Origin of the sequence: Burkholderia sp. Bp8986 (assembly GCF_003854225.1) — a bacterium.
Classification (GTDB): domain Bacteria; phylum Pseudomonadota; class Gammaproteobacteria; order Burkholderiales; family Burkholderiaceae; genus Burkholderia.
Map to the genome: position 1 here is coordinate 1 of NZ_QTQM01000036.1, position 57,671 is coordinate 57,671.

The following is a 57,671-nucleotide window of genomic DNA, read 5'->3' on the forward strand; positions in this document are numbered from 1 at the left end:
CCGACGCCGTGCGTGCGCGCAGCGTGTTGCCGCGCTCGCCGCTCACCGTGATCGCCGGCAGCGTCGTGCTGCCGGCCGCACCGGCGTCGGGCGCCGGCGCGTCGCCCTGCGCCACGGCGGCCTGCGCCGCGAAAAGCGTGATGCCGAGACCGACGCCGAACCGTGCCGGCCGAACCAATCTGCGAGCCATGACGTGCGGCACGACTGCCGCGCGTGATCTCCCCGAATATCGTTTCATTTCTCTCCTGCAGGTTGATCTGCCCTTGAACAAAAAAACACGGAACGCTTGCATCGATACGCGTTCAACCATTTCCGCTTTCGCGCTTCCGGAATAACGAAAGCACCATTTTCAATATATGGATCGCATCGCACGCCGACGTAAAACGGCCGGCTATACTGCGCGAACCAGGATTCGAACATAGCCGCACAACGCGGTCCAATGACATGTTTTCCTGGCGGTGATAACTCGCGGATATGAACTTCCATCTACTCAAATCGTTCGTTACACTCGCGAACTCGCTGCACTTCGGCTCCGCCTCGCAAGCGCTCAACCTGTCGCAGCCTGCCCTCACGAAACAGATCAAGCGACTCGAAGACGACCTGGGCGCGCCGCTTTTTCGGCGTGACCGGCATGGCACGGAGTTGACGGAACTGGGACGCTATTTCCTCGCCGAAGCCCAACCGCTGGTGGATCAGGCCGAACGCGTCCTCTCGCTGGGAAAGCGAGCCGCGCGCGGCGAAGTCGGACGACTCGCCATTGGCTATAGCTTCTCGACGGTGGAGACGGTGTCGCGTGTGTTGCCGCGCTTTCGCGAGCGTTTTCCCGATGTCGAGGTCACGCTGCATGATCTGTCGTCGGCCGAGCAGATGGAGCGGCTGCTCGAAGGCAGCCTCCAGGCGGGCTTCGTCCGCCTGCCCGTTCGGACCGGTCTCGCGCATCGGCGTCTTCTCTCCGATCGACTCGCGCTCGTCGTACCGCGCACGCTCGCGGACACGATCACGGGTTTCGATTCGCCATTGCTGCGCACGCTGCCGTTTCTATTGCTGCAGCGCGCACGCGCACCGGGCCTGCATGATCACATCGCACGGTTTTGCGAGTCGCGCAGCTTCGAGCCACGCTTCGTGCAGCACGCGAACGAGTCGCTGACGATCATCTCTCTGGTCGGCGCGGGGCTTGGGGTGTCGATCATGCACGAATCGGCGCTGCACTCGCCGGGCGACAAGGTCGTGTGCCTGCCTATCCCCGATGCCGATGCGCGCTGGGATGTCGGACTGACGTGGCGGGACGCAGTGCCCGATTCCATCGTGGAGAACTTCGTCGCTTTGTTGCCGGAAGTCGATGCATAGAGCAGTCTTCCGATCGAACGTGACTCGTCCGTCACGTCACGCACAATCATTCATTTTTGTCATTCGTCGCTTTAAAACCCAGGGGCATTTTTAATGCAGACCGATTGAGCGATCTATCCATATTCGCGCCAACAGGGCCGCCGATACGCTCGCGGCCACACTACCGCTCGCATTTGCCGGACAGGTGTCGAGACGAGCACCAGAGCGGCGCCGCCTTACCATGCCTGCCCGCGCAGCGAGTGCCGGTACGAACCGCCAGCTCGCCACCGCGCGACCGTCGGCGCGTTCCAGATGAATTTATGCCGCCGTGTAGCGATTGCGCGGATAACCCACGCCGAGATGGTCGCGCAAGGTCTCTCCCTGATACTCGGCACGGAACAGCCCGCGCTGTCGGAGAATCGGCACCACCTGTTCGACGAAATCGGTGAATGCCGAAGGCGTCCCGCCACCGACGATGAAACCGTCAGCCGCGCCGGCCTCGAACCATTCCTGCAAACCATCCGCGATCTGCTCCGGGGTCCCGATGAAACGCGGGCGCGGCGCAGCCGATTCGAGCGCGACCTCGCGCAGCGTCAGGCCGCGCTCGCGCGCATTGCGCTTGATCTCGTCCGTCCCGCTGCGGAAACTGTTGCTGCCGAGGTCGCCGATTTCCGGAAACGGCGCGCCGAGCGGATACTGGCCGAAATCGTGATGCTCGAAAAACCGGCCGAGATGGTCGAGCGCGCTTTCGATCGTGATCAGTGTCAGGCTCTCCTGGTATTGCCGTTCCGCGTCCTCGGCAGAAGCGCCCACGATCACGCCGATGCCCTGGAAGATCTTCAGGTCGTCGGGATGCCTGCCGTGCCCGCTCACCTGATGCTTGAGATCGGCATAGAAATCGCGCGCCTGAGCCAGCGTGTCGTGATGCGTGAAGACCGCATCCGCATGCTTCGCCGCGAGCTGCTTGCCCGCATCCGACGCGCCGGCCTGGAACAGGACGGGACGCGCCTGCGGCGTACGCCCGACGTTCAGCGGCCCCTCGACGGAGAAATACTTGCCCTTGTGATCGAGCGTATGGAGCTTGGCCGGATCGAAGAACACGCCGCTCGCGCGGTCGCGCACGAACGCGTCGTCCTCCCAGGAATCCCAGAGCCCCTTCGTGACCTCGAGATATTCGTCGGCGATCCGGTAACGTTCGTCATGTTCGGGATGCGCGGTGCGCGAAAAATTCCGCGCGGAACCTTCGAGCGGCGACGTCACGACGTTCCAGCCCGCTCGCCCCCCGCTCAGGTGATCCAGGCTCGCGAACTGCCGGGCAACCGTGAACGGTTCGCTGTAGGACGTCGACAGGGTTCCCACCAGCCCCACCCGTTCCGTGACGGCCGACAGCGCCGACAACAGCGTGAGCGGCTCGAACCGGTTCAGGAAGTGCGGAATCGACTTCGCGTTGATATGCAGGCCGTCCGCCACGAATACGAAATCGAACTTGCCCGCCTCGGCCTGGCGGGCCACGTTCTTCGCGAAGTCCGGGTTGATGCTTGCGTCGATCACCGCGTCGGGGTGCCGCCATCCCGCGTAATGTCCACCGGGTCCGTGGATCGTCGCGCCAAGATGAATCCGCCTGGAACGCCCGTTCGCCCGCTCTGCCTGCGCTTCGCTCATGATGTCACTTTCATTGGTTGTACTGATGTTGTAGGAAACTACGCTTCCTCTCCCGCTTCATCCGCTTCGTCTTCATCGGCACGGCGGTGCGGGAAACGTCGCTTGCCTGAAGATCGGCACCCGGCCGCCCCGCTCCGGCACCCGAGCGCTCGACGAACCTTCCGCGCGACTCATTGCATGTACTGTTCGTTGCCGATCAACCCGATCTTCGTCGCCCCTTCGCGCTGGGCCGACGCCAGCACTTCGGCCACCGCCCGGTAAGGCGCCGCCTTGTCCGGGCGCAACCGGATCTCGTCCTGGTCCGCCTCGGCCGCCACCTCGCGAAACTTCGCGTCCAGCGCCGCGCCGCCCCGCACGGCCGCGCCGTTCCAGTTGACCGAGCCGTCCGCGCCGATGTCGATCTGCACCACCTGAGGCGGATGCGGCGGGACGGGCGGATTCCCGACCGGCAAGTTCATCTTCACCGAATGCATCTGGATCGGGATCGTGATGATCAACATGATCAGCAGCACCAGCATCACGTCGATCAGCGGCGTGGTGTTGATGTCCACCATCACATCCGGCTCGTCCCTGCCCGCGCCGGAACCTGCGTTCATACCCATCGTTCGAACTCCCTAGCCGCCCCGTGCGGGGGGCTGAGTAATGAAGGAAAGCTTGCCGATCCCGGCCCGCTCGCACGCCGTCACGACCTTGCCGATGTACTGATACGGCGTGGCCTGATCGCCGCGCACGTGCACGTCCGGCTGCGGCGTCTGCGCGGATACGTCCTTCAGCCGCGCCACCAGCGTCTGCAGGTCCACATGCTCGGTGCCCCAGAAGATGTCGCCCTGCCGGTTCACCGCGAGCTCGATGCTTTTCGGCTGCGTCTGCAGCGGCTGGACCCGCTCCTTCGGCAACTGCACCTGGATCGTATGGGTCACCACCGGGATCGTGATCAGGAAGATGATCAGCAGCACCAGCATCACGTCCACGAGCGGCGTCGTGTTGATCGCCGAGATGACCTCGTCGTTGTCGTCACCGCCGACACTGATCGCCATGACAGCCTCCGCTCACGACTGAACCGCCAGCGCCTGCGGCGCCGGTGCCGCGGGCGTCGCGCTGCTGCCGGCCGCGCGCCGGCCGCCCGCGAGCAATACCGTATGCAACTGCGCGCCGAAGTCGCGCACGCGCTCCATCACGGACTTGTTCCGGCGCACGAGGAAGTTGTAGCCGAGCACGGCCGGTACGGCCACGGCGAGGCCGATCGCGGTCATGATCAGCGCCTCGCCCACCGGGCCGGCGACCTTGTCGATCGATGCCTGGCCGGCGATGCCGATGGCCGTCAGCGCGTGATAGATGCCCCACACCGTGCCGAACAGCCCGACGAACGGCGCCGTGGATCCCACGGTGCCCAGAAACGCGAGGCCGTCCTGCAGCCGGTTCGACACGTTGGTGATCGAACGCTCGATGTTCAGGTCGATCCAGGTATTGCGATCGACCGAATCGAGCAGCGCCGTGTCGTGATGCTCCCCGGCCTCGATCGCGTTCTCGGCGATGAAACGGAACGGCGACGCATCATCGAGCTGGGCCGCGCCTTCGGCCAGCGTCGGCGCATTCCAGACCTGCTCGTCGGCCGATTTCGCGCGGCTGTTTGCCCGCACCTGCTCGAGGAACTTGGTGATCATGATGTACCAGCTGCCGAGCGACATGACCACGAGCAGCCCAAGGACGAAGCGGGCCACGAAGTCGCCGTTCGCCCACAGGGCACCGAGGCCATACGGGTTCTCGACGGTTGCCGACGTCGCGGGCGCGGGCGGCGGCGCCGAAAGATCGGCCGCACTGGCGGCAGCCGGTGCCGCCGCGGTCGGTGCCGCGCCGGATGCCGCCCGGCCGGGCGCCGATGCCGCTGCTTCCTGTGCGAGCACGGTGTGCGGTGCGACCAGGGTGCCGCCAATGCCGGCGGTGATCATCAGACTTGCCGCAAGTGCGGCGCGAAAGCGCTTTTTCATAAGGACTCCATCCGTATACGTCGTGTGTCGATTCGTGAAGCCGGCCAGCTCGAACGGCGTGTGGCCGGCATCAATTCAGATTGAAGGAAAACGGTACCCGCACCCGCACGGGCTGCCCCTGCGCAATGCAGCGAAAGCGCTTGACCGCACTGAGCGCCGCCCGATTGAGCACCGGGTCCGCCGGCTGCGCGAGCCTCAGGTTCGTGACGCGACCGTCCGGGTCCACCGTAAACTCGACCGTCACATCGCCCGTGATGTTGTTGTCCTGCGCCTCGGGCGGATAGACGATCGACGAGCGGACTTCGTCCGAGTTCGGGCAGACGACGCCGACCTCCTGGTTCACCGGCCTCGCGACCGGCGCCGGCGCAGGCGCCGGCGCGGGCGGCGCCTCGTGCACGGGTGCGCTCGGGGCCGGCGCGGCCTGGTGCGTGATGGTCGGCGGCGGCGGCACCTGCACGTGGACCTCGGGCGGCGGCACGAACGGCGGAGGCGGCGGCGCCACCCGCGGCTTCGACACGACCTTCTCGACCGGCTTCGGCGGCGGGGGCGGCGGCGGTTTCACCGGCACGATGATGCGGGTCTCGATCGGTTGCTGGACGATCTCGACGACCCGGGTCGCCAGGCCGTTCACCAGCGCCCAGATCAGGACGAGATGCAGGCCGATGGCGATCGCGATGCCGCCGAAGCGACGGACCGGATGGGTCCGCTTGTTGCCGAACTGGCGCGGACGGCCGATTGCCGCGAGTCGGGTTTGAGAGGCGCTAGTCATGTTCAGTCCAATGGCAATAAGGTCGGGCGTTCGGCGCCGCCTGACATCGGCGGGCCGGCGCACGGACGGCGGCGCAAGCGATTCGCCGGCGCGTGACCGGCCGCGCGCGTGGCGGCGAGACGGTCCCGGCCCGCGCGGCCGTATCCGCCCCGTCGCCGATTCCGGTCACGCACGCCGCCCGACGCACGTCGTGTCGCTCCCGTCAGGCCGCGACCGGCTCTCGCCGGTCGGCCGGACGCCAGCCGAGTGCCGGGGCGATACGCGTGACGAAATCGTCGAGAATCTGCCGGTAACTTTCGAACGGCAGGTCGTAAGGCAATTCCAGGCGCAGTTCCCGCACTTGTCCGACCACGGGGTCGGCAAGCAGCCGCTCCACGATCTCGTCCGAGGTGCCGACGAGATCCGGTGCGAAGAGCGTGCGCCGTTCGCCCTGCGGCGCCAGCGTGCGGGCATGGCGCGCGTCTGCAAACGCCCGATAGCGTTCACGCTCCCGCGCATCTGCACTGTCGGTCGGGACGATCACCCGGCCCAGCGCGATACGGGGTGCGGCGGCTTCGCTCCAGTGACGGCGGTACAGCTCGAGCTGCCGAAGCTGGGCGTCGACATAACTGTCGGTTCCCTCGCCCGTGGTCAGATTGCCGATCAGCAAGTTGAAGCCGTTTCTGGCGGCCCACTCGATCGAACGCCTGGAACCGCCCCCATACCAGAGCCGGTCCGTCAGACCGGGCGCATACGGGCTCACCCGCGGCCGCACCCGGCCGGCGGCCGATTCCACGAACGTGTCGTCGTCACCGAGCCAGTCGCCGGCGAGATTGCGACGCAGGCGTGCCACCCGTGCGTGCGAGAAGTCGACCAGGTCGGGATCGGTGTCGAACAGCCGCTCGCCCAGCAGCGCGCCGTGATTCGGCGCGCCTGCGCTGAGCCCCACATTGAGCCGGCCGTTCGACAGCACGTCCACGGTCGCCAGATCCTCGGCGAGCCGGAACGGATTCTCGTAGCCCATCTGGATCACCGCCGTGCCGAGCCCGATCCGGCTCGTCCGCTGGCTCGCCGCCGCGAGAAACGTGGCGGCCGAGGACACGGCGCGCTCGAGATGACGCTGCCGCACCCAGGCGCTGTCGTAACCGAGTGCCTCGCCGACGCGAAACAGCTCGAGCGTCCGCTCGAATCCGGCGGCGGCGTCCTCGTCGGGATAATTTCCCGGTGTGAGGAATGCAATGTGATCGATTCGTCCGTTGCTCACTTTTTCATCCTTCGTCATTTGCCACGGTGTCGATGCCATGTCGTGCCGGCCGCAAGCCGGGAGACCCGCACATGACTACGACAGCACCCTGGACAGGAACTCGCGCGTACGCGGATGCGAGGGCGCCGCCAGCACCGCCGACGGCGGCCCCGACTCCACGATGCGTCCGCCGTCCATGAAAACGATCGTGTCGGCCACTTCGCGCGCAAAACCGATCTCGTGCGTGACGATGATCAGCGTCGTCCCGGAACGGGCAAGCTGACGAATCACGTCGAGCACTTCGTTGACGAGCTCCGGGTCGAGCGCGGAAGTCGGCTCGTCGAACAGCAACACCTTGGGCTTCAGCGCGAGCGCGCGGGCGATCGCCACGCGTTGCTGCTGCCCGCCGGACAGCTGACGCGGCCACGCATCGGCCTTGTCGGCCAGGCCCACGCGGGCGAGCAGCGCGCGTGCTTCCGCTGCCGCCCGTTCGCGCGGCAGGCCGGCCGCGACCGGCGCCTCGACGACGTTCTGGAGCACGGTCAAATGCGGGAACAGGTTGAAACTCTGGAACACCATGCCGACCTCGGCGCGGCGGCGCAGGATGTCCTTTTCCTTGAGTTCGTGGAGCGTGCGCCCGTCGCGGCGATAGCCGACCAGTTCGCCGTCGATGTCGATGAAGCCCTCGTCGACACGCTCGAGGTGGTTGACGGTACGCAGCAGCGTCGACTTGCCGGAGCCCGACTGCCCCAGAATGACCGTCACGCTCCCGGACGGGATGGCCAGCGAAACGTCGTCGAGCACCTTCTGCGCCCCGAAGCGCTTCGATATGCGATGAATGCCGACGGCCGCCCCGACGCGCTGTTTCGCCCAGCCGGTCGTCTCGGCACCCGCCGCCGCGTCGTCCGGCTGGCTGCCCGCCACCGCGACCGGGGAAAGCAGCGTCTCGACCGAACGGAAACCTTTGCGCAGGAATGCGGAAACCGGCGACACGGCCACCGGGTCGCGCGTCGCACCGCGCGCATAGTGGCGCTCGATATGAACCTGGATCGCGGACAATACGGTCAGGATCACCAAATACCAGACGGTCGCGACCATCAGCATCGGAATCACTTCCAGGTTGCGGTGGTAGATGATCTGGACCGTGTAGAACAGATCCGGCATCGCGAGGATATAGACGACCGCGGTGCCCTTCGCCAGTCCGATCACGTCGTTGAACGCGGCAGGCAGGATCGCGCGCATCGCCTGAGGCAGCACGATGCGCCAGGTCTGCCGCGCGCGCGGCAGGCCGAGCGCCGCCGCGGCCTCGCGCTGCCCGTGGTCGACCGACAGGATGCCGCCGCGGATCGCCTCCGCCGCGAACGCGGCCTGGGTCAGCGTCAGCCCGAGGATCGCTGCCATGAACGGTGTGATCAGATCCGTGGTCGGGCCGTGCAGGAACACGATGTTCGTGAACGGAATCGCGAGCCTGACCGTGTCGTACAGATAGCCGAGATTGTTCAGCAACAGCAGCAGGACGATGGTCGGAATCGAACGGAACAGCCAGATGTAGGCCCACGCGCACGAGGACAACAGCGGCGAGCGCGAAAGTCGCGCCAGCGCGAGCGGAACGGCCAGCGCGAAGCCGAGGACCGCGCCGAGCGCCGTCAGCAGCAGCGTCTGCCCGAGCCCCGCGAGCACGGCTTCGGAGAAAAACCACTGCGCAAAGACTTTCCAGCCCCAGTGCGGGTTGTCGAGCACCGAATAGAGAACGGCAGCGATCAGCACGATCGCCCCGGCGGTCCCGAGCGTCCTTGCCGGATTGCGGGCAGGAACGACCCGGTATTGCGCGTAGTCGGGTGGCGCCGATGACGCGCCTTCGGCCACGAAGGGTGCATGACCGGCAATCCTGGAAATATCGTTCATCACGCTGCCTTTGCGCATGTCATGTCGATCCGTCACGCAGTCTCTGCGGTTGCGTAACGGCTCGCGCGGCGCGGCAGGCCGAGATGGTCCCGCAGCGTGGCGCCCGGTAGCGCACGGTGGTAGCGGCCCCGTGCCTCGAGTGCGGGAATCACGTAACGGACGAAATCCTCGAGCCCTTCGGTCTGCACCTGGAAGCCGAGAATGAAGCCGTCGGCCGCGCCCGCATCGAACCAGCGGATCAGTTCGTCCGCGACCGTCTCGCCGGTGCCGATGAACCCGGGCTTCGGCGTCGCCACGTCGAGCGCCACCTCCCTGAGCGTCGAACCGTTTCGCCTGGCCTCGTCCTTGATGCGATCGGTCGTGGAACGGAAACTGTTCCTGCCGAGCTCGCCCAGCTCAGGAAACGGCGCATCGAGCGGATACTGCGAAAAGTCGTGATGCTCGAAAAAGCGGCCGAGATAAGCGAGCGCCTCGTCGATCGTGAGCAGATCGCGAATCGCGCGGTACTTCTCCTCGGCTTCTTCGCGCGTCGCACCGACGATCGGTCCGATACCGGGGAAGATCTTCACGTCGGTGCGCGCGCGGCCGTGCGCCTCCGCGCTGTCGCGCACGCGCTCGGCAAATGCGCGCGTCTCGTCCAGCGACGGCGCGTGCGTGAACACGGCATCGGCATACTTGCCGGCCAGCGCGATACCGTCATCCGACGCTCCCGCCTGGAAAATCACCGGCTGCCCCTGCGGCGAACGCTGGATGTTGAGCGGCCCGGCCACCTCGAAAAAGCGGCCCTTATGGTTCAGCGGGTGCAGCTTGTCGCGATCGAAGAAGCGGCCGCTCGCGCGGTCGCGCACGAACGCGTCGTCGTCCCAGCTGTCCCACAGGCCCTGCACCGCCTGCAGGTATTCATCGGCGATCTCGTAACGCAGTGCGTGATCCGGATGTGCGCCGCCGTAGTTCTTCGCCGAGCCTTCGAGCGGCGAGGTCACGACGTTCCACCCGGCGCGCCCGCCGCTGATCAGGTCGAGCGACGCGAACTGGCGGGCGACCGTGAACGGATGGCTGTACGACGTGGACAGCGTGCCCGCCAGCCCGATCTTCGATGTGGCCGTCGCAAGCGCGGACAGGATCGAGATCGGCTCGAAGCGGTTCAGGAAATGCGGGATCGACTTCTCGTTGATGTAAAGGCCATCCGCGACGAACACGAATGCCACGCCGTTGGCTTCGGCCTTCTGCGCGATGCCGGTGACGAAGTCGATGTTGACGCTCGCATCGGCGGGGCCGGCCGGATGCTTCCAAGAATTCATGTGGCCGCCTGCGCCATGCAGCATCAGGCCGAAAGTGAGGTTGCGTTGGGTCATGTTCGAATCCGCGGTCTGAAGAATGAAAAGGCAGCCAGGCGCCGTCACGCGCCGACCGGCTGCTCGAGACCTGCCAGCGCCTCGATCGAGGCGAGGCGCTTGGCATGGTCCGCCACCGGGTTGTCGATGACGAACTCCTCGATGCCGAAGCGCTCATGCAGCGCATCCAGTTCCCGACGCACCTCGTCCGGCGTGCCCGCCGCGACCTGCGGACGCAACTCGTCGATTCGATAGTCGGTGACGCCGATCTGGCGCGCGAAATCGGCCGCCGCCTCCGGGCTCTGCAGGTTGACGCTCTGCCCGTTGCCGAATCGCAACTTGAAGATCCGCAACGCGCCGACCTGGCGTCTGGCGTCCTCCGACGATTGCGCGGCGACCGCGAACAGGGCGAGCAGCGGCACACGGCCCGTCGCGCTGCGATAGACGTCGAGCGACCTTTCGATATTGCCGATGTCGCCGTTGAAGTGGCCTGCGTAGCAGAACTGCCAGTCATGCCGGGCGGCCAGTTCGGCACTTTCCGGACTACCGCCCAGCAGGATGCGCTGCGGCGATTCCGGCGGCGCGGGCAAGGCGACCGCCCCGGCCAACGGGTGGTCCGGCGCGACGCCGTCGCCGAGAAACGCATCGAGTTCGGCGAGTTGCCCGGCAAAGTCGGGCTTCTTCGCCTTGTCGTGAAACCATTGCAATGCCCGCGTCGTGAGCGGCAGCCCGCCGGGCGCCTTGCCGACGCCCAGGTCGACACGTCCGGGCGCGAGCGAAGCCAGCGCACGGAACGATTCGGCGACCTTGTAGGGGCTGTAATGCTGAAGCATCACGCCACCCGAGCCGACGCGAATCCGCGACGTATGCGCAAGCAAATGCGACACGATGATCTCCGGTGCCGAGCTCGCGAGACCCGGCGCGCCATGGTGTTCCGCAATCCAGTAGCGCTTGTAGCCGAGCGCTTCGGCACGCTTCGCAAGCGCGATCGTGAAGTTCAACGCGTCGTGCGCGCTCGCCCCTTCTGCAATCGGGCTTTTGTCGAGAATCGAAAGGGAATAAGACATGAAGCTCAACCTTGTAAGTCGGTCGTCCCGCCGAAATGAAACGGCCTCGGACGGGCGCCGAAAAAGCGGAACATGCCGGACGGATCATTCATTATGGATAACGGCTCATCTGCCCGTTACGGTCATTTCTTCTATGAATATGGCCGATCGATCAGAACAGATAGCGTGCCCGCAGATAATAGAAACCGCCGTTGACGCCGATCGTGCTGCCGCCGCTGTACTGGATGCCTTCCAGCTGCGCCTCGTACGGCAGCTTGCTCGGGCGGACGTCGAACAGGTTCTGCGCGCCGGCCGCGATCTGGAATTTCTTGGTCACGTCATAGCGCACCTCGACATCGGTGACATAGCGTGCGGCCTCCTCGAAGTGAACGAACTGGGAGGTCGAGAACGCGTTCGGTCCGACGATGTAGGTCGCTTCTCCCGAGGTCTTCCCGTAACGCGTCTCGTGGAGCGTCACGGCCCACTTGTCGAGGCGCCAGGTGCCGCCGACGATGATCTTGTTCTTCGGCGTCGTGGTGGACAGCGACGCGATCTGCTGCGCGTTCAGCGACGGCCTGCCGTTCGACCCGTTCGCCACGTGCGTGACCGAGGTCGTATTCAGGTTCACCCCGAAGTCCCAGTCCACCTGCCCGTACCGGCCGAAACCGGTGTGGTAGGTACCCGCCAGGTCGATCCCTCGCGTGCGCGTATTGGCGCCGTTGGTGAAATAGCTCGCGCTGACCGCCGACACCGGCACCGATCCCGGGACCGTCAGCCCCGCCCCTTCGAGCGCGGCGATGGCCGCCGCGCCCGACGCGGTTCCGCCGAGCACGATGCGGTTGCGGATGTTGATCTGGTAAGCGTCGATCGTCAGCTGCAGGTTGCGAACGGGATTGAGCACCAGACCGAAGTTGTAGCTGGTCGACTCTTCAGGCTTCAGCGCCTGCGCACCGATCAGGCGCGCGCCGGGCGAGGTCGTCGCCAGGATGCCGCCCACCGACGCCGGCGACGTGGTCACGCTGGTATAGGACTCCTGGGCCAGCGACGGCGCACGAAAGCCGGAGCTGACGCTGCCGCGAACCGCAATGGCCGGCGAAAACTGGTAGCGGGTGGCGATCTTGCCGTTGGTGGTGTCGCCGACGTCGTTGTAGTGCTCGTAGCGGCCCGCCAGATTCACCTGCCATTTCGGCGTCAGGTAGGTCGACAAATCGATGTACGTGCCGATCACGTTACGCGAGATGTCGCTCGCGCTGACGGGCGCCAGGCCCGGCAACGCAGCCGACCCGCCGTAGATCCAGGATGCCTGCTCGCCGTTGCGGATCGTATAGGTTTCGCGCCGCTGCTCGACGCCCACCGCGACGTTCAGCGGCGCCGGCAGCAGCGGGACATTGAATGCCCGCGACAGGTCGAGGTTGTTGGTCAGCTGCGTATTGCTGACGGTCGACAGGTGGAAGGTGGTCGGCGTATAGCCCGATGCCGCGTACAACCCGGTGTTGGCGGAATTGCGCATGCCGAACACGCTGTAGTCCCCGCCGTAGGTCGTGCTGAAATCCCACGCCCAGCCGAACAGGTTCTTTCCCTTGATCCCCGCCGTCACCGAGTAGTCGTTCTCGTTGATCGTTTCGACCGGCACGAAGCCGTTCGGGTAGACCTGCGGCAGCACGAAAGGCGGACGAAAGTTCTGGTACGCATCGCCGTTCCGGTGTGCGTAAGTGCCGAAACCGTAGAGTTCGACCTCGTCGCCGAGGTAGTAGCCGGCATTGAAGCCGACCGTCTCGCGCGAACTGGCCGGGTCGCCCAGGATCGGGTTGTAGTAGCCCTGTCCTTGCGGAAAGCGCCCGAAATAATCGTCCGGCCCGGTGCGGATCGTATGGTTCTGCCGGTCGAACCCGGCGCTCAGGTCGAGAAAGCCCTTGTCGGCGAGATTCAGGCCGATCGTGGCCGACTCGCTCGTCTTGAAACCGTCGCCGGAGTATGTCTGCCCGTTCGTCGTGGCAAGCTCGCCGCCGCGCGCATTGCGCTTCAGGATGATGTTGATCACGCCCGCGATCGCATCCGAGCCGTACTGCGCGGACGCACCGTCGCGCAGCACTTCGATGTGGTCGATCAGGCCGACCGGAATGGTATCGATGTCCACGCCGGTCGAGCCCTGGTTCAGGCCCGGGTCGAGCGTGATGTTGGCCGTCGTATGGCGGCGCTTGCCATTCACCAGCACGAGCACGTGGTCGGGCGTGAGGCCATGAAGCGACAGCGTATCGGTCAACACGCCCGTGTCGCCGGAGTACGAGGTCCGGGTGATCGACGGCGAGAGTTTCACCAATGCGTCGCGCAGGTTGGTTTGCCCCGTCGCGCGCAATTGATCGCCACCGATCACGTCGATCGGCGTCAGGCTCTTGCTCGCACGCGTCTCCGTGCGCGAACCCGTGATCACGACCCGGTCCTGAACCTGTACCTTGCCGTCCGGCGCGGCCGACGCCGACGATGCCGGTGCGACCGCACTACTGGCCGGCGCCGCGACCGCCGCCGCCCCGTCCCCCGCTCCCGCTCCCGCTTCCTGCGCCCAGGCCGCGCCGTGAAAAACGCTTGCCGCAACCGCCACCGATATCACCGTCCTGCGCGTCTTCGGCGAGACCCCCTCGCCCCGTGTGTGCCGCATGATTTCTCCGTTCTTTGCCGATTGAAGGCACGCTACACGCTGCCTTTTAGTAGTAGTCCATATGATTAGCCGAGGATTTTCCGCATGACGGCCGTGCTTCGGCCGCTCATGACCCGATCAGAGATCGGGGAGCCCCGGAGGATTCGTCGCGGCCTTCGTGATCGCCTCGCTGTCGAGATTCCAGCGGCCCAGCACCTGCTGGTACTTGCCGTTCCGGATCAGGTCGTTGATGGCGTAGGTAATGGGCACGGCCAGTCCGCCGCCCTTGCGGGTGGTGACGGCAACTTCCGCCGTGCGGGGCCACCCGCCGCTGACCGTGCCGACCTGCCGGATCTTCACACCCTGGCTCGCTTGATAGACCAGCGCGGCATTGACGCTGAAAATCGCGTCGGCGCGCCCCGATACCAGCGCCAGCGTCCGCACCGACGGATCCTCGTAATACAGCACGTGAATCGGCTTCAGCCCGTGTGCGACGTTTTCCTTGTCCCAGGCCAGCAGGATCTTTTCCTGGTTGGTTCCGGAGTCGCCGATGACGCGCAATCCGGCGATATCCCTGGGCTCGCGAATCTGCTTGATGGGACTGTTCTGCTCGACGTAGAAACCGAGCACGTCGCGGCGATAGGTCGAGAAGTCGAATTTCTGTTTGCGCGCTTCCGTCACGGTCACGTTCGACAGCACCGCGTCCACCTTGCCGGACGCGACGGCAAGCGGCCAGTCCGCCCAAGCGAGCGGCACGAGCTTGAGCTTCAGTCCGAGTTCGTCCGCAACCAGTTGGGCGAGATCCGGATCGGCGCCGACGATCGTTTTCGCGTCCGTTGCGTATGCACTGATCGGGGGAAATGCCACCGCGATGCCGACGGTCAGCACGCCCTTCTCGGCAAAACGGAAGTTCTCCGGGATCAACTTGATCGCCTCCGCATCCGGCGTGACGCGCGGGCGATCATGCTGATCGGGGCTCAGGTTGAACGACGTCGCCGATTGCGCGATGCCGGCAACCCCCATTACCACCACCGCAAACGCACCGGACAAGGCCAGGCCGATTCCGCGACGACGATTCATTTTTCGGTATCCCGTGGAAGTGTTCATGCGTCATGCACCGAACGGCCGACCCAACGGCCTGTCCGGCTTCAGATCCTGCAAATGTTCGATACGACCGGGTTCGAGCAGATCCTTTGCGAAAGGCAGTCGCCAATGCACTTCCGGTGCGATCGCCGGATCGTATAGCGGTTCGTAGCCGGTGCCGAGATAGAGCGCCGAGGCCTCCGGTTGACGAAATCCGGTCGTGAGATAAACCCGCCGGTATCCCTGCTTCAACGCACGTGCTTCGAGCTCGGCCACCACGCGGCGTGCGACGCCCTGGCGACGAACGCCGGAATGCGCCCAGATGCGCTTGAGTTCCGCCGTCGTGTCGTCGTAGCGCTGAAATGCACCGCCGCCCACGACTTCGTCACCGCGTCGAATCAGGATGAAAGCGCCATCGGGTGGCGCGAACAGCGCCGCCGGGTAGGTCAGGAGTTCGTCACGCACGACTTCCGCGGGCACCGCGCGAAAGTCCTGGTAGCGCGTGGAATATTCGACCGACAACTCGTCGAACATGGGCAACGCGAGCAGGTCGAGTGGGGATGTGTCGATTACTTCGTCAGTCACTGATACGCCAGATGCTTCGAGTCATCTGCCTCTGATTTGCCGGGATCGGCGGATTCGTTCGACACGCTTCATGCCGCGCATCGCATCCTGCAATAGTGCGCGCGAACCGTGCGCGCTCAAACCAAGCATTTTCGAAAACGTTATTCACACAGATACACTTAATCAGGATTCCGTATCGTAAATTCGAAACCGCATGGAAAATGCGATTCGCCGCGCAATGCAATTCACCCGGCCGCGTCACGCGCGTGCCTGATCATCCAGTCCGCACACGCTGCCGCAAATGCGCCGGCCACCAGCAGCAATATCGGCACCGACACTTCGACGAACGCATCCCGGTATGCGGCCAGACCTGCCGAAGACGACGCCTGCACCAGGAATACGCCGGTTCCCCACGACATGCCGATCGAGCAGGCGAGTCGCTGCGACAACTGCAGAAACCCGGCAGCAAGCCCCCGCCCCTGATCCTGGCCGATCTCCGCGAGCGTCATGGCCTGGTTCGGCGCATGGATCAGGCCGCTGGCGAACCCCTGCAGCAGGACGATCGCGGGATACGCGAACACGATCCAGCGAACCGCGAAGTACTCGGTCGCCAGACCTTGCGCGGCGACGGCGAGCGCATAACACGCGATTGCGCACACCGTCCCGGCACGGCCGAAGCGCCCGACGAATCGCCAGCTCCACATGGTCGCGGCGATCGAGGCCAGCGCGGCAGGAATCGACAGCGCGGCAAACAGCAGCGGATCGAGATGCAAGCCGTCGAGAAAGAACAAGGCACTGACCATCCCGAGGGTCACGCCCGCCGCGAACTGGCACATCGCCACGAGCGTGCCGAGGACGTACCCGCCAGACCCGAGCAGACCGCGCGACAGAATCGGCGTGCCGCCGCGCCGCTGATACGCCGCCTCCCACGCCAGAAACAGCGGCAACCCGGCCATCGCGACCACGAGACAAACGCGTCGCGGCGGTATGCCGGTGCCGCCGACCAGCGTGGCGAGCATCAGCGCGAGCGTGACCGCGGACAGCAGGGCCAGGCCGACCGGATCGATCGAAAACCGGGCGTCCGACAACCGGTGGCGCGGCAGATGCCGAAGCGCCAGATAGAACACGGCCATTCCGAACGGCGCATTGACGAGAAACAGCAGCCGCCAGCCGAGATCCGGCGGAACCGACGCAAGAATCAGCCCGCCGAGCATCGGGCCGGCGAGCCCCGACAAACCGCCCGCCGACGCGTATCGCCCGAGTGCCCTGGCCTGCGCCGCGCCTTTGAACAAGTCCTGGATCAAACCGAATATCTGCGTATTGATCATCCCCGCGCCGAGCCCTTGCAGCACGCGCGCGACGATCACCGTGCGCGCGTCGTCCGCCAGTCCGCCCAGCACGCTGAAACCCGAAAACATCGCGAGCCCGACCAGAAACAGCAGGCGGCGCCCGATCACGTCGCCGAGCCGGCCTGCCGGGACGAGCGCGATGCCGAACGCAATGGAATAGACCGACGTGATCAGCTGTATTTCGGCTGTCGACGCATGCAGTTCACGCCTGAGCGTCGGCACGGCCAGCGTGAAGATCGCCTGATCGAGAAGCGTGGTGAAGCCCATCGCGACACAGATGCCCAGCACGATGTTCGCACGGGCGCCCGCGCCGTTCGAACCGCTTCCGGCAGCGCGCCGTCGCACCGCCCACCCGGTCGCGCCGGAGGGCCGGCCCAGGGTGACGGGTTGCGCCGGATCATCGCGCACGGACGCGTGCGGCTCGTCGTGAATCATCGATTCAGTCGGGGCTGGCCCGGTGCCGGGCCGGCAGCAGATATTTCTCGAACAATACGCCGGGCGGCGCGTCCTCGCCGAAATCGTGCGACGACAGCAGCGTATAGCCGGAGGACCGGTAAAGGCCCACCGCTTCGGGTTGCCGCGGCCCGGTGCCCAGATGCACGCGCGTGTAGCCTTGCCGGGCAGCCTGCGCCTCGAGCTCGGCCAGCACGCGGCGCGCGAGCCCCTGGCGGCGATGCGCGCGGCTGACCCAGATGCGCTTGAACTCCGCCGTCGCAGGGGTGTGATGGCGCATGAAGGCGCCGCCGGCGATGGCCTGCCCGTCCCTCAGCAGCAGCAGGAATGCGCCCTGCGGCGGCGCGAACGCTTCGCCCGGATAACGCACCAGCTCCTTGCCGAGTTCCTCTTCGGGAATATAGGCCGCGTAGCGGCTGCTGTACTCGTGCGCCAGCTCGTCGAAGAGCGGCCGGGTGAGCGGGTCCGTGGCGGACACGTAGACAAAACGATCATCCCGATCCAGCGAAGATCCGGTTTCAGACATCGACTGCCTCCTCACGAGCCGTTGCCCGGATAACGGGCCGGCTGCTGTTTCATGGTTCTTCGGCGGCCGCTCATCGCACGGGCGCCGCTTGCACGGTGCGCTCGAGCAGCGCACGCAATGCGGCGCCGACCGCATCCGGCCGCTCGAGCATCAGTTGATGGCCGCAGGCGGGCAGCACGCCGAACGACGCATTCGGCAACGCGTCGGCCAGCGCGCGTCCGCCGGCGGGCGGTGTCAGGCCGTCGCTGTCGCCGGCGAGCACGGCGACCGGCAAGTCGAGCGCGGCCAGCCGCGCCGCATCGGGCCACGGCGCGTCGCGCAGCACGGCCTGGAACGTCGTCATCCGGTTGCGGCGCGCGACGCGCGACTCGTAAGCGACGAGCGCCGGGTCGGCCTGCGGATGCCATGCGAGCCGCCGGAAGCGCCGCGCGAACACCGGCTTGATCCATTCGAGCAGCCAGCCCGGCAACGCCGGCGGCCGCGTCACCGGGCGCGCGAGCTGCGTGCCGAGCAGCAGCGCACCGCTCGCTTCGTGCAGCCGCCCGAGCGCCGCCAGCCGCTCGAGCAAGGCGAGCGTGCTTCCCGTGCCCAGCGAATGGGCGACCAGCACGTTGTGCGCACCCTTGTAGCGGTCGAACAGCGCGAGATAGTCGCGCAGCGTTTCGTCGCCGTGATAGGCGCCGCTTCGCGCGGGCGGCCGCGGACTGTCGCCGTGACCGAGGAAATCCCATGCGACGAGTTCGTAGCCCGCATCGGCGAACGTGCGCCACTGCGCTCGCCACTGGTTTTTGTTGCCGCCGCCGCCGTGCGCGAAGAACAGCACCGTCCCCGCATGCGGCGAGCCGCGCGGCGCGGCGCGATGCGCGACGCTCAGCGTGCGCCCCGCGCGCACCTCGACCGGCACGCCGGCCACGACGGCGGAAGCCGCGACCGCGAAGTTCGAATCGGACGTCATGAGTGCTCCTCGTTGGTTCGATGGGCGTGCGCGCTGCCGTCCTGCGTGCCGGTCGCGCTCACGCGCGCCGGCAGCACCGGCATCGCGTCGAGCAACGCACGCGTGTACGGATGGCGCGCCGCGCCGAAAACCTGCGCGGTATCGGCCAGTTCGACGATGCGCCCGGCCTGCATCACCGCGATGCGGTCGCAGATCTGCGCGGCCACGCGCAAGTCGTGCGTGACGAACACGATCGCCATCGCGCGGCGTTTCTGCACCGACGCGAGCAGTTCGAGCACCTGCGCCTGCACCGACACGTCGAGCCCCGACACCATTTCGTCGGCCACGAGGATCGACGGATCGAGCGCCAGCGCACGTGCCAGGCTGATGCGCTGGCGCTGCCCGCCGGAGAATTCGTGCGGATACCGGTCGAGCGCATCCGGCGGCAAGCCGACCTGCGCGAGCAGCTCGGCCGCCCGCCGATATGCCGCAGCGCGGCCGACACCGTGCGCGAGCAGGCCGGTCGCGACGATCTGCGCGATCGTCTGACGCGTGTTCAGCGTTGCGTACGGGTCCTGAAACACCATCTGGACGTCGCGACGCAGCGGCCGCAACGCGTGGTCGGCCAGGCGCGCGAGATCGTGCTCGCCGCGCAGCACGATGCGCCCCGCATCCACCCGCGCGAGCCGCACCAGCGCGCGCGCGAGCGTCGACTTCCCGGAACCCGATTCGCCGACGATGCCGAGCGTCTCGCCGGCATGCAGCGCGAAGCCGACGTCGACCAGCGCATCGACGCGGCGCCGGCCGCGCGCCGGCAGGAACGGCAACGCGCGGCGCGACGCGTAGTGCTTGCGCAGGCCCTGCACGTCCAGCAGCGGCACGCCGCCACGGGCGACGGCACGCGCTGCGACGCGACCGTGCGGCACGGCATCGAGCAGCGCGCGCGTATACGGATGGCGCGGCGCGCGCAGCACGTCGGCCGCGCGACCGCTCTCGACCTGCTCGCCATCGCGCAACACCACGACGCGATCGGCGACGCGCGCGACCACGCCGAAGTCGTGCGTGATCAGCAGCACGCCGGTCCGTTTCGTACGGGCTGCCTGCTCGATCAGCGCCAGAATGCGCGCCTGCGTGGTGACGTCGAGCGCGGTGGTCGGTTCGTCCGCGATCAGCAGGGCCGGCTCGAGCGCGAGCGCCATCGCGATCAGCACGCGCTGGCGCTGGCCGCCGGACAGCGCGTCGGGATACGCATGCCGCAGCCGCTCGGGCTCCGGCAGGCCGACGTCGCGCAACAGCGCCGTCACGCGTGCCGCGCGCGCCGTACCGTCGCCACGGCCGCTCAGCACGCGATGGACGCGCAGCACCTCGTCGACCTGCGCGCCGACCGTCATCAGCGGATTCAGCGCGGCGAGCGGTTCCTGGAAGATCATCGACACGTCGCGGCCGCGCACCGCGCGCCATTGCGCGTCGCTGAAGTGCGTGAGGTCCCGCCCGCGCAGCGCGATCCGCCCGGCCGCGTGCCGCACGCCGCGCGGCAGCAGGCCGGCGATCGCGGCCGCGAGCAGCGACTTGCCCGACCCGGACGCGCCGACCACGCACAGCACCTCGCCGGGCGCGACCGTCAGCGACACGTCGCGCACCGCGTCGCGGCGCTCCGCGCGGGGCGGCAACGCGAGCGTGAGCCGCTCGACCGACAACAGCGGCGCGCCGCTCATCGCCCCGGCTCCGCAGGCGCCGACGCGTGGCGCAACCCTTCGCCGACCCGGTTGATCGCGAGCGCGGTCGCGACGATCGCGAGCCCCGGCCAGATGCTCAGCCACCACGCGTCGCGCACCACGTTGCGCGCCGCGCCGATCATGAAGCCCCAGCTCATCTGCGACGGATCGCCGAGCCCGAGAAACGACAGCGCCGACTCGGTGAGGATCGCGGTCGCGACCATCAGCGCGGCCAGCACCGCGAGCGGCGGCCAGACGTGCGGCAGGATCTGGCGCCGCACGAGCGCGGCCGGCGACTCGCCGGCCAGCCGCGCCGCGAGCACGAACTCCCGTTGCGCGAGCCCGATGAATTCGCCGCGCACGAGCCGCGCGATCGCCGGCCACGACACGGCGGCGATCGCGACGATCGTCGATTCGAGCGACGCGCCGAGCACCGCCGCGATCGTGACCGCGACCGCGAATTGCGGCACGGTCTGGAACAGCGTCGTGAGCGCCATCAGCGCCCGGTCGACCCAGCCGCCGCACCAGCCCGCCAGCGCGCCGATCGATGCGCCGAGTACAAAGGTCGCGACGGTCGCCGCGAGCCCGACGAACAGCGACACGCGCGCACTCCACAGCAGCGCGACCAGCACGTCGCGCCCGAGCATGTCGGTGCCGAGCGGATGGCCGGCCTGCAGCGGCCGCAGCAACGGCTCGCCGGCCATGCGCCACGGCGACGGCAGCCACAGCGGCGCGCTCAGCGCGACGAGCGCGACGACGGCCAGAAACAGCGTGCCGGCCGCCGCGCCGCGCGCGCGCACGAAACGATGCACGAAGCGGCCCGTCATCGCGCGTCCCGCCAGCCGATGCGCGGATCGACGATCCCGTACAGCAGGTCGGTCAGCGCATTGAACAGCACCACGAGCGCCGCGACCACGGCGAGCAGCCCGAGCAGCACCGGATAGTCGCGCTGCAGCAGCGCGTCGTACATCAGCCCGCCGAGGCCGGGCCACGCGAACACGATTTCGGTCACGAGCGCGCCCCCCGCGAGCTGCCCGAGCTGCAGTCCGCCGAGCGTGACGACCGGCAACAGCGCGTTGCGCAGCACGTGGCGGATCATCACGCGCGGCTCGGACGCGCCCTTCGCGCGCGCGGTCCGCACGAACTCGCGTTCAATCACCTCGAGCATCGCGGCGCGCGTGAGCTGCACGTAGATCGCGCCGTACACGAGCCCGAGCGTCGTGGCCGGCAACACCAGGTGCGCGGCCACGTCGAGCGCGTGGCGCCACCCCGTGTAGCCGGCGCCGACGCTTTCCATCCCGAACGACGGCAGCCAGCCGAGCACCACCGAGAACGCGATCACGCTCATCAGCGACAGCCAGAACAGCGGCGTCGCATAGACGATCACCGCGAGCGCGCCGATCGCGCGCGCGATGCGGCGCGCCCATGGGCCGCCGCGCGACTCGCCGTACGCGGCCACCGCACCCGCCGTCACGCCCGCGACGACCGACACGGCGAACGCGGCCGCCATCAGCAGCAGCGTCGCGGGCAGGCGCTCGGCGACGAGTTGCAGCACCGGCAGCTGGTTGCGGTACGAGAAGCCGAAATCGACGTGCGCAAGATCGCGCAGATACAGCGCGAACTGCTCGACGAGCGGCCGGCTCAAGCCGAGCTGCGCGCGCAGCCGCTCGACGTACGCGGCATCGCCCGAGCCCGCGTCGCCGGCGAGCATCAGCGCGGGGTCGCCCGGCGCGAGCCGGACCAGGAAGAAGTTCACGACGAGCACGCCCAGCACGACCGCCAGGCCCCGGAGCACCGTCGACGTCAAACGCAGCGCCGTGTTCATCGCGTCATCCGATCCACGTGTCCTCGAGGCTGTCGTTCACGCTGGTGGCCGTGCGCAGCAGGTTGTGGACGTTGCGCCGGTACAGCGTCGGGTTGACCATCTCGAAGATGTTCGCGATCGCCGCGTCGTTCGCGAGCGTGGTCTGGAGCTGCGCGTAGCGCGCGCGGCGCGCGGCCGGATCGGTGTCCAGCGCGGCCGCGTCCCACAGCGCGTCGGCCTGCGGATTGCGGTAGCCCTCGACGTTGCCGAACGGCGAGCCCTTCGAGATGCCGTCGATCCGGTACAGCGGCGCGACGCCGAAATCCGGATCCGCGTTCTGGAACAGGAAGTTGTAGCTCAGGTCGAAATCCCAGTTCGCGACGCGCGCATACCAGCCGGCCGCATCGGTCGTCTGCACGCGCAGCCGGAAGCCGGCCTGGCCGAGCGCCTGCTGCGTGTATTCGGCCACGCGCTCCCACGCGCCGCCCTTCTCGCCGTTGATCAGCACGAGCGGGAACTTGCCGACGTCGACGCCCGACTGCCGGATCAGCGCGCGCGCCCGCTCCGGGTCGTACGCGAAGCGCGGCACGTTCGGATCGTAGAACGGCGACGACGACACGAACGGCCCGTTCGCGACCTTCCCGTAGCCGAAGAAGATCCGGTCGACGATGAACTGGCGATCGAGCGCGTGCAGCACGGCCTGACGCACGAGCACGTTGTCGAACGGCGGCTTGCGCTGGTTCAGTTCGAGAAAGGCCATCCCGGTGAACAGCTCCCAGCCCTGCGTCGTGATCGCGACGCCCGGCAGCTTCGCGAGTCGCGCGATGTCCGCGTAGTCGACGTCGCCCGCGCGCAGCGCGTGGATCTGCCCGCGCTCGAACGCGATCGAGCGCGCGGCCGCGTCGGGCACGACGTTGAATACGATCCCGTCGAGATACGGCAGCCCCTTCTTCCAGTAATCCGGATTGCGCGCGACGCGGATGTACGCGCCGCGCTTCCATTCGCGGAACACGAACGGGCCGGTGCCGACCGGATGCTGGTTCGCGGGATTGCTGCGCGGGTCCTTGCCCTGGTACAGATGGGCCGGCAGGATCGGCAGCAGCCCGCTGCCGAGCAGGTTGATCAGCCCCGCGTACGGCTTCTTCAGGCGGATCGTCACCTGCAGCGGGCCGCTCGCGTCGATCGACGCGACGTACTTGTCGAACGTCACCTTCGTGCGCGGCAGCGCCTGCGGCGCGATTTCCTTCAGCGTGACCACCACGTCCTGCGCGCCGAACGGCTGCCCGTCGTGCCAGCGCACGCCCGGCTGCAGGTCGAACGTCCAGGTCAGCGCGTCGGCCGCCGCGCGCCAGCTGCGCGCGAGCACCGGCACCGCGCGCAGTTGCGGGTCGAAGCCGAGCAACCCCTGGAAGATCTTGCCGCCGACGTATTGCGACGCGACGTGCGGCGTCAGCGCGTTGACGAGCGACGGCGGCTCCGGCTGCGCGAACAGCGACAGCGTGCCGCCGCGCACCGGCGCCGCCGCGGCGTCGGCCGCGAACACGCGCGCCGCGCCGCCGAGCCCGGCCGCGGCCCACGCGGCGGCGAGCGCATAGCGGCGCCGCGCCGGGTCCTTCGGCACCCACGGCGATGGAGTCGAGAGCGTGTCGGTCATCACAGGTAACCGTGGCGCGGCGGGTTGACGTGGTTGAGCACGTAGTTGCCGATCGCGTGGTATTTCCAGCGCACCGGATCGTGCAGCGTATGGGTGCGCGCATTGCGCCAATGACGGTCGAGGTTGTATTCGCTCAGCACCGAGCGCGTGCCCGACAGTTCGAACAGCTTGTTGGTGGCGAGGATCGCGAGCTCGGTGCTCAGCACCTTCGCGGCTGCAACCTGCACCGATGCGTGCGCGACCTGCGCGTCGTCGAGTTCGGCCGGCAGCGCGTCGAGCGCCGCGGCCGCACGGTCGAGCAGCGCTTCGGTCGCGAGCAGGCGGATCTGCACGTCGGCGACGTCGCGGATCACGTACGGATCGTCCGACGCGCGCGCGATCCCGCTGTCGGCCCACGGCCGGCTGCGCGTGCGCACGAACTCGAGCGTGTCGGCCAGCGCCGCGCGCGCGATGCCGACGTCGATGTTCGCGTGCAGGTACTGCGACACGGGGCCCGCGAGCGTCGGCCGCTCGAACGCGGCCTGGATCGACACCACGTCCTGCTCGTCGACCTCCACGCCCGCCAGCGTCAGCGTGCCGCTCGCCGTCGTGCGCTGCCCGAAGCCGCTCCAGTCGTCGACGATCTCGAGCCCCGGCCGGTCGCGCTCGACCAGCGCCTGCACGTAGCGGCCGTCGTCGTCGAGCGCGAGCACCGCGATCCAGTCGGCGAACAGCGCGCCCGTCGAATAGAACTTCTGGCCGTCGAGCACGAGCCGCCCGCCGCGCCGCGAGAGCCGCGTGCCGATCTCGAGCGCGTTCTTCGTCCCGCGCTCGGACGCCGCATGACCGATCCGCGCACCGTCGAGCACGAGGCCGAAGAACTTGCGGCGCTGCGCGTCGTCGCCCGTCAGCCGGATCACGTCGAGCGCGTGGAAGTGATTCTTCGGCAGCTGGCCGATCGACGGGTCCGCCTGCGCGATGGTTCGCACGACCTCGCCGAGCGTCGCGAGCGACACGTCCGCGCCGCCGAACGCGCGCGGCACCGTGATGCCCCACAGCCCGCTGCCCGAGAACAGGTCGAGCTCCGCGAACGGCAGGCGCCGCTCGCGGTCGCGCAGCGCCGCGTCGCGCGACAGTTCGTCGGCGAGCCGGCGCGCGGTTTCGAGCGCGTGCGCGTCGTCGACGATGCGGCTCGCGGGTGGACGGGAGGACAGCGGGGACGGCGCGCTGGCCGGCGTGTCGGCGGACGTGAATGCGTTCATGAAGATCCTCGTGGACGGGTGCATGGTCTCCGTCGACAGCAAGCACCATGCCAATGCGGTCCCGTCGGCCTGTGCGGCCATCGCGCCGCGCGCGGCGCGCTGGATTTCCAGCGAGATGCCGCAAATGCAGCACGCCGCGCGATGCGCGACGGCGCTGCTGGAATTCCAGCAAAACGACTGGAACGCATGCGCGCGCGCTGCGTCGTCCGGCCGCTGCTTTCGGCCCCCATCCGTTGCGGGGCGTGCCCGAGCGCCCATTGGCACGCCTGTTGCAAAGCCCCGCTCACGCACTGCCGAGCCGCGGCGCCATCGACTCGATACGCGGCACCGCGCCGGACCACACGCACAACAACGCTTCGATTTGGGGATAGACGGATGAAATACACGATGTTGAGCGCCTCCCTCGGCGCGTCGGCGCTGCTGGCCGCCGCGCCGGCGCTGCATGCGCAGCAGCAGCCGGCGGCCACCGCGGCGCCGATCGCCGCTTCGGCGGCCGCGGCGGCCCCGCTTGCACCGGCGGCATCGGCTGCACCGGCTGCATCCGGCGCGACGCACGCGAGCGGCAGCGCGCCGGTCGCGGAGGCCCAGCTGAAGGACGTGATCGTCACGGCCCAGCGGCGGCGGCAATCGGCGCAGCGCGTCGGCACGTCGATGTCGGTCATATCGGGCAACGACCTCAAGACGCTGAACGTCGAGACCGTCAACGACCTGCAGCATGCGACCGCGAGCGTCGAAGTCGAGCCCGCGTTCGGCGGCGGCCAGCCGCAGTTCCGGATTCGCGGCGTCGGCTTCAACGACTACACGTCGAACAACGCGTCGACGGTCGGCATCAACGTCGACGACGTCGCGTACGCGCTGCCGATCCAGACCCAGGGGCAACTGTTCGACATCGCGCGCGTCGAGGTGCTACGCGGCCCGCAGGGCACGCTGTACGGCCGCAACACGACGGGCGGCACGGTGAACTTCATCACGAACCAGCCGACCCGCGACTTCCAGGCGGGCGCGAGCGTCGAATACGGCACGCACAACCTGCTGACGACCGAAGGCTACGTGTCCGGACCGCTGAGCGACCGCGTGCGCGGCCGCTTCGCGTTCACGACGCAGGACTTCGGCGCATGGCAGAACAACCGCGCGACCAACCAGACGCTCGGCAACCACGACAGCGCCGCCGCACGCGCGCAACTCGACTGGGACGTCGCGCGCGATTTCAAGCTGCACTTCGGCGCGCACGGCGGATTCGACAAGTCCGACAACACGGGGCTCTACCTGTTCTCGCCTTACACGTCGACCAAGACCGGCGAAGTGATCCCGGCCGACGCCGACCACACGAAGACGGGCTGGGGCGTGAGCCCCGCGTTTTCGCGCGTGACGGGCCTGTCGACCGACGCGAAGCCGGGGCGCGACAACGTGAACGGCGGCATCGACCTGACCGCGACGTGGAACCTCGGCCCGGTCGAGCTGAAGAGCATCACCGCGTACAACTACCTGCACCGTCGCGAGTATTCGGACTGGGACGCGACGCGATACCACGATTCCGACGAATACTTCGACGACACCGTCAACGAAGTCACGCAGGAACTGCGCGCGTCGTCGCGCGGCGACACGCGGCTGCGCTGGGTCTCCGGCCTGTTCTACTCGCACGACGATCTCGACGAGAAGTTCTATTCCGACTTCAGCGACCGGCTCGGCTTCATCGCGCTCACGCGCTACCGGCAGTCGGTCGACACGCTCGGCGTCTACGGCCAGGCGACCTACGACATCACGAAACGCCTGCGCGGCATCGTCGGCTTGCGGCAGGAACACGAGAAGCGCGAACTGCGCGGCTTCGCGTCGGGCATGCTGACGCCGTCGTTCGTGCCGTTCGCGGGCTTCCGGGGTGGCGACGCGAACCAGTCGCTGACGTCGAACGGCACGTCGGGCAAGGTCGGCCTCGAATTCGACCTCGCACCGGCGACGATGCTTTACGCGACCGTCAGCCGCGGCTACAAGTCGGGCGGCTTCACCGCGCACAACACCGGCAATTCGAACGCGCTCGCGCCGTTCAAGCCCGAATCGCTGACCGCGTACGAGGTGGGCTTCAAGAGCGACCTCACGCGCTCGCTGCGCTGGAACGCGTCGGCGTTCCATTACGACTATCGCGACCAGCAGGTGCTGTCGGCCACCTTCGACCCGAACTCGCAATCGCTGATCGGCACGTTCGTCAACGCGCCGAAATCGCGCATCGACGGCTTCGAGACCGACCTGAAATGGCAGCCGGTGCGCGGGCTGGAAATCTCGCAGTACGTCGGCTACAAGAGCGGCAAGTACACGTCGCCGTTCGTCACGTACAACACGCAAGCGTCGGCGGCGAGCGGCCACAACGTGTTCACCGACTACAACGGCAGCGCGCTCAGCTTCCCGCGCCTGAGCTACGGCGGACAGGTCGCGTACAGCTGGCTCGCGGGCGGCTACCGGCTGCGCGCGGAGACGAATTACAGCTACCGCGACGCCTATTCGCAATTGCTGCTGCTCGGCCCGAACTACACGGTCGACAGTTACTGGCTCGTCAACGCGAGCCTGACCGTCACCTCGCCCGACCGGCACTGGGACGTCGCGCTGTGGGCGCGCAACCTGTTCAACCGCCAGTACGACCTGACGAAGAACTTCTTCCTGCCCGGCACGAACGTCGCCGCCGCGGGGCAGCCGCGCACCGTCGGCGTACGCGTGACCTACACGTATTGAGGAGTCCATCCGGATGACGCGCCGCACCGACACCCTGAAACTCAACGCGATGCTGAACGGCGGCGGCAGCCATGTGGTCGGCTGGCGCCATCCGCTCGCGCAGCCGAACGGCAACCGCGACTTCGCGCATTTCCGCCGGATGGCGCAGACGGCCGAGCGCGGCAAGCTCGATGCGCTGTTCGTCGCGGACGTGGTCGCGACGCAGGGCAGCCACATCGATTCCCTGCGCCGCAGCGCGCGCGCCGACACCTTCGAGCCGCTCACGCTGCTCGCCGCGCTGGCGGCCGTCACGCAACGTATCGGCCTGATCGCGACCGCGACGACGACCTACAACGCGCCGTACCACATCGCCCGCAAGTTCGCGTCGCTCGACCACCTGAGCGGCGGCCGCGCGGGGTGGAATCTCGTCACGTCGGTCGTGCCCGACGAAGCGGCGAACTTCGGCGCGACGCCGCACCTCGCGCACGCCGATCGCTACGCGCGCGCCGACGAATTCCAGCGCGTCGTGGCGGGGCTGTGGGACAGCTGGGAAGACGACGCGTTCATCGAGGACAAGGCCGCCGGCCTGCATTTCGATCACCGCAAGCTGCATGTGCTGGATCATCACGGGCCGCACTTCAGCGTGCGCGGCCCGCTGAACGTCGCGCGCGCGCCGCAGGGCCATCCGGTGCTCGTGCAGGCCGGTTCGTCGGAGGCGGGCCGCGAACTCGCGGCACGCTGCGCGGAAGTGATCTTCACCGCGCAGCACCGGCTCGACGACGCCCAGGCTTTCTATGCGGACGTCAAGGGCCGCCTCGCGCGTCACGGCCGCCGGCCGGAGCACCTGAAGATCCTGCCCGGCGTGATGCCGATCGTCGGCGCGACCGAGGCCGAAGCACGCGACAAGCTGCGCGCGTTGCAGGACCTGATCGATCCGGTGCTCGGGCTGCGGCTGCTCGCCGACAACGCGGGCGATTTCGACCTGTCCGGTTATCCGCTCGACGGACCGTTGCCCGAGCTGCCGCCGAGCAATCGCAGCAAGAGCCGGCAGCAGTTGATCGTCGATCTCGCGCGCCGCGAGAACCTGACGATCCGCCAGCTCTACGAGCGCTTTGCCAGCGCCGGTGCCGTCACCGGCACGCCGAAGACCATCGCCGATCGCTTCGAGGAATGGTTCCTGTCGTACGGCGCCGACGGGTTCAACGTCGCGTTCGCGTGGGTGCCCGGCGGCCTCGACGATTTCGTCGATCTCGTCGTGCCCGAACTGCAGCGGCGCCGGCTGTTCCGCACCGAGTACGAAGGCCCGACGCTGCGCGATCAGCTCGGCCTGCCGCGCCCGCCCTTCTTTCGGCGCCCGTCGTCGCTGCGCGGCGATACGGTCGAACCGGTCCGCGGTGGTGCCGCATGACGCGCCCGTTCCGACTCGGCGTGCTGACGCGCGTCTACGCGCCCGATTCGTCGCCGCGCGTGCTGCACGACACGCTCGCGCTGATCGAAGCGGCGGAAGCGCTCGGCTTCGACAGCGCGTGGGTGGCCCAGCACCATTTCGGCAGCGAAACGGGCCGGCTGCCGTCGCCGCTCGTGCTGCTGGCGGCCGCCGCGCGCCGCACGCGGCGCATCGCGCTCGGCACCGGCGTGATCGTGCTGCCGCTTGAAGCGGCGCTGCGCGTCGCGGAAGATGCGGCCGTGCTCGACGCGTTGGCCGACGGCCGCCTTCAGCTCGGTGTCGGCGCCGGCTTCGAGGCGGACGTGTTCGCCGCGTTCGGCCGCGATTTCGGTGCGCGCGCGGCGCTGCAGGCCGACGCGCTCGCGGCGTTGCGCCGGGCGCTGGATGGCGCGCCGCTCACCCCGGCCGGGGCGACGCTGCAACCGCCCGCGCCCACGTTGGCCGCGCGTGTCTGGCAGGCGACCGGCGATGCCGAAGCGGTCGCGCGCAACGGTCACGGGCTGATCGTCGCGCGCACGCGTCCGGAACAGGACGGCGAAGCAGTGCTCGTGGCGCGCTATCGCCGCGCGTGGTCCCATCCGGGCGCGCCCCGTGTCGCACTCGTGCGGGCGGTCGTGCCGGGCGCGGATGCGGCCGGCGTCGAAGCGGCGATCGGCCCCGACATCCTGCGGTACGCCGCGCGGCTCGCCGCGGCCGGCGGCGCACCGGCGCCCGGGCCCGCCGACCTCCCCGCGCTGCTCGATCGCTTCGGTGTACTACGCGGTGCGCCTGCCGACATCGCGGCCGCGCTTCAGATCGATCCCGCGCTGGCCGGCGCAACCGAGCTGGTCGTGCAGGTGCAGACGGCCGGCACCTCGCAGCGCGACGCGCTGCGCCGGCTCGAGACCGTCGCCGGCGCGATCGCGCCGGCGCTCGGCTGGAGGCCGGCCTCGGCAGGCCCCGAAGCCGCTTCGCTCACTTCCGATCCGATCCCGACATGACTCGATCGTCCACACCCGCACCGGCCGAGCGCCGGCCGTTCAAGCTCGGTTTCCTCACGCACGTCCACGGCAGCGGCGACGCGCGCCGCGTCTACGCGGATCTCGAAACGCTGTTCGTCGCGGCCGAACAGCTCGGCTTCGACGGCGGATTCGTCGCGCAGCATCATTTCCGCGCGGAATACGGCCGGCTGCCGTCGCCGCTCGTGCTGCTGGCCGCCGTCGCGCAACGCACGCGCCGCATCGAACTCGGCACGGGAATCGTCACGCTGTCGCTCGAGGATCCGCTGCGGCTCGCCGAAGACGCGGCGGTGCTCGACGCGCTGGCGGGCGGCCGGCTGCAACTCGGTCTGGGCAGCGGCGGCGCGAATCTCGACGCGTTCGCCGCGTTCGGGCTCGACGTCGACACGCGGCAGGCGCGCTTCGCGACCGCGCTCGAACGTCTGCAGGATGCGCTCGCGGGCCGCCCGCTCGCGCACCCGGCCGCCGCCGACGCGCCGCCGCTCGTGCTGCAGCCCGCGGCGCCCGGCGTGCGCGCGCGCCTGTGGCATTCGCACGCGTCGCCCGACGGCGCGCGGTTCGCCGCACGGCACGGCAACGGCCTGCTGCTCGGCACCGCCGTGCACGATCCGCGCACCGTCCAGCTGCCGCTCGCGCACGCGTATCTCGACGCCTGGCGCGAACACGCACACGCCGGCGCGCCGGCACCGCGCATCGGCGTGGTGCGCGCGGTGTTTCCCGCACGCGACCGGCGCACCGCGCTCGCCGCGCTGGCGCCCGACGTCGTGCGCCATATCCCGTGGCTCGCCGCGAGCGGCCATCCCGACGTGACCGATCCCGAGCAGATCGTGCGGCTGCTGAACGTCCACTACGGGCACCCGGACGACGTGATCGAAAGCCTGCGCGGCGACCCGGCGCTGTTCCCGTTCGCCGACTATTTCCTGCCGGTCGTGCAATCGGAAAGCTCGTCGCTCGACGACGCGCTGGCGCGGCTGCGCGCGCTCGCGGAAACGATTGCGCCGGCGCTCGGCTGGCGGCCGGCGCACGCACCCGCATGAGCGCGCCGCGTCTGCTGCTGCGGCTCGACATCGGCTGCGACGATACACGCGCCGACCCGGCCGCCGACTGGATCGCGCTTGCCGAGGCCGGCGTCGCGGCCGGCTGCGACGCCGTGCTGCTGCCCGCGCGGGCCGGCGGACCCGACCCGTGGATGGCGGCCGCGGCGCTCGTCGATGCGCTGCCGGCGCTGCGCGTGATGGTCACGCTGCAGGCCGGTGCGATGCTGCCCGTCGCCGCTGCCCATCTCGCGCAAAGCCTGCAGTCGCTGAGCCGCGGCCGCGCGCTGCTCGCATGCGAAGCCGACGCGCAGGACGTCGACGCGACCGACCGCGCCATGCATCTGAACCGCGACCAGCGGCTCGCGCGCAGCGCCGAATTCCTGTCGCTCCTGCGCGCACTGTGGGCAACCGATTCCCCGCTGCAGTATCGCGGGGTCTACTATCGCGTCGAGCATGCCCGTTTGCCCGATCTCGCGGCGCAGCGGCCTGCCGTCTACTGGTCGGTCGCCGAGCGGCGCGAAATCGCGTTCGCCGCGTCGTGGTGCGACGGGCTGCTCGTACCCGCCAGCGCGCCGCCGGTGGCGGCGGCCGTCGAACGCGCGTATCGCGCGCGCGGCCTCGCGCCACCGCCGGCCGATGCGCTGCTCCGGCGCACGGTCGGGTTCGACGACGTGCGACGCGCGCGCGTCGCGCGTCGGGCAAGCCGCCGGCGAGGCGACGCATGAGCGTCGATTTCGCGTGGTTCCTGCCGACCAACGGCGACGGTCCGCATCTCGCCAACAGCGGCCTGCCGCGCCCGCCGAACTACATGCAGGACTATCGGCCGGCCACGCCCGAATACCTGCGCGGCGTCGCCTGCGCGGCGGAGGCCGCCGGCTTCGACAGCCTGCTGCTGCCGATGGCCGCGGGCTTCGAGGATCCGTGGCTCGTCAGTGCGCAGCTCGCGCGTGCAACGCACCGCATCGCGTTGATCGTGACATTCCGCCCGGGCCTCGAGCAGCCCGAGCAGATCGCGCGCAAGGCGGCCACCCTGCAGCGCATGAGCGGCGCCCGCCTGCGCCTGTTCGCGGTCAACGGCTCGAGCGCTTACGACCAGCGTGCGCTCGGCGACTTTCTCGATCACGACGCGCGCTACCAGCGCACGTCCGAATGCCTGCGGATCCTGCGGCGTCTGTGGCAGGGCGCCGGCCACTCCGTCGCCGGGCGTTACTACATGCTGAACCCCGCGCATGCCGGCGTGCCGCTCGCGACCCCGCCGGCGCTCTACCTCGGCGGGGCGTCGACGCTTGCCGAACAGGTGGCCGCGAGCCAGGCCGATACGTACCTGCTGTGGGGCGAGCCGCCCGACGCCGTGCGCGAACGCATCGCGCGGCTGCGTGCACTGGCCGCGATGCACGGCCGCCGGCTGCGCTTCGGGCTGCGCGTGCACGTGATCGCGCGCCCGACCGAACGCGCCGCATGGGCGCGCGCCGACGAGTTGCTGAGCGAGATTTCCGACCAGACCTATGTCGACGCGCAGCGCAAGCTCGCCGCCTACGAATCGGTCGGCCAGCAACGCCAGACCGCGCTGAGCCGCGGCGCGCTGCGCTCGCTGCGCGAGCTGGAGGTATCTCCGAACCTGTGGGCCGGCGTCGGCCTGATTCGCGGCGGCGCGGGCACCGCGATCGTCGGCAGCTACGACCAGGTTGCCGCGCGCGTCCACGAATACCGGCAACTCGGCATCGATACCTTCCTGCTGTCGTCCTATCCGAACCTGGAGGAAGCGGCGCGCGTGGGCGAGCACGTATTGCCGCGCGTGCGCACGCGGCTGGCACGCGCCAGCCTCTCTTGACGCGCCGGACGGCGAGCCGGCGACACCGCCGACCGCCGCGACGCGTCAGTCGTCGAATGCGGATTCCGGGCGCGGCTCGCTGAGCAGCCCGTGGCGCGCGAGCAGCGTGCGCATCGTGTTGCGCGTGACACCGAGCAGCGCGGCCGTGCGCACCTGGCTGAACCGGCAATGCTCGAACGCCTCGCCGACGACCAGTTCCTCGATGTCGCGCAGCAGGCTTTCGCCGGGCGCGCGGAACAGGCGGCGCACGCCCGCGCGGATGTCGTCCTGCGGCAACGTCGCCGCGCCGGCGTCGGCTTGCGCATAGCCTGCGAGTGCCTCGGAGAACTTCAGGTGCTCCGGGCGGATCAGGTTGCCGTTCGACACGAGCAACGCCAGATGCATGACGTTTTCCAGCTCGCGGATATTGCCGGGCCACGGATACGCGTGCAGCGCCTGCACCGTGGCCTCGGACAGCATCGGCTGCGGCCGCTTCAGCTGCGCGCAATAGCGCCCGCGGAAATGCTCGGCGAGCGGCAGGATGTCCTGCGGCCGCTCGCGCAACGGCGGCAGCCGCACCCGGGCGAGATTGATCCGGTAGAACAGGTCCATCCGGAAATTGCCGGCCAGCACGGCCTGCTCGAGGTCGACGTTGGTCGCCGCGACGACGCGGACGTCGACCGGCCGCGCACGGGTCGCGCCCACGCGCGTCACCTCGCCCTCCTGCAGCACGCGCAGCAGCTTCGCCTGCAGCGGCGGCGCGAGATCGCCGATTTCGTCGAGAAAGATCGTGCCGCCGTTCGCTTCCTCGAAATAGCCGACGCGGCGCCCCTGCGCCCCCGTGAACGCGCCGGCCTCGTGGCCGAACAGTTCGCTCTCCGCGAGCTGCTGGCTGATCGCGCCGCAGTTGACCGCGATGAACGCGCCGGTGCGGCCGCTGACATGGTGGATATGGCGCGCGACCAACTCCTTGCCGGTGCCCGTCTCGCCGAGGATCAGCGCCGGCGCGGCGCTGGGTCCGATCTGCTCGACGAAGCGCAGGACCGCGCGCGAGGCGGGATCCGCGAACACGAGCGCCTTCGCGCGCACCGAGAGGGGGCGATGCTCGCTTTCCGGCAGCGAGATGAGCGGTGGAGAATCTGTAGGGTTGTTCATGATCCGGGCACGGGCGGACCGGTTGACGATACTGGCGTCCGCCTGAGGGTTTGATCTTAGTCAACCTCGGGCGCGCGCAAAATACCGATTGCTGTGATGCTTCGCTGCCGCGCGCAGATAACGAATCCCGTGCGGGGCGCGCAGCGTGCTGTCCGATGCGTCAGGACGTCGCCGACCGGCAGCCCCGCGTCCCTTGTGCCGACGAACCCGCCTCCACGCCGCTTCGCACGGCGAGGCCGAACACGGAGCAAGGCCGATTCGCGCGTGCGGCCTTCCGACGCGCGCAACGCCCGCCGATTCGGAGGCGCTCCGGCAACGCTGCACTGAAGTGCTGTTCGAGCGGCCCGCGCGTCCGGGCCGCAGCAAGTAGGCTCACCGGAAATGCAGAAGGCCGGTCAGGTTGAGCTGTCCGGCCTTCTGCATTTCACCCCGCCACCGCGCGCGAATCCGGCTCAACCGTGAAACACGAGCAGCACCAACGGCATCGTGACGGCTGCTAGCGCCGTCTGTACCGTAATGATGCCGGCGGACAACCGGTGATCGCCGCCGAGCAGCTTCGCCATGATGTACGCAGACGGCGTGCACGGCAGTGAATTGAACAGCACGATCGTCGTGAGTGCCGGGCCGCGGATGCCCAGGCTGAAACCGATCCAGAAAGTCAGCAGCGGCACGAGCAGCAACTTGATCACCGACGACTGGAACACGGGGCCACGCGCCGCCTTCGCGGCCTTCACGTCAAGGCCCGCTCCCACTGCGAGCAACCCGAGCGGCAGCGACGCGGCGCCGAGAATCGACAGCACGCTCGATATCACCGCCGGCAGACCCAGCCCGCCGAGATTGAACGCGGCGCCGAGGACGACCGACATGATGACCGGATTCCTCAGCAGCGCGCCGCCGATCTGCCATGCCGACGGCGCGCCGCCACGACCGTGGCGCATCAGGACAATGATCGACGCGACGTTCAGCAGCGGTATCGCGACCGCGATGCTGATCGACGTGAGCGTCAGTCCGACGCTCCCGTACAACGCCGCGGCCGCGGCAACACCCACATACGTATTCGGCCGTAACGCCCCCTGGATCACCGACGAGAACACGGCCCCCGGCTGCCGGCTCCACGCTCGCCACGCATACAGCAGCATCGCGCTCGCGCCCACCGCACCGAGGATCGCGGTCGCGATCGGCCGCACCGGAAACTGCGTCAGATTGGCTTTCGCGACCTGGCTGAACATCAGCGCGGGAAACATGTAGTAGTAGTTCAGCGTTTCGCACGGCAGCCAGAATTCGTCCGGCAGCAGGCGACGCTGCCGCAGCACGAATCCCGCCAGGATCAGCACGAAGATCGGCGCCAGCGCGCCCAGGACGTTCTGCATCGGCTGCGCTCCCGTCACGCGAAGACCGGCGTCTTCGCATGCACGCGCGCGCCACGGACGCCGACGAACGCGGTCATTGCGCGTCCATCCAGCGGCGCGCGGGCTCGCGTGAACAACAGGTGGCGCGCGACGGTCATGCCCGAACGATGCGATCCAAGAAGCCTTTCAGCGGGATTCCACAGCGTTCCGAGCGTCGCGATGATGATGGTCTTCGACATTTTTCTGATCCGATGAATTCGGTGCACAGAAATATGACAGAGCCGTGAAATTCCCAGAAAGAATAAAAAATTTGAAATCTAGATCGAAAGGTAATTTATAAAAGCCGTATGGGCACCTTGTCCGGTTCGGTCGACTGCGCGCCGGAGCGGCGTCGCAAGCCGTGACCGACGGCACGCGTCAACCGACGAACCGTGCCTCGACACCGCTTCGGACCACCAGATCGAAGCGCTCGGGCCGAATGTGAAACACCGTGGATTCGCACGTGCGGCCGTCCGCGAGGCGCGACGTGCGCCGCAGCACGAGCAGCGGCGCGTGTTTGTCGGCCTTGAGCCGGGCCGCGATATCGTCCGGCGCGGCCATGGCCGTCACCGACATGTCGGCATCCGTGATGCGCCAGCCGAGCAGGCTCTCCAGCACCTCGTAGGTCGACATGCGCTCGACCTGCTCGAACGTGACGGCGCCGGCGTCGGGCAGCAGGCAGGTCTGCGCGAGCGCGACGGGTTCGTCGTCGACCCAGTGCAGGCGTTCGAGATAGATGCAGCGCGTGACGTCGGCGGCAAATGCGTGCCGCAAGCCCGGCGGCACATCGCACGCTTCCATGCGCAGCAATTCCATCCGCGCCCGCGCGCCCTGCGCGGCGATCGAATCGTGCAGCCCGCGCAGCACATCGAGTCGATGCCGCAGCCGCTGCTTCGCGGCGAACGTCCCTTTGCCCTGCTTGCGCTCGACGATGCGCGCGTCGCTCAGCCGATCGAGCGCTAGCCTGACGGTCACGCGGCTCACCTGAAAACGCTCGCTCAACTGCGCCTCGGACGGCAGCTTGCCGGTCGGCTCGTACACACCGCGCTCGATCTCGTCGCGCAGCGTCGTCGCAAGCTGCTCGTAAAGCGATGTCGTGTCGTCACGCACCAGCGTCATCGATCCTTCCTCGTCGTGCTGGGTTCGCGCTATGCGCGTTTCCCGATATCGATATGAAAAGCAATTGGAATGCTCAACTTGTATTAATACGTATTATTACATCTCGACAGACGGTCGGGGCCGCGATTCGGGGTCCCGATGCCCCGGGGAGCATACCAGTGACTGAAAACGCAATCGGCACGCCGCCGCTCGATGGCGTGCAGGGCAGCCGGCCGACACGGGCCGAACCAGCCACGGCGCCACGCACCGATCCGCACGCGGCGGGACGATCGCGCGGCGCGCAGCGGCGTGCCGCGATCGGTTTTGCCGCCGCGTGGCTGGCATTCTTCGCGATCGCCTGGTGGTTGCCCGCGCCCGCGCATCTTTCCGCCGAGGGCCGGGCGACGCTCGCGGTCGTCGCGTGGGTCGCGATCGTCTGGATCACCGAGGCGATTCCCGTCGGCGTGAGCGGCATCCTGCTGCCGATGCTGCTCGTGCTGTCGCATGCGAGCCCGTCGTTTCCGAAGGCGGCCAGCGGCTTCGCCGCGCCCGTCGTGTTCCTGTGCCTCGCCGCGTTCCTGTTCTCCGCGATCATGCAGGCGAGCGGGCTCGACCGGCGCATCGCCCTGCTGCTGCTCGATCGCCTGAAGGTGCGCACGGCCAACGGCGTGATCTGGGCGATGTTCGCCGTGAACTGCGTGATGGCGCTCGTCGTGCCGGCCGCGAACGCACGCGCCGCCACGCTGCTGCCGGTCACCAACGGCATCGTCCGGCTGTTCGGCGAATCGCCGCGCGAACGCGCCGCGCGCAAGGCGATCGTGATCCAGACGCTCGTGTACGGCGCGATGATCAGCGGCATGTGCATCCTCACCGCGCATCTGCCGAACATGGTCGTGTCCGGCCTGCTCGAGAAGCAGCTCGGCATCCGCATCTCCTACCTGACGTGGCTGAAACTGCAGTGGCCGTATCTCGGGATGTTCGCGATCACGCAGGGCTGGGTGCAGTTCCATTTCCGCTCGCGCGCCGTCGCGCTTCCCGGCGGCCCCGGCGCGATCGCGGCGATGCGCCGTACGCAACCGCCCGCCGCCCGCAACGACTGGGCCGTCCTTGCGCTGTTCGCGGCCGTCGCCGTGCTGTGGGCGACCGAGCCGCTCCATCACCTGCCGTCGGAAATCGTCGCGCTGATCGCGCTGGCGCTGTTGTTCGCACCCGGCGTGCTGCGCTTCGGCTGGGCCGAGGTCGAGCAGCGGACGATCTGGGGCACGCTGTTCCTGCTGGCCGGCGCGCTGTCGCTGTCGTCGGCGATCAGTGCGTCCGGGCTCGCGAACTGGGCCGCCGATCACATCTACGTCGCCGCGCGCGGGCACGGCTGGTGGCTCGCGATCGCGATCGTGATGCTCGGCACGCACGTGATCCGCATCGGCATGCTGTCCAACGTCGCGGCCGTCACGATGATCGCGCCGATCGCGCTCGCGCTGGCGCCGCGCCTCGGGCTGCATCCGGTCGCGTTCACGATGCTCGTCAGCGATACCGACAGCTTCGCCTATCTGCTGCCCACGCAGATCACCGCCGGCGTCATCGCGTACAGCAGCGGCGCGTTCTCGACGGCCGACTACGCGAAGGTCGGCGCGGTATCGGTGCTGATCGCGATCGTCTATGGCCTCTGCGTGATCGCGCCGTGGTACGCGTACATGGGCATCCCCGTCTGGGACGCGAGCGCGCCCTGGCCGTTCGCGCATTGAAGCGCGCCGCTTTCCAACGACATCATTTTGCATCCCTCATGAACGAATCCACGGACGTCCCCGATTCCGTCGCAGCCCGCGCCGCCGCGCTGCGCGACCGCCTGGGCCCGCACGTCGCACCCGCGGGCCTGTACGAACGCCACAAGCGCCTGCCGTTCGCCGGGCGCGTGCATTGCAACGTCACGCGCCTCGAAGCCGGCGAGTGGAGCGAGATCGTGCTCGACTACGAGGTCGGCTCGTCCGGCATCGCCGACGGCGGCTGGCTGAAGGCCACCTTCAAGTTCTATTCCGACTGGGCGCTGTTCCAGACGAGCGACCCGGCCGCGGCGAACTACATCAGCGCCGAATACCATGCGGCGCCGCTCGTGCCGGGGCAGAGCCCGGCCACCGTGCAGGCGCTGAACGTGCGCTTCGACCAGAAGGGGCACGAGCGGCCGTTCCAGAAGGCGGTGATCGTCGACGTCGTCGACGGCTACGTGAACGCCGGCGACCGGATCGTGATCCGTCTCGGCGATCGCCGTCGCGGCCCCGGCACGCGCGTGCAGACCTTCGCCGAGGACAACTTCCGGTTCCGGCTCTACGTCGATCCGTTGGGCACGTCGCGTTTCGTCGCGGTGCCCGGCGACGTCTCGATCGACATCCGCGCCGGCGCGCCGTCCGACGTGCTGCTGAACGGCCCGCGCTTCGTGCGGCCGGGCACCCGCGCGCCATTCCGGCTGTCGCTGCAGGATCGCTGGGGCAATGCGTGTCGCGACGTCGGCGGCACCGCGCGCGTCGTTGCATATGACGCGCAAGGCGAAGCCGTCTACCGGCGCGAACATGCGCTGCCCGAGGCGGGATTCGCGAGTTGCGCGGTCGACGACCTGCCGGTCGACGCCGGCACGCTGCGCATCGTGGCCGACGTGCCCGCGCGGCCGGACGTGCGTGCGGCCGAAGCGTGGCTGACGCTCGACGCGTCGTTGCCGGTATCGCGCGCGCTGTATGCGGATCTCCATGTGCATGCGCACGACACGGTAGGCACCAACAGCCCCGAGTACAACGCACGCTACGCACGCGACATCGGCGGCATCGACGTGCTCGGCTATACCGCGAACGATTTCCAGATCACCGACGAGAACTGGCAGCTCGGCGTCGACGCGGTCGAACGCTTCAACGAGCCGGGCCGCTTCGTCGTGTACCCGGTGCAGGAATGGTGCGGCAGCTCGACCGCGGGCGGCGACCATAACGTGGTGTTCCTCGGCGATGCGCGGCCGGATTTTCCGTACAACGCGCGCGGCGAACACAACCGTACGCTGGTCTGGAACGAGGACATGAGGGGTCATGCGGTCGAGCTCGGCCGCTGGCCCGTCGAGGAACTGTGGGATGCGTATGCCGACGCTGCCGCGCAGCATCTGGTGATGCCGCACGTGGGCGGCCGCCGCTACATTCCCGACTGGCACCATCCCGAGCTCGAACGGCTGGTCGAGATCGCGTCGTCGTGGGGGCACTTCGGCTGGCTGTACCAGGACGTGATCGCACGCGGCTACCGGCTCGGCGTCGCGGCCAGCGGCGACGAACATCGCGGCCGGCCGGGTGGCGGCGCGCCCGGCGTGCAGGTGTTCGGTGTGCACGGCGGGCTGACGGGTGTGCTCGCCGACGTGCTCGATCGCACGCACGTCGGCGAGGCGCTGCGCGCGCGCCGCACATGGGCGACCACCGGCGAGCACAGTGCGCTGCTCGTGCGTTGCGGCGATCACTGGCAAGGCGATGCGTTCGCGCATCGCGGGCCGGCGCGGCTCGACTACCGGCTGCTCGGCCAGTCCGGGTGGGAATACGTGGCCGCGTACGATCACGAAGGACGGGTGTGGGAACGCAACCTGCATGCGGAACTCGGCTACGCGGATCGCCTGATCCGCGTGCGCTGGGGCGGCGCCCGCATCCGGGACCGCTATCGCTGGGCCGCGTGGCGCGGCCGGATCCGCGTCGTCAACGGCACGATCCACCGCTTCGGATCGAACGGCTTCGAGCATGTCGAGGAGTCGGCATGGCGTACCGGCGCGACCGACGTCGAGTTCCGCAGCGACACCTATGGCGATGCGGACAGCATCGAGCTCGACATCGGCAATCTTGCCGACGCGACGATCGTGGTCGAAGGCACGATCGACAGCTTCGCGAAGGTCGGCGATCCGCTGCAGCGCAATCCGTTCGTGCACGCGCCGACGTTCCGCTTCGAGATCAGCGGCGCGGACCTGCTCGCGCAAGGAACGGCCAAGCATGCGCTCGGCGGCACCGAGTTGTTCGTCGCGGTCGAACGGTTGACGGACCAGACGCTTCCCGTCGATCTCGCGGGCAGCATCGAAGTCGCGGCGGAAAATGCGTCGTTCGGATTCCGCCCCGTCTATTTCTTCGGGCGGCAGCGCAACGACAGCAAGGTGTGGTCGTCTGCCCAGTTCGTCACGTTCGAGTGACGCGCATGCGCGATCCGGGCGCCGGGCCGGCGGCGTTGCCGACGGGTCGGCCCTCGGCCGCGCATGGCCGGGCGCCAGGTACGCTGCCCTGAAGCCGGCCCGCCCGGCTTGCGGAGGGAATGCCTCCCCCCGCCGAGCGGGCCGCGGTGCTTTGAAACGATCAACCGAGCCAGGTCCTGATATTGGTCCGCATCGCGCCGGCCGAGATCCCGTAACGGTCGTGCAGCGTCGGCAACGCGCCCGCGGCGAGGTACGCATCGGGCAGCGCGATCTGCCGGAACGGCACGGCAACGCCGGCCGCAAGCAGGGCAGTCGCCACCGCTTCGCCGAGTCCGCCGATCACCGTATGGTTCTCGGCGACGATCACCATGCGCCCCTTGCGCGACGCCTCCCGAACGATGGTCGCCGTATCGAGCGGCTTGATCGTCGGGACGTGCAGCACGGCTGCATCGATGCGGTCGGCTTCAAGCGCCTTCGCGACCTCGAGCGAACGCATCGTCATGATCCCGGACGAGATCAGCAGCACGTCGTTGCCGTCGCGCAGCAGCTTCGCCTTGCCGAATTCGAAACGGTAATCGTATTCGTCGAGCACGGCCGGCACGTTGCCGCGCAGCAGGCGCGCGTACACCGGGCCCTTGTGCGCGGCAATCGCTGGCACCATCTGCTCGATGTCCAGCGCGTCGCACGGATCGATCACGGTCATGTTCGGCATCGCGCGCATCAGCGCCAGATCCTCGGCCGCCTGATGGCTCGGCCCGTAACCGGTCGTGAGGCCCGGCAATGCACACACCAGCTTCACGTCGAGATTGTCCTCGGCGATCGCCTGATGGATGAAGTCGTACGCGCGGCGCGTCGCGAATACCGCATAGGTCGTGACGAACGGCTGCGCGCCTTCGTGCGCGAAGCCGGCGGCGGCGCCCATCAGCAGCTGCTCGGCCATGCCCATCTGGTAGTAACGCTCGGGAAATTCCTTCGCGAAAATGTGCAGGTCGGTGTACTTGCCGAGATCGGCCGTCATGCCGATCACGTTGCCGTTCGTGCGCGCGAGCTTCGCGAGCGCATGGCCGAACGGCGCGGCGCGGGTCGCCTGCCCCTCGGCCGCGATGGACGCGATCATCGCGGAAGTCTTCAGGCGCGGCTTGTTGTCGACGGTGCTCATGCGTTTCTCCCTGCTTCGAGTGCGTCGAGCGCGAGCTTCCACTCGTGCGCATCGACGCGGATGAAATGGCTCTTCTCGCGTGCTTCGAGGAACGGCACGCCGCACCCCATCTTCGTGTCGCAGACGATGATCCGCGGCTGCGGCCTGTCATGTCGGCGCGCGTTGTCGAACGCGCGCTTTACCGCGTCGATATCGTTGCCGTCGACTCGCTGCGTATACCAGCCGAATGCTTCGAGCTTGTCGACCAGAGGCTCGAACGCCATGACTTGCGTCGACGGGCCATCGGCCTGCTGGTTGTTCACGTCGACGATCGCGATCAGGTTGTCGAGCTTCCAGTGCGCGGCCGACATCAGCCCTTCCCAGATCGCGCCTTCGTCGAGCTCGCCATCCGAAAAGAGCGTATAGACGAACGCGTCCGAGCCGTTGCGCTTGAGCCCGAGACAACGGCCGACCGCGATCGTCAGGCCCTGGCCGAGCGAACCGCCGGACATCTCCATGCCGGGCGTGTAGCTCGCCATCCCCGACATCGGCAAACGGCTGTCGTCGCTGCCGTAGGTTTCGAGCTCCTCGGCCGGCAGGATGCCGGCTTCGAACAGCGCCGCGTACAGCGCGATCGCATAGTGGCCGTTCGACAGCAGGAAGCGGTCGCGCCCTTCCCACTCGGGATCGTCGGGGCGATAGCGCATCGCGCCGAAATACGCGACGGCCAGCACGTCGGCGATGTCGAGCGCCTGGCCGACATAACCCTGCCCCTGGACTTCGCCCATCAGCACGGCGTTTCTGCGGATGCGGTACGCGCGCTCGGCGAGCGTGACCGCTTCATGAATGGTTTCGGTATCCATCGTTGGCTCCAGTATTGGATCGGAAAGCATGCAGGTCGAATCGGCGGTGATCAGCGATTGACGGAGCGCGGCACGAGGAACACCAGCAGCGCGCCGAACGTAATCGCGACGGAGATGAAGAGGAGTCCGGCGGTGGACTTGCCGGTCAGGTCGTTCAGCCAGCCGACGATCGCCGGCGAGAAGAAGCCCGCGAGGTTCGCAAAGCAGTTGACCGCGGCGATGCCCGCCGCCGCCGACATCCCGCCGAGCAGCGCCGTGGGCAGCGACCAGAATTGCGACGACGACGCGAGAATGCCGGCGGACGCAATGCTCAGGCACACGATCGACGCGCCGACACTGCCGAGCATCGGCAACGTCGCGAAGCCCGCCGCCGCGATCAGCATCGGCACCGCGAGATGGAAGCGGCGCTCGCGGCGGCGATCCGCGCTCATGCCGATCAGCGGCAGCGCGACGATCGCGCACGCATACGGAATCGCGGTGAACAGGCCGACCCACAGCGGATCAGCGACGCCGGCCTTGCGAATGATCGTGGGCAGCCAGAACGTGAGCCCGTACTGCCCGAGCACGACGCAGAAGTAGATCGCGGCCATCAACCACAGGCGGCGGTCGGCGACGAACGCCCGAATCGACAGGTGGGCGGTCGTGTGCTCGGCGTCGGCCGACACGTTGCGCGCCAGCAAGGCTTTTTCGGCATCGGTCAGCCATTTCGCGCCGGCAATGCCGTCATCGAGATACAGCAGGATCGCGAAGCCCAGCACGAACGAAGGCAACGCTTCGAGCAGGAACAACCACTTCCAGCCCGCCATCGACATCGCGCCGTGCAGCGAATGCATGATCGCGCCCGACAGCGGGCCGCCGATGATCCCCGCCAGCGGAATCGCCATGAAGAACAACGACAGTGCCTTGGCACGACGCGCCGACGGGAACCAGTAGGTGAGGTACAGGATCACGCCCGGCGCGAAGCCCGCTTCGGCGACGCCGAGCAGGAACCGCAGCACGTAGAACGCGGCGGGCGACTTCACGAACACGAAGCTCGCGGAAATCACGGCCCACGTCAGCATGATGCGCGCGAGCCAGCGGCGCGCGCCGACGCGATGCAGGATCAGGTTGCTCGGTACTTCGAACAGAAAGTAGCCGAGAAAGAAAATGCCTGCGCCCATCCCGTACACGGTCTCGCTGAAACGCAGGTCGTTGAGCATCTGCAGTTTCGCGAAGCCGACGTTGACGCGGTCGAGATACGCACCGAGATAGCACAACATCAGGAACGGGATCAGCCGTCGCGCGACCTTCGCATAGGTCGCCGCTTCGAACGTCTGCGCGTCGTCCCGTTGCAGCAGCCCGCCCTGAACCGGCGAGGCGGGGTACTTTGCTCTCATCTTTGTCTCCTGCCATGGCCCCGGGTTGTCCCGGGTGCATGATGGTCGGCGCCGCGCGTGTCGCGGCGCCGTTCTCAGTGAATCAGCATCCCGCCGTTGACGTCCAGCGTGATGCCCGTCAGGTAGCTCGACAGGTCGCTCAGCAGGAACAGGCACGCATTGGCGACATCGGCGGCATCGCCGAGGCGGCCGAGCGGAATGCCCTTGACGATCTCCTCGCGCATGTCGGGCGTCAGCTTGTCGCCGGTGATGTCGGTCTGGATCAGGCCCGGCGTGATCGAATTGATGCGGATACGGTCGGCGCCGAACTCGCGCGCCATCGCCTTCGCGAGGCCGAGCACGCCGGCCTTCGCGGCGCTGTAGTGCGGGCCGCCGAAGATGCCGCCGCCGCGCTGCGCGGACACCGACGACATGCACACGATGCTGCCGCCGCGCTGCTCCTTCATCGCCGGCAGCACCGCCTGCGACATGTACAGCGTGCCGCGCAGGTTCACGTCGACGATCGCATCGAAGTCGCGCCCGGAAATGTCCAGCGTGCGCACCGGCTGCGTGATGCCGGCGTTGTTCACGAGGCCGTCGATACGGCCATAACGCGCCAGCGTCGCGCGGGCCGCGGCCACGCACGCGTCGCGATCGGTCACGTCGCAGGCCAGGCCGAGGTGGTCGGGCCCGAGCTCGGCGGCGGCCGCTTCGGCGTCCTCGCGACGCAGGTCGAGAATCGCCACGCGCGCGCCCTGGGCGGCCAGCGTGCGGGCCGTGGCCTTGCCGATACCGCGCGGCGATGCCGCGCCGGTCACGATGATGGTCCTGTTGTCGAGCAACATCGTTCGTCTCCTGTGTTGATGTGTGTGCAGAGTGTCGGCTCGCCGGACACCCGCATCAACGCGGAAACGCTCAGGCATGGTTGAGAAAATTTCAGATGACGCCGCGCGGGCCGTCACGGCGTGCTGCAACGCAATATTGCACGCGGCCCGGACGCGCGACGCTCAGTTCGCGCGGCGCTGCGCCGCGACTTCCCGCTCGATCCACGCAAGGAAGCGTTTCACGCGAGGCAGTTCCGCGTTCTGCCGCGGGTAAACGAGATGATGCGCACCGACTTCCACCGCATGCGTCTCGTCGAACACGGGCACCAGCGCGCCTTCGCGAATCTTCACCGACGCGAGCATCAGGCTTTCGAGCGCGATGCCGAGGCCGAGCGCGGCGGTTTCGAGCGACATGTACGACCGGTCGAATGAAAAGTCGAAGGTCTTGCGGGCCGCGAGCGATACGCCGGCCCGGCCGAACCACTGTTTCCACTGCACGAGCGGCGTTTCGGAATAGATCAGCCGATGCGCGAGGAGGTCTTCCGGCGCGTTCACCGGATGCCGTTCGAGGTACTGCGGCGACGCGAGCGGCGCGATGAACTCGCCGCGCATCGTCTTCACCTCGAGGTTGTCCCAGTTGCCGTAGCCGTGGCGGACGTCGATATCGTAGAAGCCGTTCGAGAACGACACGTTTTCGTAAGAACACGCCAGGTTCAGCTGGATATCGCCGTTCGCTTCCTGAAACGACGACAGCCGCGGCAACAGCCACATCAGCCCGAAGCTCGGGCTCGAATGCACGCGCAGGATATCGACCTCGGCGCGGCTCGATGCGCGCTCGGTGGCGCGGCTCAGGTCGGCCAGCGAGCCGGTGACGTCCGCCAGATAGCGCTCGCCGGTCGGCGTGAGGACGAGCCCGCGCCCTGATCGCTGGAACAGCGGCTGGCCGATCTGCGATTCGAGGTTGCTGAGCTGGTGACTCACGGCGGACGCGGTCAGGCCCAGTTCTTCCGCGGCACGATTGACGCTTTTGGTCCGGGCGACACTTTCGAACGCGATGATTGCCTTGAGCGGCGGGATGCGCATGTTGGTATCCGTTGGAATGAGCAGATCGCCTGGCAAAGCGATATCGAAACGACACCTGGACAATCGTCCGGGCCAGGCCACTGCAATACGTTACATGCCAATTCTAGAGTGCCCGAGGGCCGCCGTTCGCCGCAACGCGGTCCCGACCGGCGGGCGCGCACCGGTTCCCTTGGCGCGCGACGCACGCGCGGCGGCCCTGTCGGGTCAGATTGCCCTGGCGCCCGGGCACCGCTTCGATCGATCCTTGCGCCGGCGCGGCGGGTCGTCATTCCGGTTCAGGAACCGGCAACCCCAGCCGCCAGCTCAGGTTCCTGCGCGCCTGCCTCTCGCAGCGCACGTAGAAGAATTCCGTCAGATAGATGCGCGGACGCACGAGCAGCCCGCGCAGAATGGTCCGCTCATGAAAATCGTAGGCCCGGTCGTCGAGATCGGGACGCTCTGCCCGCAAACGCCGGCCGTCTTCGCGAAACCGGCTGCGGGAAGCGCCGAGCGCGGCCAGGTCGATGTCGCACGTGAAGCGGGTATCCGGTTGCGCGGCAATGCCCGCGTGGGTCGTCGCGAGGATCATCGCGCAGACGGGGTCGCACGCGCGGATTCGCCCCCCGGCCTGGTGCCGGAACCAGTCCGCGCTACGCTGCTCGTTGTCCTTCGCGCCGGGCACGAAGATCACGTCATGGAACCAGAGCGCGAGTTCGACGGCGTCCGGCGCGGGAATCGCGTCGCGCGCCAGGTCGAGATGACGCAGGCATCGCCGTACATGCACGAGCGTATGGTAATGGCGCACCGGCTCCGCGTAGCATTGCGCGAGCCTGCGATAGACCTCCTCGGCATGGGTCCCGCCGCTGCACGACCACAACGCGACGAACCGCGCCTGCATCCGGTTCACGTTCGCTCCTTGGACCGGGGCGTCCGCGCGGAATCGCCCCATGCCGACATGACTGCGATGCGCTCAGAGAAACTCCCTGCGGATGTCGATGCTCGAGCGCTGCCCGATGTTTCCGTAGTGATGCGCGAGCCACACATCCGCCTCGCGTCGCCCGTGGTCATGCAGTTCGCTCAGAAATGTCCAATCCGCGTTGTACTTGCTCGATACGCTCAGCGCGGACAGCGCATCGTCGGCGCGAATGGAATGAATCAGCATTTCCTTCATCTCGCCGCGTTGTATCGTGCCTTGCTGGATCAGGTCGGTGACGAACGCGATCGCCCGCATCTCGCGCATCAGCGACGAATTGAAACTGATCTCGCTGATCCGGTTGAGGATTTCCGCGGCGGTGATCGGCACGCCGCGACGCACGAGCGGATTGATGTGCACGATCACGACGTCGCGCGTCGCGCAGTTGTAGATGAGCGGATAGATGGCCGGATTGCCCATGTACCCGCCATCCCAGTAGTACTCGCCGTCGATCGAGACCGCCTGGAACAGGGTCGGCACGCATGCCGATGCCAGCACCGCGTCGGCACTGAGGTCCGCTCCGGTGAACAGGCGGATCTTCCCCGTCTCGACGTTGGTCGCGCACACGTACAGCCGGATCGGACAGTGCTTGCGCAGCGCGTCGAAATCGACCTGGCTTTCGAGCACCTCGCGCAGCGGATTCAGGTTGTTCGGATTGAACTGATAGGGTGAAAAGACCCGCAGCATCATGTCGGCGAACGCATACAGCGGCGAATGATCGAGCCCGAAGCTGTGCGTGCCCTTCAGCCAGGGCATCCAGCGCAGCGGGTTGTAGCGCTCCGCCGATTGCGCGACCGCGTGCCAGAAGTCGTGCAGTGCCTGACGCGCGCCGTCTGCGCCGCCCTTGTGCAGCCCGTAGGCGAGTACCACGGCGTTCATCGCGCCGGCGCTGGTTGCACTGACGCCTTCGATGTCGAGCCGGCCGTCTTCGAGCATGCGGTCGAGCACGCCCCAGGTGAAGGCGCCGTGCATTCCGCCGCCCTGCAACGCGAGCGCAATCGGTTTGCGCGGGCCATCGTTGCCGCGTCTTGCGTGCGTGGTTGCCATGCCCGTCTCCTCGGCGCTCCGCGCAGGCGGAGCAGCGGCAGGTCATCGAGCGCACGTCGTCACGCGATCCGTCGCCGTGCGCCGTTGTTCCATTCATCCTGCGCGCGCGTCCAATGCATCCAGCAGCGCTTTCGCGTCGCGCAGGTCGCTTGTATCGAAACCTTCCGTGAAGCAGGCGAGCACCTCGGACAGCGCTCGCCTCGCCTCCACGGTTTTCCCCTGCCGCTGCAACAGCCGCGCAAGGTCCGACGCCGCCCGCAATTCCAGCGCTCGGGCACCCTGGCGGCGCGCGCGCTCGATCGCCCGGTGAAAGCAGCCGGCGATCTTGTCGTCGCGCGCCGCGACGGCCCCCTGCTCGCTCGCCCCGCCGGCCAGATAGACGCCCGTGAGCCGGTACAGCTCGGCCTCGAAGCAGTGCTCACCGGTTTGCTCGACGAGCGTCGTCGCCTCTTCCAGCAGGTCCAGCGCTGCCCGCCGGTCGCCCGCGCGCCAGTAACTGTCGGCGAGCAGCGCGAGGGAATAGGGCCGCTGGTCTTCGCCGCCGGCGGCCCGCTGCGCATCGAGGCCCAGCCGCATCTGCGCGATGCCGTCCCGGATGTTGCCTTGCGCGCTCATCGCCCAGCCCCGCAGGAGCGTCCCCCATGCGAGCCAGTACGGCAAGCCGTGCTCGGTCGATACGGCAATGACCGCTTCCGCGCGCTCGGCGGCAAGCGTCGGCTCGCGCCGCAGCTGATGCAGGTGTGCCGTGTAGGTCAGGCTGAACGCCAGGGACGGCCCATAGGAAAGGTGCCGTGCGAGCGCCAGTGCTTCGACGCTGCGCCTGAGCGCCTGGTCGGGATACCCCTGGATCCACAGGGTCAACACCAGGAAACTGAGCGCCCGGATGCCCGGATCGACCCCGTGCGCGAACACGTGGGCCTGATGCTGCTCCGGATCGTAGATCGCGATCGCCTGTTCCAGGTGGGTGCGGGCGGCCGTGAAATCGCCCTGCAGGAAGAAGCACGAACCCAGCGCGCTATGGGCCTCGATGAGAAAGCCGGGGTCGTTCGCATCGCGGGCCGTACCGAGCATCTGCCGGCCCAGGTCGGTCGCGAGCGCATATTCGCCGCGCACCACGTGGTGCATCCGCAATCCCAGCTGCGTCGCGAAGCGTTGCGATACCTCGCCCGTGCGCTCGCACAACTCGAGCGCGCGCGTATAGGTGGCGCCCACCTCCGTCGCGCCATACCCGCGCACATCCATCAGGACCGGCCCGAGGGACAGCAGCAGCGTCAGTTCCCAATGCGCGCGCATCGGTGTGTCCGGCAAGCCCTTCAGCAGCGCAAGCGCCGCGCCGAGGTGATTCATCGCATCGTGATGAGCCGCATGGCGCAGCGCCTGCTGGGCCGCACGATGCAGGTATTCGACCGCCTTCGGAATGTTGCCGCTCTGACCGTAGTGATGCGCGAGTTCGCTGCAGTAATCGGCGATGCGCGTCGGGAACAGCACCTCGATCGCCTGCGCGGTGCGCTCGTGCAGCGCGGTGCGCCGCTCCGTGAGCAACGAGCGCCCGGCCACTTCCTGGGTCAGCGCGTGCTTGAACGAATAATTGACCTCGGGAAAGGCGGGCCGTTCGTAGATGAACTCCGCGGCTTCCAGATGCGCGAGCAGGCGACGCAGTTCGTCGTCCCGCGCCGCCACCTCGCCGCAGATGCGCCGGATCAGGCTGAACGGAAACTCGTGGCCGATCACGGCAAGCGCCTGCAGCAGTTCCTTTTCCTCGACGGGAAGTCGATCGATCCGGGCCGCCAGCACGCCCTGCACGGTGGTCGGGATATGCAGGGTCGCCGGCGTCTCCACGATGCGATAACGCCCGGCCTCGCCGAGCAGCGACTTCTCTTCGACGAGCGTCTGGACCACTTCCTCCATGAAGAACGGATTGCCCTCCGTCTTCTCCAGAATGAGCTGCTTCAGCGGCACGAGCGTGCGATCCTCGCCGAGCAGCGCCGTGAGCAGCCCCTGCGCATCGGACGGGCCGAGCGGCTCGAGCCGGATCCTGCTGCAATGAACCGCGCCGGCCCACGCCGGCCGATACTCGGGCCGGTAGTTCACCAACAGCAGGATGCGTGCGTCCGGCACATGGTCGATCAGGTAGCTTAGGAATGCTTCCGTTTCACGGTCCAGCCATTGCAGATCCTCGAACAGCAAATGAACCGGCTGATTCTGGCTCTCGCGCACGAGCAGCTGCCTGATCGCGTCGAAGGTGCGCTCGCGCCGGATCTGCGGGTCCATCTCGACCAGCACCGAGCCGCCCTCGCCGATGCCGAGCAGATAGAGGACGTACGGCACGAGGTCCTCGAAACCGCGCTCCAGCGCGAGCGCCTTGCCGATCACCTTTTCCCGGCAACGCCGCTCGTCGTCCTGCGGCGTGATCTGGAAATAGTTCTTCAGGAGTTCGATCAGCGGCAAATTGGAAAACGCCTTGCCGTGCGATACCGAAAACGTCTCCAGCACCAGCGCGCCGCGCCGTGAACGCTCCTTGAACTCGTGGAACAGGCGAGACTTGCCGACGCCGGCCTCGCCCACCACGCCGACCACGCGCCCGTGCCCGGCCCGCATGGTCTCCAGGGCCCGGTTCAGGTGTTCCAGTTCCGTTTCGCGCCCGACGAACCGCGCGAGACCACGGTGCGCCGCCAGCTGCAGGCGCGTGCGCAACGCACCCAGCCCCAGCACTTCGTAGACGCATAGCGGCGCGGGAATGCCCTTGAGTTGCGTGGCCCCGAGCGCCTTGAACTCGAAATAGCCTTCGGCCAGCTTGTGGGTGGATTCGCTGACGAGAATCGACGTGGGCGCGGCGATGCCCTCGATCCGCGACGCGATGTGGATCGTATGCCCGAGCGGGTCGTATTCGGTGTGCAAGTCGTCGGTGCGGATCGAACGGACGACGACCTCGCCCGTATGCACGCCGACGCGAATCTGCAGAGGAATGCCTTCCTGCAGCCGAATCCGGTCGCCGTGCTGGCGCATCGCCTGCTGCATGCGCAATGCGGCGAAGAGCGCGCGCTGCGCGTGGTCCTCGTGGGCGATCGGTGCGCCGAACAGCGCGAGGATACCGTCGCCGAGCGATTTGGCGACGTACCCTTCGTAGTAGTGGACCGCCTCCATCATCAGCTCGACCACCGGCACGATCAGGCGATGCGCCACTTCGGGATCGAGGTCGTGGATCAGCGCGGTCGACCCGGCCATGTCGGCAAACAGCGCGGTAACGGTCTTGCGCTCGCCGGCGGGCTCGCCGCGCGCTTCCATCGCCGCGTGTTCGGCACGGATGCGCTCGGCCAGATGATCGGGCGTGTAATGAATCGGGGTGGGCGACGGCGCTTGAGCCGGCGGTCGGGACGATGGCGCCGCGGCGGCAGGTGTCGCCAGCGGCGCACCGCAATGGCTGCAGAAGCGGGCTGCCGGCGCTGCGTCATGCCCGCACTGCGGGCAGGTGCGGGACAGCACGGCGCCACATTCCTGGCAGAACCCCGCACCGGGAGGATTCTCCGATCCGCAAATTGTGCAGCGCATAAAACCCTCTTCCAGCCAAGGGTCGACCTCGAAACATTATGCGCCACTCTCTGCCGGTATTCAGGTCGGTGAATGCGCGTACGCATGCCGACGGGCGAAGGAACGAACGGTTCGATGGGCGCTCTTCGCGATTGTCACGCGCCGGGTCGAGTCAGCGGCCGCATCATTCGCCGACGCGCAGGACATCCACGCCGATTGCCTCGGCTCGATCCGCGCCGCTCGCCGCGTCCCTACATCTTCCCCGCCAGGTGAAACCGCGACGCCGGATGCCACAGCCTGACCGACGTCGCGACGTGCTCGCCGACCCAGGTGCGGCGCTTCAACACCAGGCACGGCTCACCGATTTCCATCACGAGATGCCGGCGCACCTGCGCATTGGGTTTCTCCGCATAGATCCGGAACTCGGCGCGCTGGATCGGCGCGAGCCGCACCATGTAGTGGTTCGGCGTCTCGATCGTGAAATCCTGCTCCAGGTAGTCGGGAAACAACGCCGGATTGACGTAGCGATCCTCGAACTGGATCGGCTCGTCTTCCTCGAAATGCACGATGCGCGAATGAAACACCGGCCCCGAGCGAAGCCCGAGCGCATCGATCGCGTCCGGGTCGATGCTGCGTTCGATCAGCACGACGCGCGCGCTGTGCCGATGACCGCGTTCCGCAATCTCGTCCGCGATGTTGCGGATCTCCAGGACCGTCGATTCGTAATGCCGGCGCTCGACGAACGTGCCGGCACCCTGGATGCGGGTCAGCACGCGTTCGTTCGTCAGTTCGCGCAGCGCGCGCGACACCGTCATCCGGGCCACGCCGAATTCCTTGACCAGCTCGGCCTCGGTCGGGATCGCGCCGCCGGGTTTCCAGTCGCCCTTCGCGATCCGCTCGACGACGTAGCGCTTGATCTGTTGATAGGCCGGCAGTGCGCGCGCCGGCACGGCCTCGCCCGATGCCCTCGCCGGTCGTGCGGAAAGTTGTCGCTCCGTCTCGTTCATGCACCCTCGACCGAATGAATAATGGATGATCCGCCCGTCGTCGCCGGTCGTCACTGCAACGGCGGCGGCGCCCCCGCGACGATGCCGGCCGCGATCGCGATGTCGTCCGCGAGCGGCCGGTCGTCGCGATACGCCGGTACGCGTTCGCGCACATGTCGCCACAGCGCGTCGGTCGACGCGGCCCGCCCGGTTTCGTTCGCTTGCAAGTCGTATGCCTGCGCGGCGGCGAGCAGCTCGATCGCGAGCACGCGCGTCGCGTTCTCGATGATGTCGAGCGCCTTCAGCGCGGCCGGCGTCGCATGACACAGGTGATCTTCCTGCAGCCCCGACGTAATGCCGCCGTCGAGGCTCGCCGGCGCCGCGAGCCGCTGATTCTGCGCGACCAGCGCGACCGCCGTGTACTGCGCGATCATGAAGCCCGAACACGTGCCGCCCGGCGCCGCGAGAAACGCCGGCAGGCCGCTCACGAGCGGATTGACGAGACGGTCCAGCCGCCGCTCGGCGATGGCCGCCACCTGCGCCATCGCGGCCGCGAGGCTGTCCATCGCCAGCGCGATGCCCGCGCCGACCGCATGCGCCTGCGAATGAACGGCCGGCGCATCGCGCGTACCGGCGACGATCGGATTGTCGGTGACGGACGCGAGCTCGCGATCGACGACGTCCGCCGTGACCGCGAACACGTCGCGCGCCGCGCCGTGCACGTGCGGAATCGTGCGCAGGCTCAACGGATCCTGCGTATGCCGCCCGCTCGCCGCGGCGAGCATCGGGCTGTCGGCCAGCATCGTCCGCAAGCGCGCGCCGACGTGCCCGATGCCGGGCGAGATCCGCAACGCGAGCGAGGCCGGGTCGAACGCGGCGAGCTGCCCGCCGAGATTCTCGAAGCTCGCCGCCGCGATCCAGTCGGCCCAATCGAGCAGCCGTTCCGCCCGGGCCAGCGCGAGCGCGGCGAGCCCCGTGACGCACGGCGTGCCGTTGACCAGGCTCAACCCTTCCTTCGCACCGAGCACGAGCGGTTCGCGGCCGATGCGGCGCAGCGCCTCGGCGCCGCCGATGCGTTCGCCGCGATGGCGCGCATGGCCGTGTCCGATGCAGACGAGCGCGACGTGCGCCATGTGGGTCAGATAGCCGACCGAGCCGTGCGCCGGCACCTCCGGCAGGCAATCGTGCTCGAGCAGCGCGACGAGCTGGTCGACGACGTCGGCATGGACGCCCGAATGCCCGTGCGCGAAATTGTTGATCGCGGCCGCGATGATCGCGCGCGTTTCGGCCGCGCCGAGCGGCATGCCGACGCCGACCGCGTGACTCATCAGGATGTTGCGCGACAGCGTGCTCTGCTGTGCCGGCGACACGATCACGTCGCACAGCGCGCCCACGCCGGTATTGACGCCGTAAGCGCGAATCCCGCGCGCGACGATCTCGTCGACGAGTTCGCGCGCGGCAACGACACGCGCGCGTGCCTCGTCGGCCAGCGCCAGCGGCTCGCCGGCCGCCACCGCAGCAACCTGTCGCCAGTCGAGCGGCCGGGCCGCACGGAATACGGTCATGGCAGCCTCAGTTGGTGGTGCGGTCGTGGTGGCTCGACACGAATTGCCGGAAGCGCTCCGAGCACTGGCCGCCGAACAGCGCGTCGGGCGGCCCGTCCGAGTCGACCTCGCCCTGATGCAGGAACAGCACGCGATTCGACACGTGCCGCGCGAAGCCCATTTCATGCGTGACGACCAGCATCGTGCGCCCCTCTTCCGCCAGCGAGCGCATCACGCGCAGCACTTCGCCGACCAGCTCCGGATCGAGCGCCGACGTCGGTTCGTCGAACAGCATCACTTTCGGATGCATCGCGAGCGCGCGGGCGATCGCGACGCGCTGCTGCTGGCCGCCCGACAGGTGCGCCGGATAGTAGCCGCGCTTGTCGGCGAGACCGACGCGCGCCAGCAGCGCCTCGGCCTCCTCGACCGCTTCGGCGCGGCTGCGCTTTTGCACGCGCAGCGGCCCCTCGACGAGGTTGTCGAGCACTGTCATGTGGGACCACAGGTTGAAGTTCTGAAAGACCATGCCGAGCTGGGAGCGGATCCGGTCGACCTGGCGCCGGTCGCTCGGATGCAGCTTGCCGTCGCGCGCGCGCTTCATCGCGAGCGTTTCCCCGGCGAGCGCGACGGAGCCGTCGTCGGGTGTCTCGAGCAGGTTCAGGCAGCGCAGGAACGTGCTCTTGCCCGAGCCGCTCGCGCCGAGGATCGAGATGACGTCGCCCTCATGCGCGTCGAGCGAAATGCCCTTCAGCACATGATGGTCGCCGAACGACTTGTGGATGTTCTTGACCGACAGCGCAACGGGAGCAGCGGTGTTCATCGGATTCTCCTGGAAAGGACGGGGACGCTCAGGGCGCGACGCGTTGAGGATTGCGCGTCGCCGCGGCGGGCGCACCGGTGGGCTTCGGCGCACGCAGGTGCCCGGAAAGCCGCCATTCGAGCGCGCCGAGCAGGCGCACGACGATGAAGTTCAGGCCCAGATAGATCACGGCGGCGCAGACGAACACCTCGGTCGTCCGATAGGTTTGCTGGATGATCTGCTGCGCGACGCCCGTCACCTCCCATACCGTGACGAGGCTCGCCAGCGCGGTCGACTTGACGAGCAGCACCGCTTCGGTCGAATACGCGGGCAGACACTGGCGCAACGCGATCGGGCCGATCACGCGCCGCAGCAGCGCGAAGCCCGACAGGCCGATCGAATAGCCGGCCTCGATCTGCCCGACCGGCACGGCCATCAGCCCGCCGCGCAGGATCTCGGCCGTGTAGCCCGCCGTGCACAGCGCGAGCGACAGCACCGCGCAGACGTACGGCTCGCGCAGCAGCGGCCACATGAAGCTTTCGCGGATCACGCCGAACTGGCCGAGCCCGTAATACACGAGGAACATCTGGATCAGCAGCGGCGAGCCGCGAAACACGAGGATGTAGGCACGCGCGAAGCGGTTCGGCAGCCAGCGCGGCGACACGCGCATCGTGACGATCACGAGCGACAGCAGGCCGCCGAGCACGAGCGAGGCGAAGAACAGGCCGAGCGTGGTCGGTACGGCCGCGAGCAGCTGGCGCAGCGTATCGAAGAGAAAAGCGAAATCGAAGGACATGCACGTTCTCCGTCAGTTGCGCGCGAAATTGCGGCGGAACGACCGGCCGACGATCGCTTCCGCCCGGTTGAACACGCGGTTCGACACGCCCGTCATCAGCAGATACAACGCCCCGCCCGCGACGAAGAACACGAAGTACTGGTGGGTCGAATTGGCGGCGATCTGGCTCGTGCGCAACAGCTCGGCGAGCCCGGTGACCGAGATCAGTGCCGAGTCCTTGAGGCTCAGCTGCCACACGTTGCCGATCCCGGGTAGCGCGACGCGCAGCACCTGCGGAACCAGGATGCGCCGCAGCACCATGCTGCGCGGCATGCCGATCGCGCGCGCGGCTTCGAGTTCGCCCTTCGACACCGCGAGCACCGCCGCGCGATACACCTCCGCCTGGTAGGCGCCCGAGATCATGCCGACCGCGAGCGCACCGATCACGAACGGCGGCACGCCGATGAAGCCTTCCGCGCCGAACCACTGGCCGACGGCCGTGACGAGCGTCGAGCCGCCGAAGTAAAACAGGTAGATGACGAGCAGTTCGGGCACGCCGCGAAATACCGTCGTGTACAAGTCGCCGAGCAGGCGGGCGCTGCGGTAGCGCGACAGCTTCGCCGCCGCGATCGCCGCGCCGATCACCGCGCCGACCGCGAGCGCGGCGAGCGTCAGCGCGACCGTCATCAGTGCGGCGAGCAGCAGCACACCGCCCCAGCCTTCGGTTCCGAAGCCGAGCATTTCGAGAATCGCCATGCGTGCCTCCCGGCAAGCGTTGAGTGAATCGGCAGGATGCCTGCCGCCGCGCGTCGTTCGGGTCGCTCGCGCGGCGGCGGCGTGCTTACGGCGTGACGTCGGTCTTGAACCACTTGTCGGCCAGCTTCTTCACCGTGCCGTCCGCGAGTGCCGCGCCGATCGCCGTATCGAACTTCGTCTTCAGGTCGGCATCCTGCTTGCGGAACGCGAGCCCTTCGCCCGGCCCCCAGATCGGCCCGCCGAGCTTCGGCCCCGCGAGCACGATCGACGCGGTGTCCTTCTTCGTGTTGTTCGCCGCGTAGTACGTGACGTCGTCGAACGACGCATCGATGCGCCCGGCGACGAGGTCGAGGTCGCGTTCGGGCGAGGTCTTGTACACGCGAATCGACGCGATGTCCTTGAAGCTGTCGTTGATGAATTTCGTATAGACGGTGCCCGACTGGATGCCGATCGTCTTGCCCTTCAGCTGCTTGCGCAGCGCGTCGACGGTGGGCTTGTCCGCGTTCGCGTCACCCGTCAGCTTGACCATCGGCGCGCCGGGCGCGGCCTTCGGCAGGATCTTGGTGTCGGTGACGGCGAACGTCGCGGGCGTCGCCGCATACGGACGCGAGAACAGCAGGATCTTTTCGCGCTCCGGCGTGATGGAGATCGCATCCATCAGGATATCGAACTTGCCGGCCTGCAGGCCGGGAATCATCCCGTCCCAGTCCTGCGCGACCATGTTGCACTGCACCTTGATCCGCTCGCACACGTTGGCGAGCAGCTCCGGTTCGAAACCGCCCAGCTTGCCGCCCGGCAGCGTGAGGTTCCACGGTGCGTAGCCGCCTTCGAGCGCGACCGTCACCGTCTTCCATTCCTTCGCCTGCGCCGGCGCCGCGAGCGTTGCCGCCGCGGCAGCGATGACACCGATCGTCCTGATTGCCCACTTGATCCGCTTGCCGTTCACGAGATTTCTCCTTGCGTTGAGGTTCGTCATCCCTTCGGTGCTG

49 protein-coding genes are annotated in these 57,671 nt (G+C 68.1%); 10 read left to right on the top strand and 39 right to left on the bottom strand.

Annotated elements, in window-relative coordinates:
- Positions 1-190 (bottom strand): hypothetical protein (locus DID99_RS37955; RefSeq protein WP_148094682.1); only part of this gene is annotated, 190 nt, incomplete at its 3' end.
- Positions 191-474: 284 nt separating this feature from the next.
- Here DID99_RS37955 and DID99_RS26550 point away from each other — a divergent pair.
- Positions 475-1,347, top strand: coding sequence for a LysR family transcriptional regulator (locus DID99_RS26550; protein ID WP_124667801.1), 873 nt, complete (start codon positions 475-477; stop codon positions 1,345-1,347).
- 297 nt (positions 1,348-1,644) lie between these two features.
- Here the strand turns inward: DID99_RS26550 and DID99_RS26555 are convergent, their stop codons facing one another.
- The 20 genes from DID99_RS26555 to DID99_RS26650 all read right to left on the bottom strand — a co-directional run bounded on the left by DID99_RS26555 (position 1,645) and on the right by DID99_RS26650 (position 25,210).
- Positions 1,645-2,988, bottom strand: coding sequence for an LLM class flavin-dependent oxidoreductase (locus DID99_RS26555; protein ID WP_124667802.1), 1,344 nt, complete (start codon positions 2,986-2,988; stop codon positions 1,645-1,647).
- 170 nt (positions 2,989-3,158) lie between these two features.
- Positions 3,159-3,590, bottom strand: coding sequence for a biopolymer transporter ExbD (locus DID99_RS26560; RefSeq protein ID WP_044848623.1), 432 nt, complete (start codon positions 3,588-3,590; stop codon positions 3,159-3,161).
- 12 nt (positions 3,591-3,602) lie between these two features.
- Positions 3,603-4,025 carry a biopolymer transporter ExbD gene (locus DID99_RS26565; protein WP_124667803.1) on the bottom strand — a complete coding sequence of 141 codons (423 nt, stop codon included), beginning with the start codon at positions 4,023-4,025 and terminating at the stop codon, positions 3,603-3,605.
- A gap of 12 nt (positions 4,026-4,037) precedes the next feature.
- Positions 4,038-4,976 (bottom strand): MotA/TolQ/ExbB proton channel family protein, encoded by a 939-nt coding sequence (locus DID99_RS26570; RefSeq protein WP_124489455.1) that lies wholly within the window; start codon positions 4,974-4,976, stop codon positions 4,038-4,040.
- A 70-nt stretch (positions 4,977-5,046) separates the two neighbouring features.
- Complete coding sequence (locus DID99_RS26575; protein WP_124667834.1) at positions 5,047-5,745, bottom strand: energy transducer TonB; 699 nt, start codon at positions 5,743-5,745, stop codon at positions 5,047-5,049.
- A 202-nt stretch (positions 5,746-5,947) separates the two neighbouring features.
- Entirely contained in the window at positions 5,948-7,006 is a 1,059-nt protein-coding gene (locus DID99_RS26580) for an LLM class flavin-dependent oxidoreductase (RefSeq protein ID WP_185641371.1), read from the bottom strand.
- Between the two features lie 57 nt (positions 7,007-7,063).
- Positions 7,064-8,872, bottom strand: a complete 1,809-nt coding sequence (locus DID99_RS38370) for an amino acid ABC transporter permease/ATP-binding protein (protein ID WP_124667835.1) — start codon at positions 8,870-8,872, stop codon at positions 7,064-7,066.
- A 32-nt stretch (positions 8,873-8,904) separates the two neighbouring features.
- Positions 8,905-10,227 (bottom strand): LLM class flavin-dependent oxidoreductase, encoded by a 1,323-nt coding sequence (locus DID99_RS26590; protein WP_124667804.1) that lies wholly within the window; start codon positions 10,225-10,227, stop codon positions 8,905-8,907.
- A gap of 44 nt (positions 10,228-10,271) precedes the next feature.
- A complete protein-coding gene (locus DID99_RS26595) occupies positions 10,272-11,273 on the bottom strand; it encodes an LLM class flavin-dependent oxidoreductase (protein ID WP_124667805.1) in 1,002 nt (333 codons plus the stop codon).
- A 151-nt stretch (positions 11,274-11,424) separates the two neighbouring features.
- Positions 11,425-13,908: a TonB-dependent siderophore receptor gene (locus DID99_RS26600; RefSeq protein ID WP_124667806.1), complete on the bottom strand. Its 2,484-nt coding sequence runs from the start codon at positions 13,906-13,908 to the stop codon at positions 11,425-11,427.
- 117 nt (positions 13,909-14,025) lie between these two features.
- A complete protein-coding gene (locus DID99_RS26605) occupies positions 14,026-14,967 on the bottom strand; it encodes an ABC transporter substrate-binding protein (protein WP_124489479.1) in 942 nt (313 codons plus the stop codon).
- 30 nt (positions 14,968-14,997) lie between these two features.
- A complete protein-coding gene (locus DID99_RS26610; protein WP_044848940.1) occupies positions 14,998-15,555 on the bottom strand; it encodes a GNAT family N-acetyltransferase in 558 nt (185 codons plus the stop codon).
- A gap of 224 nt (positions 15,556-15,779) precedes the next feature.
- Entirely contained in the window at positions 15,780-17,318 is a 1,539-nt protein-coding gene (locus DID99_RS26615) for an MFS transporter (protein ID WP_124667807.1), read from the bottom strand.
- A 4-nt stretch (positions 17,319-17,322) separates the two neighbouring features.
- Positions 17,323-17,862, bottom strand: a complete 540-nt coding sequence (locus tag DID99_RS26620; RefSeq protein ID WP_124667808.1) for a GNAT family N-acetyltransferase — start codon at positions 17,860-17,862, stop codon at positions 17,323-17,325.
- A 70-nt stretch (positions 17,863-17,932) separates the two neighbouring features.
- Positions 17,933-18,817: an alpha/beta fold hydrolase gene (locus DID99_RS26625; protein WP_044848943.1), complete on the bottom strand. Its 885-nt coding sequence runs from the start codon at positions 18,815-18,817 to the stop codon at positions 17,933-17,935.
- Complete coding sequence (locus tag DID99_RS26630) at positions 18,814-20,511, bottom strand: ABC transporter ATP-binding protein (protein ID WP_124667809.1); 1,698 nt, start codon at positions 20,509-20,511, stop codon at positions 18,814-18,816. The genes DID99_RS26625 and DID99_RS26630 overlap by 4 nt, the downstream gene beginning before the upstream one ends.
- The gene (locus DID99_RS26635; RefSeq protein WP_124667810.1) at positions 20,508-21,338 is read right to left on the bottom strand and encodes an ABC transporter permease; all 831 of its coding nucleotides are present in this window, start codon (positions 21,336-21,338) and stop codon (positions 20,508-20,510) included. The genes DID99_RS26630 and DID99_RS26635 overlap by 4 nt, the downstream gene beginning before the upstream one ends.
- Entirely contained in the window at positions 21,335-22,336 is a 1,002-nt protein-coding gene (locus DID99_RS26640; RefSeq protein ID WP_124489480.1) for an ABC transporter permease, read from the bottom strand. The genes DID99_RS26635 and DID99_RS26640 overlap by 4 nt, the downstream gene beginning before the upstream one ends.
- A gap of 4 nt (positions 22,337-22,340) precedes the next feature.
- A complete protein-coding gene (locus DID99_RS26645; protein ID WP_260444715.1) occupies positions 22,341-23,969 on the bottom strand; it encodes an ABC transporter substrate-binding protein in 1,629 nt (542 codons plus the stop codon).
- Positions 23,969-25,210 (bottom strand): SfnB family sulfur acquisition oxidoreductase, encoded by a 1,242-nt coding sequence (locus tag DID99_RS26650; RefSeq protein ID WP_124489464.1) that lies wholly within the window; start codon positions 25,208-25,210, stop codon positions 23,969-23,971. The genes DID99_RS26645 and DID99_RS26650 overlap by 1 nt, the downstream gene beginning before the upstream one ends.
- Between DID99_RS26650 and DID99_RS37410 the strand changes: the two genes are divergently transcribed.
- Genes DID99_RS37410 through DID99_RS26685 form a run of 7 tightly spaced genes read left to right on the top strand, consistent with a single transcriptional unit; the run spans position 25,209 to position 33,223 of the window.
- Positions 25,209-25,589: a hypothetical protein gene (locus DID99_RS37410; protein ID WP_185733820.1), complete on the top strand. Its 381-nt coding sequence runs from the start codon at positions 25,209-25,211 to the stop codon at positions 25,587-25,589. The genes DID99_RS26650 and DID99_RS37410 overlap by 2 nt on opposite strands.
- An 8-nt stretch (positions 25,590-25,597) precedes the next feature.
- Positions 25,598-27,931 (top strand): TonB-dependent receptor, encoded by a 2,334-nt coding sequence (locus tag DID99_RS26660; RefSeq protein ID WP_185733821.1) that lies wholly within the window; start codon positions 25,598-25,600, stop codon positions 27,929-27,931.
- A gap of 13 nt (positions 27,932-27,944) precedes the next feature.
- Entirely contained in the window at positions 27,945-29,318 is a 1,374-nt protein-coding gene (locus DID99_RS26665) for an LLM class flavin-dependent oxidoreductase (RefSeq protein ID WP_124667813.1), read from the top strand.
- The gene (locus DID99_RS26670) at positions 29,315-30,337 is read left to right on the top strand and encodes an LLM class flavin-dependent oxidoreductase (RefSeq protein WP_124667814.1); all 1,023 of its coding nucleotides are present in this window, start codon (positions 29,315-29,317) and stop codon (positions 30,335-30,337) included. The genes DID99_RS26665 and DID99_RS26670 overlap by 4 nt, the downstream gene beginning before the upstream one ends.
- On the top strand, positions 30,334-31,392 hold the full coding sequence (locus DID99_RS26675) for an LLM class flavin-dependent oxidoreductase (protein WP_124667815.1): 1,059 nt from the start codon (positions 30,334-30,336) through the stop codon (positions 31,390-31,392). Before DID99_RS26670 ends, DID99_RS26675 begins: the two co-directional genes overlap by 4 nt.
- Positions 31,389-32,117, top strand: coding sequence for an LLM class flavin-dependent oxidoreductase (locus DID99_RS26680; RefSeq protein ID WP_124523393.1), 729 nt, complete (start codon positions 31,389-31,391; stop codon positions 32,115-32,117). Before DID99_RS26675 ends, DID99_RS26680 begins: the two co-directional genes overlap by 4 nt.
- Complete coding sequence (locus tag DID99_RS26685; RefSeq protein ID WP_124489471.1) at positions 32,114-33,223, top strand: LLM class flavin-dependent oxidoreductase; 1,110 nt, start codon at positions 32,114-32,116, stop codon at positions 33,221-33,223. The genes DID99_RS26680 and DID99_RS26685 overlap by 4 nt, the downstream gene beginning before the upstream one ends.
- A gap of 45 nt (positions 33,224-33,268) precedes the next feature.
- On the opposite strand, the gene DID99_RS26690 is transcribed toward DID99_RS26685, so the two are convergent.
- The 4 genes from DID99_RS26690 to DID99_RS26705 all read right to left on the bottom strand — a co-directional run bounded on the left by DID99_RS26690 (position 33,269) and on the right by DID99_RS26705 (position 36,864).
- A complete protein-coding gene (locus tag DID99_RS26690; RefSeq protein ID WP_124489472.1) occupies positions 33,269-34,357 on the bottom strand; it encodes a sigma-54-dependent Fis family transcriptional regulator in 1,089 nt (362 codons plus the stop codon).
- A 452-nt stretch (positions 34,358-34,809) separates the two neighbouring features.
- Complete coding sequence (locus tag DID99_RS26695) at positions 34,810-35,727, bottom strand: AEC family transporter (protein WP_124667816.1); 918 nt, start codon at positions 35,725-35,727, stop codon at positions 34,810-34,812.
- Between the two features lie 14 nt (positions 35,728-35,741).
- Positions 35,742-35,945, bottom strand: coding sequence for a hypothetical protein (locus DID99_RS26700; protein ID WP_124667817.1), 204 nt, complete (start codon positions 35,943-35,945; stop codon positions 35,742-35,744).
- Between the two features lie 178 nt (positions 35,946-36,123).
- Entirely contained in the window at positions 36,124-36,864 is a 741-nt protein-coding gene (locus tag DID99_RS26705; protein WP_124667818.1) for a GntR family transcriptional regulator, read from the bottom strand.
- 158 nt (positions 36,865-37,022) lie between these two features.
- On the opposite strand from DID99_RS26705, the gene DID99_RS26710 reads away from it, so the two are divergent.
- Together DID99_RS26710 and DID99_RS26715 are read left to right on the top strand one after the other, a co-directional pair.
- Positions 37,023-38,585 carry an anion permease gene (locus tag DID99_RS26710; protein ID WP_260426295.1) on the top strand — a complete coding sequence of 521 codons (1,563 nt, stop codon included), beginning with the start codon at positions 37,023-37,025 and terminating at the stop codon, positions 38,583-38,585.
- 38 nt (positions 38,586-38,623) lie between these two features.
- Positions 38,624-41,032, top strand: a complete 2,409-nt coding sequence (locus DID99_RS26715; protein WP_124667819.1) for a hypothetical protein — start codon at positions 38,624-38,626, stop codon at positions 41,030-41,032.
- Between the two features lie 160 nt (positions 41,033-41,192).
- Here DID99_RS26715 and DID99_RS26720 read toward each other — a convergent pair whose 3' ends face one another.
- From DID99_RS26720 to DID99_RS26785, 14 genes are all read right to left on the bottom strand, one after another.
- The gene (locus DID99_RS26720) at positions 41,193-42,191 is read right to left on the bottom strand and encodes a transketolase family protein (RefSeq protein ID WP_124667820.1); all 999 of its coding nucleotides are present in this window, start codon (positions 42,189-42,191) and stop codon (positions 41,193-41,195) included.
- Positions 42,188-43,033: a transketolase gene (locus tag DID99_RS26725; RefSeq protein ID WP_124667821.1), complete on the bottom strand. Its 846-nt coding sequence runs from the start codon at positions 43,031-43,033 to the stop codon at positions 42,188-42,190. Before DID99_RS26725 ends, DID99_RS26720 begins: the two co-directional genes overlap by 4 nt.
- A gap of 50 nt (positions 43,034-43,083) precedes the next feature.
- Entirely contained in the window at positions 43,084-44,409 is a 1,326-nt protein-coding gene (locus tag DID99_RS26730) for an MFS transporter (protein WP_124667822.1), read from the bottom strand.
- A gap of 74 nt (positions 44,410-44,483) precedes the next feature.
- On the bottom strand, positions 44,484-45,233 hold the full coding sequence (locus tag DID99_RS26735) for an SDR family NAD(P)-dependent oxidoreductase (RefSeq protein WP_124488566.1): 750 nt from the start codon (positions 45,231-45,233) through the stop codon (positions 44,484-44,486).
- Positions 45,234-45,395: 162 nt separating this feature from the next.
- Entirely contained in the window at positions 45,396-46,295 is a 900-nt protein-coding gene (locus DID99_RS26740) for a LysR substrate-binding domain-containing protein (RefSeq protein WP_044845498.1), read from the bottom strand.
- Between the two features lie 265 nt (positions 46,296-46,560).
- A complete protein-coding gene (locus DID99_RS26745) occupies positions 46,561-47,181 on the bottom strand; it encodes a hypothetical protein (RefSeq protein ID WP_124667823.1) in 621 nt (206 codons plus the stop codon).
- A 63-nt stretch (positions 47,182-47,244) separates the two neighbouring features.
- Positions 47,245-48,294 (bottom strand): patatin-like phospholipase family protein, encoded by a 1,050-nt coding sequence (locus tag DID99_RS26750; protein WP_124667824.1) that lies wholly within the window; start codon positions 48,292-48,294, stop codon positions 47,245-47,247.
- A 93-nt stretch (positions 48,295-48,387) separates the two neighbouring features.
- A complete protein-coding gene (locus tag DID99_RS26755; protein ID WP_124667825.1) occupies positions 48,388-51,843 on the bottom strand; it encodes an adenylate/guanylate cyclase domain-containing protein in 3,456 nt (1,151 codons plus the stop codon).
- 230 nt (positions 51,844-52,073) lie between these two features.
- Positions 52,074-52,829, bottom strand: a complete 756-nt coding sequence (gene hutC / locus DID99_RS26760) for a histidine utilization repressor (RefSeq protein ID WP_124522751.1) — start codon at positions 52,827-52,829, stop codon at positions 52,074-52,076.
- A 50-nt stretch (positions 52,830-52,879) separates the two neighbouring features.
- Positions 52,880-54,373 (bottom strand): histidine ammonia-lyase, encoded by a 1,494-nt coding sequence (gene hutH / locus DID99_RS26765; protein ID WP_044845494.1) that lies wholly within the window; start codon positions 54,371-54,373, stop codon positions 52,880-52,882.
- A 7-nt stretch (positions 54,374-54,380) separates the two neighbouring features.
- Positions 54,381-55,172: an ABC transporter ATP-binding protein gene (locus DID99_RS26770; protein ID WP_124489576.1), complete on the bottom strand. Its 792-nt coding sequence runs from the start codon at positions 55,170-55,172 to the stop codon at positions 54,381-54,383.
- 28 nt (positions 55,173-55,200) lie between these two features.
- Positions 55,201-55,947, bottom strand: coding sequence for an ABC transporter permease (locus DID99_RS26775; protein ID WP_124523418.1), 747 nt, complete (start codon positions 55,945-55,947; stop codon positions 55,201-55,203).
- Positions 55,948-55,959: 12 nt separating this feature from the next.
- Complete coding sequence (locus DID99_RS26780; protein WP_124667826.1) at positions 55,960-56,682, bottom strand: ABC transporter permease; 723 nt, start codon at positions 56,680-56,682, stop codon at positions 55,960-55,962.
- Between the two features lie 85 nt (positions 56,683-56,767).
- Complete coding sequence (locus tag DID99_RS26785) at positions 56,768-57,628, bottom strand: transporter substrate-binding domain-containing protein (protein WP_044845555.1); 861 nt, start codon at positions 57,626-57,628, stop codon at positions 56,768-56,770.
- Positions 57,629-57,671 lie beyond the last annotated feature (43 nt).

Bases quoted from the DNA above. Each gene is read 5' to 3' on its own strand.
- DID99_RS26605 (WP_124489479.1), bottom strand. From the start codon at position 14,967: ATGAATCGTCGTCGCGGAATCGGCCTGGCCTTGTCCGGTGCGTTTGCG.
- DID99_RS26575 (WP_124667834.1), bottom strand. From the start codon at position 5,745: ATGACTAGCGCCTCTCAAACCCGACTCGCGGCAATCGGCCGTCCGCGC.
- DID99_RS26685 (WP_124489471.1), top strand. From the start codon at position 32,114: ATGAGCGTCGATTTCGCGTGGTTCCTGCCGACCAACGGCGACGGTCCG.
- DID99_RS26620 (WP_124667808.1), bottom strand. From the start codon at position 17,862: ATGTCTGAAACCGGATCTTCGCTGGATCGGGATGATCGTTTTGTCTAC.
- DID99_RS26665 (WP_124667813.1), top strand. From the start codon at position 27,945: ATGACGCGCCGCACCGACACCCTGAAACTCAACGCGATGCTGAACGGC.
- DID99_RS26600 (WP_124667806.1), bottom strand. From the start codon at position 13,908: ATGCGGCACACACGGGGCGAGGGGGTCTCGCCGAAGACGCGCAGGACG.
- DID99_RS26590 (WP_124667804.1), bottom strand. From the start codon at position 10,227: ATGACCCAACGCAACCTCACTTTCGGCCTGATGCTGCATGGCGCAGGC.
- DID99_RS26755 (WP_124667825.1), bottom strand. From the start codon at position 51,843: ATGCGCTGCACAATTTGCGGATCGGAGAATCCTCCCGGTGCGGGGTTC.
- DID99_RS26580 (WP_185641371.1), bottom strand. From the start codon at position 7,006: ATGACGAAGGATGAAAAAGTGAGCAACGGACGAATCGATCACATTGCA.
- hutH (WP_044845494.1), bottom strand. From the start codon at position 54,373: ATGACCGTATTCCGTGCGGCCCGGCCGCTCGACTGGCGACAGGTTGCT.
- DID99_RS26770 (WP_124489576.1), bottom strand. From the start codon at position 55,172: ATGAACACCGCTGCTCCCGTTGCGCTGTCGGTCAAGAACATCCACAAG.
- DID99_RS26555 (WP_124667802.1), bottom strand. From the start codon at position 2,988: ATGAGCGAAGCGCAGGCAGAGCGGGCGAACGGGCGTTCCAGGCGGATT.
- DID99_RS26565 (WP_124667803.1), bottom strand. From the start codon at position 4,025: ATGGCGATCAGTGTCGGCGGTGACGACAACGACGAGGTCATCTCGGCG.
- DID99_RS38370 (WP_124667835.1), bottom strand. From the start codon at position 8,872: ATGAACGATATTTCCAGGATTGCCGGTCATGCACCCTTCGTGGCCGAA.
- DID99_RS26615 (WP_124667807.1), bottom strand. From the start codon at position 17,318: ATGATTCACGACGAGCCGCACGCGTCCGTGCGCGATGATCCGGCGCAA.
- DID99_RS26560 (WP_044848623.1), bottom strand. From the start codon at position 3,590: ATGGGTATGAACGCAGGTTCCGGCGCGGGCAGGGACGAGCCGGATGTG.
- DID99_RS26690 (WP_124489472.1), bottom strand. From the start codon at position 34,357: ATGAACAACCCTACAGATTCTCCACCGCTCATCTCGCTGCCGGAAAGC.
- DID99_RS26595 (WP_124667805.1), bottom strand. From the start codon at position 11,273: ATGTCTTATTCCCTTTCGATTCTCGACAAAAGCCCGATTGCAGAAGGG.
- DID99_RS26735 (WP_124488566.1), bottom strand. From the start codon at position 45,233: ATGTTGCTCGACAACAGGACCATCATCGTGACCGGCGCGGCATCGCCG.
- DID99_RS26700 (WP_124667817.1), bottom strand. From the start codon at position 35,945: ATGTCGAAGACCATCATCATCGCGACGCTCGGAACGCTGTGGAATCCC.
- DID99_RS26640 (WP_124489480.1), bottom strand. From the start codon at position 22,336: ATGAACACGGCGCTGCGTTTGACGTCGACGGTGCTCCGGGGCCTGGCG.
- DID99_RS26675 (WP_124667815.1), top strand. From the start codon at position 30,334: ATGACTCGATCGTCCACACCCGCACCGGCCGAGCGCCGGCCGTTCAAG.
- DID99_RS26715 (WP_124667819.1), top strand. From the start codon at position 38,624: ATGAACGAATCCACGGACGTCCCCGATTCCGTCGCAGCCCGCGCCGCC.
- DID99_RS26550 (WP_124667801.1), top strand. From the start codon at position 475: ATGAACTTCCATCTACTCAAATCGTTCGTTACACTCGCGAACTCGCTG.
- hutC (WP_124522751.1), bottom strand. From the start codon at position 52,829: ATGAACGAGACGGAGCGACAACTTTCCGCACGACCGGCGAGGGCATCG.
- DID99_RS26725 (WP_124667821.1), bottom strand. From the start codon at position 43,033: ATGGATACCGAAACCATTCATGAAGCGGTCACGCTCGCCGAGCGCGCG.
- DID99_RS26720 (WP_124667820.1), bottom strand. From the start codon at position 42,191: ATGAGCACCGTCGACAACAAGCCGCGCCTGAAGACTTCCGCGATGATC.
- DID99_RS26780 (WP_124667826.1), bottom strand. From the start codon at position 56,682: ATGGCGATTCTCGAAATGCTCGGCTTCGGAACCGAAGGCTGGGGCGGT.
- DID99_RS26650 (WP_124489464.1), bottom strand. From the start codon at position 25,210: ATGAACGCATTCACGTCCGCCGACACGCCGGCCAGCGCGCCGTCCCCG.
- DID99_RS26670 (WP_124667814.1), top strand. From the start codon at position 29,315: ATGACGCGCCCGTTCCGACTCGGCGTGCTGACGCGCGTCTACGCGCCC.
- DID99_RS26775 (WP_124523418.1), bottom strand. From the start codon at position 55,947: ATGTCCTTCGATTTCGCTTTTCTCTTCGATACGCTGCGCCAGCTGCTC.
- DID99_RS26730 (WP_124667822.1), bottom strand. From the start codon at position 44,409: ATGAGAGCAAAGTACCCCGCCTCGCCGGTTCAGGGCGGGCTGCTGCAA.
- DID99_RS26750 (WP_124667824.1), bottom strand. From the start codon at position 48,294: ATGGCAACCACGCACGCAAGACGCGGCAACGATGGCCCGCGCAAACCG.
- DID99_RS26630 (WP_124667809.1), bottom strand. From the start codon at position 20,511: ATGAGCGGCGCGCCGCTGTTGTCGGTCGAGCGGCTCACGCTCGCGTTG.
- DID99_RS26695 (WP_124667816.1), bottom strand. From the start codon at position 35,727: ATGCAGAACGTCCTGGGCGCGCTGGCGCCGATCTTCGTGCTGATCCTG.
- DID99_RS26570 (WP_124489455.1), bottom strand. From the start codon at position 4,976: ATGAAAAAGCGCTTTCGCGCCGCACTTGCGGCAAGTCTGATGATCACC.
- DID99_RS26635 (WP_124667810.1), bottom strand. From the start codon at position 21,338: ATGACGGGCCGCTTCGTGCATCGTTTCGTGCGCGCGCGCGGCGCGGCG.
- DID99_RS26705 (WP_124667818.1), bottom strand. From the start codon at position 36,864: ATGACGCTGGTGCGTGACGACACGACATCGCTTTACGAGCAGCTTGCG.
- DID99_RS26660 (WP_185733821.1), top strand. From the start codon at position 25,598: ATGTTGAGCGCCTCCCTCGGCGCGTCGGCGCTGCTGGCCGCCGCGCCG.
- DID99_RS37410 (WP_185733820.1), top strand. From the start codon at position 25,209: ATGAAGATCCTCGTGGACGGGTGCATGGTCTCCGTCGACAGCAAGCAC.
- DID99_RS26740 (WP_044845498.1), bottom strand. From the start codon at position 46,295: ATGCGCATCCCGCCGCTCAAGGCAATCATCGCGTTCGAAAGTGTCGCC.
- DID99_RS26680 (WP_124523393.1), top strand. From the start codon at position 31,389: ATGAGCGCGCCGCGTCTGCTGCTGCGGCTCGACATCGGCTGCGACGAT.
- DID99_RS26625 (WP_044848943.1), bottom strand. From the start codon at position 18,817: ATGACGTCCGATTCGAACTTCGCGGTCGCGGCTTCCGCCGTCGTGGCC.
- DID99_RS26645 (WP_260444715.1), bottom strand. From the start codon at position 23,969: ATGACCGACACGCTCTCGACTCCATCGCCGTGGGTGCCGAAGGACCCG.